The sequence below is a fragment of the Flavobacterium rhizophilum genome, assembly GCF_046000485.1.
Taxonomy (GTDB): domain Bacteria; phylum Bacteroidota; class Bacteroidia; order Flavobacteriales; family Flavobacteriaceae; genus Flavobacterium; species Flavobacterium rhizophilum.
The window spans coordinates 1-57,671 of sequence record NZ_JBELQB010000017.1 but is presented as its reverse complement, the minus strand read 5'-3'; the positions used below and the strand labels follow the sequence as shown (position 1 = coordinate 57,671).

The window sequence follows — 57,671 nt, the reverse complement described above, 5'->3', positions numbered from 1 at the left end:
ACCCCTGAATTCTTTGATTATTATCACCAAATTTATCTCCGGTTATAAATAATATTCTTTTTCGGTTAATATCTATAAGATGCTGGGTAGCCTCTAAAGCTCCTTTATATTCATTTACTCCAATCTTAGTTGTTTTAATTTCAGGATTTAACCTGTCAAACAAAACAACCGGGCAGTGCTTTTCATTAATAAGATTGATATAATCAGAATTAGAAGTTTCGCTAACAGGAGACAATAAAATACCATCAACTCCTTTAGAGATCAAAGAGTCTAAACAAGCTTTTTCATTCGCTACATTTTCATAACTCTGCATTATAATAATATCACAGCCTACCTCGTTGGAAGCCTTATGAATACCATCTAATACCTGAGCCAGAAAAGTACTGCTGAAAAAAGAGTTTACAATAACACCTATTGAGTTAGTATGCCCTATTTTAAGACTTTTTGCCAGTCTGTTTGGCCGATAATTATGCTGATTAGCATAATCAATTATTATTTTTCTTGTTTCAGCGCTTATTTCATAGCTGTTATTTAAAGCTTTTGAAATGGTTGAAACAGAAAAATTAAGTGCTTTTGCTATATCTTTTATTGTAATATTAGCCATTTATAATTGTATTGATTAATTGGTAAAGCAATTATAATAATTTTCAATAAAATATTGATCAATTAACCATTTATAGGAATTAATTATAATAATTTTTTTATCGATATAAAAAATTAAACCTGCAACAGTAGCTGTCACAGGTTTAAACTCAACTTAACACAAACTAATTTAATTATATCCCGGATTTTGATAATCTTGTGTATTTCCTACCATAGCATCAAGCTGCCCCTGAGGAATTGGTCGTAAATAAAGGTAAGGTTCTATACTACGCTGAATTGTTTGTGGTGTGTGATCACCAGTATCTGAACCACAAATAGTGTAGGTTGAAGCTAACTCATTCCATTTTTGTGTTCGTACAAGATCGAACCAACGATAACCTTCCCCGTAAAATTCACGTGAACGCTCGGCAAGAATATAGTTAATATCAATATTTGTTGGTGTAGCAGCTACCATTGCCGCGCTATTGTCTTCATTCTTAACCATATTACCATTGTTATCCCAACGCCACATACCTGCACGGGCGCGAATAACATTTATCAAATCATAAGCAGTTTTACCTCCCTGTGGTGATGCACCTTTTACATTAGCCTCTGCTGCTATAAAATACAGTTCGGAGAACTTTGCTATATTGAAAGGGCGTGTACTGGCCGCATTAGGCTGTCCTAAACCACTTCCATTATCAGTACGGTAAGTCCCCAGTTTCCATAACCCCGGATAAGTAAGCCTGCTTATACCTTGTGGCGATATTACATAGTCTGCCCTGCCAGGTAAGACACCTGCACCAATATTACTTTTATATGTAGAGTTTGAATAATCAATTAACTCTGTAGGTTCTTCATTCAGAAAGGTTAATATGGCATCACCCGGATAAACCTCCATGTTATTAGCATTATATAAAAATTCATTAGTTACTCCGCCTTTCTGCCAGTTACCACGATAAACAGTTGTAAAAGTGCCGTCATATCGTGAGTCATTTGTTTTATCTGCAAATGTATTTGTAATGACTTCGATAGTAGGACACATACGTGTCCAAGGGCGCCCAAGAGGCTGTGAAGCTTCTCGTTGTACCGAGCTTATAAGGGTTTCGTGAGTTTGATCGGCAGCACTTCTAATATTGGTGTAATTCCAGGTCATCATCCATCCTGCAAAATTATCAGGTGCTGTACCATTACTGTAAGTCAGACTTGCTCCATTATAAAATTCACTAGCCTCAGTATGATCTGCATATAGGAGTATCTCATTATTACGGTCGTTAGAACCCAAATTAACATCATAATAGGTTTGCTGTAAAGCAAATGGTCCCGGATTATCTATAGCCTCTACAGCAATATCATAAGCCTGCTGATAATACCATTGTGCACTTTGCCCATCAGGGTCTACTCTGGAAGTATCAGGATAGGTTGGAATATTGTTAGGATTCTCAAGCCACCATGCGTAAGTTAAGTATGCTTTTGCCAAATAAAGGCGCGCAACTGTTTTGGTAACTCCGCCAGTAACACGTCCTGCTTCCGGTAAATCATTAATAGCTGTTAACAAATCAGGAAATATTACTTTAGTATATACTTCGGGAACTGTATTACGAACAGATGTTCTTACCGGATTTGTATTAAACTTTAGCTCTCCGGTACCTAAATCTAACGGAACACCGCCAAATGTTTGTACCAGCATAAAATAATCAAATGCACGAAAGAATCTTGCTTCGGATATAAGTGCCTCTGGTATTGTACCTACTTCAGTGGCATTTTCTATTATACCATTTGCTGTATTAATATTAGGGAAAGCAGCACCCCACAAAACATCGGCACGACTGGTAACACTAGTAACCTGCCCAACCCCCGAAAGATCCATATCTTTAAAGTTTGCATCAGCACTTTGGGCATAGGTTACTTCATCAGTCCCTGTAAGACAACTATTATAGTAATAAGCCTGCCCGTATATATATCTTAAATGAGCATACATTGATGTTAACCCTCCATAAACCCCTTCTTCTGTCTTAAAATAATCAGGGGTATAAATACTACGTGGCTGTTCCTCTAAAATTTCATCACTACACCCCACAAACATTACAGTTGCAAAAAATGTAGCTGCTATAGTTTTTATTTTTAAATTTTTCATAATAGTTTTTTTAGAATGTTAGATTTAAACCAAGCATAAAAGTACGTGTGGCAGGTGTATTAGTTCCTACTGTAAGTAACCTGCTTTGATAAGTATCAGTCACAGCTGCGTTTTGATTACCATATGAATTAGGTTCGGGATCAAGACCGGTTTCCTTGTGATAAGGAGAGTATAACACAAATGCATTTTGCACAGTAGTATAAAGCCTTAATTTATCTATACCTACCTTTTTAATAAAGTCCTGATTAAAGGTATAGCCAAGTGTAATAGTTCTTATTTTTACATAAGAAGCATCAAAATAACTTAATGTACTTCCATATTTAGGATTATCACCACTAGTTATACCTCCCGGTTTAGGGTATCTGGCATCTGTATTTTCAGGAGTCCAATAATCAACGTCAACATTCCCCCTGCGCCCATTAAGCATATTTAAATATCCTGTAGAACCGTAAAGTGTACTTATAAGTATACCTCCGCTCTGAAAACCTCCTACAATACCTAAATCAAAATTCTTATAGTTCACATTAGTATTGAAACCTCCCTGAAAATCAGGATTAACATCTAAAACCTGACGATCATCCGGGCCAATAGCCCTTGTTGGTGTACCATCTTCATTATAATCTCCGGTATATTCTACCTTAATCATACCAACATTACCTCCCGGCTCTAATATATCCAGATAAGGGTCTCCTTCCTGCCATAATCCAAGCCTGTTATAATCATAAATAACATTTATCGGTTTACCCACAAACCACCAGTTGGCTTCGTCTTCCTGCTGCCCTGATGCTAGTGCTGTTAGCTTATTTTTATTAGAATAAAGGTTGAAACCGGCACTCCATGTTACACCATTTGGATTATCTAATATTAAACCGTTAAGGGAAAGCTCAAAACCTTTATTTTGCGTCTCGCCTATATTAGCGGTATAACTACCTACTCCGGCTGTTGGCGGTAAATTAACCCCTAACAATACATTATTTGTATTTTGTACATAGTATTCTAAAGTTCCTGATAAACGATTATTAAATAATCCAAAATCAAGACCATAATTCCATGTTTTTGAAAACTCCCATCCCAGATTTGGATTTGGCAGTTCAGATACATAGTATCCGGTAACGAAATCACCTCCGAAGTTATACGGACGTGTACTTAGTAATCCTAAAGTTTTATATGGGTCAACTGCCTGGTTTGAAGTTTCACCATAACCCACCCTCAATTTTAAAAGACTAATTTCATCCAGTCCGTTCATAAAAGATTCATTAGCAATATTCCATCCTGCAGAAACAGCCGGATAAGAATGCCACTGATGCCCCGGAGCAAGTCTTGAAGATGCATCTGACCTAAAAGTTGCACTTACCATATAACGGTCATCATAAGAATACATTAAACGTCCCATATATGAAACTAACCCACTCTTTTGATAGCTCTGATTTGCCGGATTTATAGTTACTTCCCCTTGTGCCTGTCCTAAATTAAAAAACTGGAATGCATCTGAAGGTATTTCTCTTGCTGAAATGGAAGAGCTGTTAAAGAAGTTTTCCTGTGCAGAATAAAGAGCAATAGCATTTATTGTATGCTTACCTCCAAAAGTGCGATCATAACTAAGTATATTTTCAACAGCCCAGTTACTATTAAAAGAATTATTAATTGTAGCTATTGATGGCGTATCTGGATTTGTGCTGAATACTCCCTCTCCTGTATAAGTACCTCCTGTACTCATCCTAATGTTTCCTCCTAAGTTCAATCTATATTTTAATCCTTCAACCCCCGGAATTTTCACCTCACCATATACTGTATTATATGAGGCAAAAGCCTTATTTTGATCTAAAAAACTATCACCAAGATTATTCATTATATCCCTAGAATATACCCATTGCTCGTCTAAAGGCATACTTACCGTTCTCTTCCATGAACCGTCTTCATTATAAGGATTTGCCAGTGGTGACATACTTAAAACACCATAAGTGCCTAAAGTACTTCCGTTAGTAATTGAATAATTGTTATTTGTATTAAAACCAACTCTTACATAATTACCTATTTGCTGATCCAGAGAACTAACCAGTGAAAAACGTTCATAATCCTGAAGTGGTATAACTCCTTCATCTTTATAATATGTTGTACTAAAACTATAGCTGCCCGTAGCAGATCCTCCCGATACATTAAAATGATGATTTTCTACAGTTCCGGTTCTGTAAAACAAATCCTGCCAATCAGTATTGATATCATCAGACTCATCAATCCCATTTGAAAACATTCCGGCATCAGCACGTAATTTTGCATATTTGGCTGCACCCATCATTGGATAGTCTGAAAAGACATTTCTAACTCCATAATATGAGCTATAAGTAAATTTGGCCTTTTGACCTAGTGTTCCTCTATTAGTTGTTATTAAAATTACACCATTAGCACCCCTGGAACCATAAATAGCAGTAGCAGATGCATCTTTTAGTACATCTATACTTTTAATATCATCCGTACTTATATCTGTTAAAGAACCCGGAAATGGTATACCATCTAATACAATTAAAGGGTTATTACTTGCTGTTAAAGAACGTGCACCCCTTATACGTATTTGCATAGACGCACCAGGTTGCGACGAAGTCTGATTGATTTCTACCCCTGCAAGACGACCTTGTAATGCTTGTGTAATATTAGGAGCAGGTACCTCTCTTATGGCATCTCCTTTTATAGACACTACAGATCCTGTTACAGCTTCTTTGCGTTGTGCACCATAACCTACAATCACGACCTCGTTAAGCTCCTGTGACTCCTCCTGTAATACTACATTTACAGTATTTCCGGTAACAGTAACTTCCTGAGACTGGTAACCTATAAATGAAAACTGTAATACAGCATTTAGGGGTGCCGATATAGTATAGTTACCATCTATATCTGTAGCTACAGAGTTTGTAGTGCCCTTAACTGCAACCAGAGCACCCGGTATCCCCATACCATCATCCCCCGAAGTAACTTTACCACTTACATTCATATCCTGAGACCAGCACAAATGCGTACTAAAGACTAAAGCCAAAACCAATAAAAGGCGATGGGGTTTAATTGATACTTTGTAGAGTTTTTTCATAATAGTTAGTAGTTGGTTATTAATAATATTTGTGTTTGTTTTTTGAATATTCATTGAATACTCTTTACTAAATCGATTTCGTAAACTAAGCGTAAGACACCCTCTAAATTTTTTAAGTAATGATTTAAAAACCTATTTTTTAATTACTTAAACCACCTTATGGTGTTATAGACCAAAAGTAAAATTTTCTTATTTTAAGTTAAAAATCTAATACATAAAAGCTACGAATACGTTTTAGTTGAAAATTCAATAAAAACATTATCTTCAAAAAAATAACACCTAATTTGTGGATATTTTATTTTAAAGCTGTTAATAGAGAAATAATTAAATCATAGTACTTAAAAATCATTAAAGAAGTAGATTTAAAAAATACATTCATAATGGCCTATATAAAAAATGGAATTATTGATTGAAAAGCTATTCTATTTTTAAATCAATATAATAGCTTAATGGCATTTCAGGTCTTTCCAGTTCTCCCGGAATAGGCATTTTTGAAAAAGTCTGAAAATAAAGTACACATGAGTTTCTCCAAATCACAGCTTCCTCCTGCTGCTCTTCAAGCAACTGCTTTACTTTATTAAACCTCTCATCATCAATAAAAGATTTTAGTTTATTCCACGAAGACTGCATTTTCCTTACTTTATCTACACCATTATAATAATGCTGGCACATTTCATCCCACAAAGTGTTACCTGATTTCATTTTATGCTTCCAGCTAACATGATGAAACCATAATAAAAGATTTTCGGGGCATGTTTCAATAGAGTTAAAGGTGTCCCTTACAGCAGGATAATATTGTGATACCGCATTAGAACCACTTGTAGTCCTATCAAAACCAATACCTATACTATCTGCCCTGTGATAGTATGTAGATTTCCAATTCGGTTGTGCTGCAGTATCAACCCAGGGTCCCGGTCCTCTATGTGTATCATAAGCCATTATATGGTTCAGTCCTAAAGGTGTCATATAATCTACAGTAGTTTCCCTGGATTCTAACATCATTTTTTTTACAGGCACAATAAATTCTTTATCGTTTGAAAAAGTCATACGTATCCAGTCGTCTGCTATGCTTTCCGACGATGTTTCAGGATTCCAGGCCAGCCTTCCCAAGCTATACCAGTTAGACTGGGCAAAAGGATGCCCGCACCAGTTCCTGCTATTGCCAATATTTGATACCCCTGCCATACCTGTAAGCTTATTAGAGGAATATTTCCCTTCAATCACGTTTGCTACTGTACTTCCTTTTCCTTTAGCATAGGTATCAGAATCCAGCGTTTCTTCATACAAGGTGGAAAGGAAAACCAAATGATTTGAGAATCCCAAATATTCCTGTGTAATTTGAAATTCCATCATAAGTGAAGTATTAGGCATTGCACCAAATAGTGGTGAAAAAGGTTCTCTTGGCTGAAAATCTATAGGACCGTTTTTAATCTGCACAAGTACATTGTCTTTGAACTGACCGTCAAGAGGTTTAAAACTATTGTAAGCCTGAAGAACCCTGTCTTCTTCAGGATCACTATTGTAAACAAAAGCCCTCCACATCACAACTCCTTTATAAAGTTCTAAAGCCTGAGCCAACATATTAGCCCCATCTGCATGTGTACGCCCGTAATCCTGAGGTCCCGGTTGTCCTTCCGAATTTGCCTTTACCAAAAAACCTCCAAAATCAGGAATAAGCGTATATATTTCTTCAGCTTTAGCTTCCCACCAGTCAATTACTTGTGGGTTAAGTGGATCTGCAGTAGGCAAACCTCCCAGTTTTATTGGAGAAGTAAATGAAACAGACAGATATACCTTTAAACCATATGGCCTGAAAACATCTGCGAGAGCCTTTACCTTTTCAAGATAGCTTTTGGTTAAAATCTTAGGATTGGAGTTTACATTATTTAATACTGTAGCATTAATTCCTACAGAAGCATTTGCCCTTGCATAATCAATATATCTTTTATCAACTGTATTAGGTAATTCATCCCACTTCCATAAGGAATTGCCTGCATAACCACGCTCTATACTACCATCAAGATTATCCCAGTGATTTAAAGCCCTTATATCTAATTTCGGTATTTCAGTAATAGTTAGCTTGTTGCTTATTTGCTGTGTTTGTATAAGTTTTATAAAATGAAAAACTCCATATAAAATACCAATATCAGTATTAGCAGTAATTAATGTACAGGTTTTGCTGTTAATTTTTACCGACCTAATTATAAAGCCTTCTTTTCCTAATGCTTCATAATCTTTAGCATAGATTTGACCATTGAGCACCGACTCATTTTTTGTTGCCAGGACAATGCAGTTATTTGTAATAGAATTCAAAACTTTAGGCTTAGTGCCCAGTAATCCTGAAAAAGCACGTTTAAGTTCATTTTCTGCTGCTTTTAGAGTCTCAGAATTTCCTGTGATATAATAACCGTTAAAAGCTTTGTTATATTTATCAAGTAGTGTTTTATTTTCAATTTTTATGTAGTTGAGCCAAAGGTCATAACCATCATTGGCTTTAAGACATAAAGGAAATAAAAGGATTGAAATAAATAAAAATCCTCGTGAGAATTTTGGTGTCATATTTATGTGGTATTGCAATTAAATATAAATGTGAGTTCGTTATCTGGTTTCAGGCGGACCTAAGTAGCTTTTTTTCATACCTCCAAAATCCAGTACGATTTTTTGAAGTACTATGCCCGGATCAACCATCCATATCTTAAGTATATGTTTTCCGGGTTTAAGTTCCTTTAATGTGGTTTCTTTAATAATGATATTATTTGCCACCCAACCAGCCCATGCCCTCTCTCCTTTCTCTGCGTTTATGCTAAGAATAACAGGTTGGGAATCATCTACCGAAACAGCATAGCATAATCCGCTATCCGTATTATGGAAATTAAGTGTTGGAGAAAAGTAGGTTTGTATATTTACCGAACCGTCCTCATAGCTGTAAAAAGTATATTCCAGACTAGGTCCGCCCGAATTTGGATCTTGGGCTGCCGCCGTTACCGGAAAAGGACTAACTCCTGATGCGGTACGCCCTATATCTGGTATTATTTTCCATTCAATACCATTTGTGTTGTTTGCTTTACTGTAGTTTTCTGCATCGATGGAAACATAACCATCCTTTTCATAAAAAACAGTATTAGTATCCATTATAGCCACTTCTTTAGAAGATTTAACAACCTCAGTAACCTCGTTATAGGGCTTAATTTTAGCATCATCTGAAACATAGGATACCGATGGCATTATATTGTTTTTAGGATTAAACCAAGAGGTATAACCTATATGTGTCTGATCCATAAAATGATTCCATTTACCTGAAGACAGCTCTTTATTATATTGCTTAGAAATAAGGGAATCTTTTATAAACAGTTCTTTCACTAAATCTGCATAAACATTAGCTTTTGTATTATTTTGATTTGCATACTTTTTATTCAGCGCTACAGCCACATACATCCTATGTAAATTTTCATTGGCTTGTATAGGGTGTAAAACCAATTGATAGTAAGCATCTTTATAGTCCTTTGGTAATTGTTTCTCAATTTTTTCTGCTTTTTCCAATAACTGTTTGTATTCGTTAACTACCCTGAAAGCTTCGTCATAATTTTCAATACTGTACGTGTTTTCATCAACCAGTTCAGGTTTTCGCCTTGAAGCCAGTTGACCGTATTCTCGCAAAACAACACCTATCTCTTTGGCATAGGTATCTCCAAACTGACCATTAGCCCACTGTGTATAATAATCCCTTAAATTATCAGGTGTCCACTTATCAGGATTCCACGCATAATCCAGAAAGAAAGAAATAGGAAACTCCATCGGTTTTATATCGCCCACATTTACAATCCATATCTGTTTCACATTGTATTCCCATGCCAAATGCATTTGTTCCCATACCCTGGCTATATTATTAGTATTTATCCATTTGTAATTTCTTGGTCCTCCCACATAGTCAAAATGATAGTATATACCATATCCGCCCTTTCGTTCCTTTTCATTCCTCGCCGGTAATTTTCTTATATTTCCCCAATTATCGTCACACAGTAGTAATGTAACATCATCGGGCACACGCATACCTTTATCATAGTAATCCTGAACCTCCTTATACAGTGCCCAAACCTGAGGTGTTTCTTCTGCAGGCCTTCCGGTTACCTCTTCTATAATATTGCGTTGGTCTTTAACAATTCTCTCTAAAAGCGCTGTGGCAGTACCTTCAGTCATAGGTTCATCACCATCACCACGCATACCAATTGTTACCAAACTTTCATGAGCCCCCATATTCTCAATACCCTTTTTCCAAAAATCTTTAAGAACCACCTCATTTTTTGTATAATCCCATGCTCCGCTGCCATATCTCTTCCATTCCTCCTGAGCTCTTAGCATTGGTTCATGATGAGATGTTCCCATAACAATTCCCCATTTATCGGCCAATATCGGATTAAGCTTATCGTCATCATTAAAAGCCCTGCCCCACATTGCAGGCCACAAATAATTGGCTTTGTTTCTTAGCAATAGTTCAAACACTTTAGTATAAAACTCATGATTAAACTTCCCAAAATTCTCTTCCACCCAGCCACTTAACGCGGGTGCCTCATCATTTATAAAAATCCCTCTGTACTTTACTTTAGGAGCATCATTAATATTTACATTGCTTTTTACAAAAACCTGTTCTTTTTTCTTTACCGGTACATCTGCCCACCAGTACCAGGGAGAAACTCCCATTTGTTTAGTCAGTTCCAAAGCACCATAAGCTGCTCCCCGCTTATTGCTACCTGCAATAATCAATGCCTTGTCAACTCCTTTAAAAGGATTATTAACCACCTGAATCATATACCCGTCCCATTTTCCTTTTAGGGAAGAAAAATCTATTTTTTTATTTTTTTCAAGTTCCCTAAAAAAACTGCATTTCTCTACGGTACCTATTATGATGATATTCTTTTCTTTGTTAATCTTTGTAAGCTGTTGTGGTCTTTTCCCTGTTACACGTTCAATATCATCTGTAAAAAGGTTTACTGCTATTGATACAAGTGAATCTTCATTCTTATCATAAAATACTGAGGTAACAGTTTCTGTTGTAACAACCGGAAAATCCATTCCGTTATTAATATTAGTTATAACTTCCTGTGCAACACTATTTAAAGAGACTAAGGTTATTAAAAAGGTTATTATTTGTTTCATTATATTTTAATTAATCCCAGGATATACCGTAAATATTAAACTTTTGTATTTCAATAATACCTTTTAAATTTCTTAATTCTCATATTTTTTTGAAATATAAGCGCAAACGTATTCGTAACTTTCATTTTGTTTCGATTAGAGCACTATAATTATGTTATATTTTTGAAATATGCATTTTCTTTCTCTGCATTGAGAAAACAAAAAAATCATATAAACTTCCTCATAGATAATCTTTCAAATTATTTAAAAATGAAATTTAATACGCTTTATATATTCCTGTTCTTTCTGTATGCAAATATTGGCCTTTCGGCATTTGCACAGAATCAGCAATATCCGTTTCAGGACTATAACTTAACTTTTGAGGAAAGAGTTAATGATCTTGTTGGCAGACTAACCCTTGAAGAAAAAGTATCACAAATGCTAAATTCTTCCCCTGCTATCGAGCGTCTTGACATACCGGCTTACGACTGGTGGAATGAAACACTTCATGGTGTGGCTCGTACTCCCTATAATGTAACGGTATACCCCCAGGCAATAGCTATGGCTGCCACTTTTGACAAAGATGCACTTTTTACAATGGCTGATTTTTCGGCCACAGAAGGACGCGCCATATATAATATTGCGCTGGAAACAGGACAAACCAAAGAGCGCTATTTGGGACTTACCTACTGGACTCCAAATATTAATATATTTAGAGATCCACGCTGGGGACGCGGACAGGAAACCTATGGAGAGGATCCTTTTTTAACAGCACAGCTGGGTGATGCTTTTGTAAGAGGACTACAGGGTGATGATCCTAAATATCTTAAGGCTACCGCCTGTGCTAAGCATTATGCGGTGCATAGTGGTCCTGAACCCCTTCGGCATACTTTTGATGTTGATGTTAGTCCGTACGAATTATGGGATACCTATTTACCTGCTTTCAAAAAATTGGTAACCGAATCTGATGTGGCGGGAGTTATGTGTGCTTATAATGCATTCAGAACACAACCGTGTTGTGCCAGTAATACCCTAATGATTGATATTTTACGTAACCAATGGGGATTTACAGGATATGTTACCTCTGATTGTTGGGCTATAGATGACTTTTTTAAACATCACAAAACACATCCAAATGCTGAATTAGCATCGGCAGATGCTGTGTTTCACGGTACAGATCTGGAATGTGGAACAGATGTATATCTTTCACTAATCGAAGCGGTAAAAAACGGTGAGATTACCAAAGAGCAAATAGATATTTCCGTAAAAAGATTATTCATGATTCGGTTTCGCTTAGGGATGTTCGACCCGGTATCTATGGTAAAATATGCACAAACACCAACATCTGTACTGGAAAGTAAACCTCATTCAGACCACGCATTAAAAATGGCAAGGGAATCTATAGTGCTGCTCAAAAATGAAAACAAAACACTCCCCTTAAATAAAAAACTAAAAAAGATAGTGGTTTTAGGTCCAAATGCTGATAACAAAATAGCCATACTGGGTAATTATAACGGAACCCCATCAAGAACAACCACTGTACTGCAAGGCATAAAAGACAAACTTCCTAAAGACTGTGAAGTAATTTTTGATAAGGCAGTTAACTTTACAGATAACACCATTCTTGAATATAATAATCTTAATGACCAATATTTTTATGACGGGAAAAATGGGTTTAAGGCAGAATATTATAATAATATCCTTTTACAAGGGAATCCTATTGTAAAAAGGGAAAAAAGCCCTGATTATAACTGGCAGGAAGGGCAAACTGTTATAAACGACATTAAAGCCTACAATTTTTCTGTTCGCTTTACTACTGATTTTAAACCTCAGGTAAACGGTCCGGTAGTGTTTGAACTGGAAGCTGATGATGGTTATCGCTTTATTGTAAACGGAAAAACTGTTATTGATGCATGGGAAAGAAACAGATGGGGAGCAAAAACTTATGAATTAATTGTAAAAAAAGATTCTGTTTACAACTTACAGATAGAGTACTGGCAGGGAAAAGGAAAAGCTAATGTAAAATTCAGCACCGGTAAATATACTAATACCAGCTTTGAAAATATTGCTGACCGCTATAAGGATGCCGATGCTTTTATTTTTACTGGAGGTATATCACCTCAACTGGAGGGTGAAGAAATGGAAGTTAACTACACGGGATTTGAAGGCGGTGACCGCACTTCTATCTTACTGCCGGAAATACAAACAGAGCTAATGAAGGCATTACAAAAAACGGGAAAACCTGTAATTTTTGTAATGATGACCGGAAGTGCCATAGCGACTCCCTGGGAATCAGAAAATATACCTGCTATTATAAACTGCTGGTATGGCGGACAGGCTGCCGGCACAGCCGTAGCTGATATCCTTTTTGGAGATTATAATCCTTCCGGTAGGTTACCTGTAACTTTTTACAGAGATGATAAGGACCTCCCTGCATTTACAGATTATAGTCTGAAAAATCGTACCTACAGATATTTTTCCGGAAAACCTCTCTACGGTTTTGGGTTTGGACTAAGCTATTCGTCTTTTGCTTATGAGCAGTTAAATATACCTACAGACATAAATAAAGGAAAAGAAGTTGAAATATCAGTAAAAATAACTAATACAGGGACTATACAAGGAGATGAAGTTGCCCAATTATACCTGATAAATAAAAACAAAGAAATAAAAACAGCTTTAAAAACACTTAAAGGATTTGAAAGAATTAACCTAAAGTCGGGAGAATCTAAAACCGTAATCTTTAAGCTTACACCTCAAGATCTTACCTATGTTACCCCTAACGGAGAATTAAAGTCATTGTATGGTGAATTAGATATTGCTGTTGGAGGCCATCAACCGGGAGAGCCCAATAAGAGTACCAGTAACATGGTAACCAAAACGATTTATATAAATTAAAAAATACTGTTTATAAACAGTTACAGTAACATAACTTTTAAATAGTTAGAAGTTAGTTAGCGTTCGTTAAAAAAGCCTGTAGGATTGAGCTCCCTACAGGCTTTGCTATTTACTAATCAAAACTATTTATTTTGCAGTATCTAGTATTGCTTTTGCTACCTCTTTTTTAAGGGTGTAGTCCCTGTTAAAAGGTAAAGGATAATTGGTTCTCCCTCTAACAGGCCAGTTATTTAACCAGGTATCAGCGTCGGAGAGTCCCCAAAAGGTAACCCTGTCAATATGCTTCTCATACTTTACAAATAACTTAAATATGCTTCCATAGCGTTGTGCCAAACGGTTTTCTACTTCTACAGGTAACCCGTCTACATATGGGTTAAGTTCTTCTTTATATATTTCAGAATTAGCCACATCTGCTGTAGCATCTGCATTTGCTTCAGGCAATACAGAAATATCCAGCTCAGTAAAATTTACATTTACCCCGGCTTTTATAAAATCCTGTATTGTAGTCTCAATATCCTGTAAAGAGGCACGATCCAAATTATAATGTCCCTGTTCCCCTACTGCATTTATTGGTATTCCTTTTTCCTTTAAGCTATTAACTATTTTAATTGCCCCGCTTCGTTTTTCTGCCTTATATAAATTATAATCATTGTAATACAGTTCAGCTTCAGGATCTGCCGCATGGGCAAATTCAAAAGCTTTTTCTATATAGTCATCTCCTATTATAGTTCTCCATTTAGAATCTCTTAAAGAACCATCTTCATTAAGGGCTTCATTAACAACATCCCATCCTTTTATCTTCCCTTTATATCGGGAAACTACTGTATCTATATGGTCTTTCATTCGCTTAAGTAACTCCTCACGGGTAAGTAAATTTTCTTGTTCATCGGTAAATACCCAATCAGGTGTTTGCGAATGCCAAACTAAGGTATGCCCTATAATGAACATGCCCGACTCCGTCCCTGTTTTTACATAACTATCGGCAGGATCAAAATTATAAATTCCCTGTGAAGGGTGGATATTCTCCCATTTAAGATCATTCTCCGGACTGATACTGTTAAAGTATTGCTTTATAAGAGTAGTTTCCTTTTCATTTTTTTGCAAGGCCTGTCTACGGTTTATTGCTACCCCTATATAGAATTTATCCTTAAAAGCATCTTTAAATGTTTCTTCCATGGTATCATGCTTAACCTCAGCACTATGCTTACATGAAAATAACAGTATTGAGCACAAACCTACAGCAGTGATTAAACTAATTTTCCTTATGCTTTTACTTATATACATCACTAATTATCTTTTCATTACGGATTAATTAATTCCAAACTACCATCAGGATTATGAGTCAGTTCCGTCACCTTTACATTGCGAAGATGAGTTTTACCTGATAGTTGTGTATCATGATAAAAGATATACCATTTTCCGTTAATTTCAACTATTGAATGGTGGGTTGTCCAACCCTGCACAGGGTTCATAAAATGCCCTCCATAAACAAATGGTCCGGTAGGCTTGTCTGATGTTGCATAAGCCAGGTAATGAGTATCTCCTGTAGAATATGTAAAATAATATTTATTATTGTATTTGTGCATCCATGAACCTTCAAAAAATCTTCTGTCATGATCTGAAGTAAGAAGTGGTTTGCCATTACTGTCATTAATAACAACATCCTGCACCGGCCCGTCAAATTGCAGCATATCGTTAGAAAGTTTAACAACTTTACAACTTAGCGCAGGAACATTTGGGTCTTCTAAGTCGGTTTTTGAACCATTTGCATCAAACTTGCCTGAAGCCCATTGCTGCAACTGGCCTCCCCAAATGCCTCCAAAATACATATAAGATGTTCCGTCGTCATCGGTAAACACAGCAGGATCTATACTAAAGCTTCCTTTTATTGGTTCTTTTTCGGGTGTAAAAGGACCTTGCGGAGATTTACTGGTAGCCACTCCAATTCTAAATACATCATCTTTATCCTTTACAGGAAAATACAGGTAATATGTTCCGTTTTTATATGCTGCATCCGGAGCCCATAATTGTCGCCCGGCCCAGGGAATATCTTTAATATCGAGTGCAATACCATGATCAGTAACCTTTCCGCCTATACTATCCATCGATAAAATATGATAATCTCTCATATCAAAATGGTCGCCATTATCATTTTCAGGAATACCGGCATCAATATCATGAGAAGGATAAATGTATATTTTGCCATCAAACACGTGTGCTGAGGGATCTGCGGTATAAATATGAGAAACCAAAGGCTGAGTTAAAAATTCTTTTTCTGTTGTTTCTTTTGTATCCTCTACGCTAGCTTCTTTCTCCTTTTCCTCTTTACAGGAAGTAAATGTTACTAGTGAAGCTACCGATATAATTGCTATATACGATGTTAGTGTGTATTTTTTTCTGTTCATCATAGATTTTAGTTTTAGTTGGTAAAAGAAACCACTTTAAATATTTTTATTTAAAGTGGTTTAAAAGTTTAATATGCATTTGCTATTATCTGCTCAAATAATTCCTGCCTGCCACTTCTTGGCTTAGGATTCCCATTTTCACGGGCTATGTCACTAAGATTTTGAAGCTTAAGCTTGCCATTTTCAAATGCCGCACCGTTACCACTGTCAAATGACATATATCGTGTGGTTTTTAATTCGCTATAGTTAGTATTGTTAAGTATATGGTCTGCACAAATAAGCCCTCTTGCAAAAACATCCATACCACTTATATGAGCGATAAACTTATCTTCATAATCTATTGAGTTACGGCGAACTTTTGCGTCAAAATTTATCCCTCCGCCTTTTACTCCTCCGTTTTGTAAAAACACCAGCATAGCCTGTGTTATCTCATAAATATCTATAGGAAACTGGTCGGTATCCCAGCCGTTTTGATAATCTCCCCTATTGGCATCTATACTTCCAAGCATACCTGCATTAGCAGCAACCTGAAGCTCGTGTTCAAAGGTATGCCCTGCCAGTGTAGCATGGTTTACTTCTATATTTAATTTAAAGTCGTCTTGTAAACCAAATTTGTTAAGAAACCCTATACACGTGGCCGCATCAAAATCATACTGATGCTTCATAGGTTCCATAGGTTTAGGCTCAATAAAGAAAGAACCTTTAAAACCTTCATTACGTGCATAATCTCTACACATGGCAAGAAACATTGCCAAATGTTCCTGCTCACGTTTCATGTCGGTATTTAAAAGGCTCATATAACCTTCACGACCACCCCAAAACACATATCCTTCACCATTTAAGGCTATGGTTGCATCTATAGCTATTTTAGCCTGCCCTCCGGCATGAGCTACCACATCAAAGTCGGGGTTGGTTGAGGCTCCGTTCATATATCGCGGATTACTGAAAAGGTTACTGGTTCCCCAAAGCAGTTTTATTCCCGTCTCTTTTTGTTTTTCCTTTGCATAAGCTACCATTGCCTGTACCCGCTGTTCAAACTCTGCAAGTGTTGGAGCTTCGTCTACAAGATCTACATCATGAAAACAATAATAAGGCAGACCAAGTTTTTCCATAAACTCAAAACCTGCATCCATTTTGTCTTTTGCCCGGGCTATAGCATCTTCATTTGAATTCCATGAATTTTTTATTGTACCCGGACCAAAGGGATCATCACCCGTATTACACAGGGTATGCCAGTAGGCCATTGCAAATTTAAAATGTTCTTTAAGTGATTTTCCGGCAACTATTCGGGTCTCGTCATACCATTTAAAAGCAAGCGGATTGTCGCTATCCCTTCCTTCAAACTGTATCTTATCTACAGTCTTAAAATAAACCTGTTTTGTAGTGTTCATATTTTTAGCGGATTGTAACATTCTTGAAAATAAGTACTTATTCTCAAAAGTAAGTGTACTATTCCTAAAGCCTTAGAAGTAAGAATGAAAATTTACGAAAACGTTTTCTGTATCTTTTATTGATATTGCAAGACAAACTGATTAAAAAAAATAACTTTACAAATAATGCTTTTTTATCTTATTCTTTTAATTCCAAATTCATAAACATTTAAAATTTAAACCAAATAAACTATGAAAAAAGCCCTGCTTTTATTTTTCACTCTTATACTTTCAATTACTGCTAAAGCGCAGATAAAACTTCCTGAGATAGTAAGCAATGGTATGGTATTACAAAGAGAAGAACCTATAAATATTTGGGGTTGGGCAACTCCTAACGAAAAAGTAACCGTTAGGTTTAACAATAAGAAATACAAAACCATTACTACAAAAAACGGTGTATGGAAAGTTATCCTGTCTCCTATTAAGGCTGGAGGTCCGTATAGTATGGAGATTGAAGGCAGTAATAAAATTATACTTAATGATATTCTTGTTGGTGATGTGTGGCTTTGTTCAGGTCAGTCTAATATGGTACATCAAATGCGTTTACATAATGTGCTTTATGCCGATGAGATAGCAAATGCATCGTATGACGGAATACGACAGTTTTTTGTTCCTAATACAGTAAATCTTTCAGGTCCTCAAACAAAACTTCCCGAAAGCTCATGGAAAAAAGCTATAAATCCTGATATAAATGAGTTTTCGGCTGTTGCCTATTTTTTTGCTAAAGAATTATATCAAAAATATAAGGTCCCTATTGGAATTATCAATTCCAGCTGGGGCGGCACGCCTATTGAGGCATGGGTTAGTGAAAAAGGATTTAAAGAATTCCCTAATGTGCTTGAAACTATTAACAGAAACAAAGATACTTTATACATAAACAGCCAAAATACATTGCCGCAAACTGAAACCCCTTTACCCAAAGATAAGGGTTTAGAAGAAAAATGGTTTGATACAGTTTATAAACCTAAAGGATGGAGAAACATAGCCATACCCGGCTATTGGGAAGACCAGGGAATAAAAGGCTTAGACGGTACAGTATGGTACAGGCGGGAAATTGACATTCCTGAAGCTATGACAAAGAAAAAAGCTATGGTGTTTTTAGGGCGCATAGTAGATGCCGATGTATTATATATAAACGGTAAGCGAATTGGAAACACAACATATATGTATCCACAGCGTCGCTATTCTGTTGCAAATGATGTATTAAAGCCCGGTAAAAACCTTTTTGTTGTGCAGGTTACCAATAATTTTGGTAAAGGTGGTTTTGTACCCGACAAGCCCTATTATATTGTTGCTGGAAAAGATACAATTGATCTTACCGGATACTGGCAATATAAAGTAGGAAGGGTAAATATGCCTTTTAATAAAAACTATAATAAAATAGCATTGCACTATCAGCCTACTGCTCTTTATAATGCTATGATTTCCCCTTTAATAAATTATAACATTAAAGGTTTTGTATGGTATCAGGGAGAAAGCAATACCGGAAATGCCAGTGAGTATTCAAAGCTTCAGGCTGCACTTATAGACGACTGGCGTAATAAATGGAATAAACAGCTTCCTTTTTTATATGTACAGCTTCCGGGGTTTATGGACTATAACTACCTCCCTTCCGAAAGTCAATGGGCATTGTTTAGGGAAGAACAGGCTAAATCTTTATCAATACCAAAAACTGCAATGGCAGTAGCAATAGATTTAGGCGAATGGAACGACATTCATCCTGACAGAAAAAAAGAAGTAGGTGAACGGCTAGCTTTAGCAGCAGAAAAAACGGCTTATAATGAACCTATAATAAGCTCTGGTCCTTCTTACAAATCATCAGAAATTAAGGGAAATAAAATAATAGTAAGCTTTAATAATACAGGGAATGGACTTTCTACAACTGATGGGGAAGCACCATCTGAATTTGCTATTGCGGGAGCAGACAAAAATTTTGTTTGGGCAAAAACAAAAATTGAAGGAAATACAGTGATTTTATGGAATGAAAGCATTGAAAAACCATTGTACATACGATATGCCTGGGCAGATAATCCTGTAAATCCTAATTTGATAAATAAGGAAAATTTACCGGCTGTACCTTTTCGAACTGATGAATAGTTTTATAAATATTTAAAAATTCTAATATTATTATTTTGATGAAAAAAATAGCAATAACAACTCTGTTAATTATTTTATCAATTAATCAGTCTTCAGCTCAAAAGCCTAAGGCAAATAATAAAGAAGAGCCAGTCTTTTCAGAATTCACCTATCAGGGAAAGGACGACATTTATGATAAAAATCCTTTAAAGTCCGATGAATTTTATACTCCCATACTACAGGGCTGCTATCCTGATCCAAGTATTACCCGCAAAGGGAATGATTACTATCTGGTAAATTCTTCGTTTGCCATGTTTCCGGGAGTGCCAATTTTTCATTCTACCGATTTGGTAAACTGGAAACAGATAGGACATGTACTGGACAGGGAATCACAGCTTAAAGTAGAAGATTCACGAATATCGGGTGGTGTCTATGCTCCCGACATTAAGTACAATCCCTATAATGATACTTTTTATATGATAACTACAGAGATTGCAGGGGGAATGGGGAATATAGTGGTAAAAACAAATGACCCTTCTAAAAGCTGGAGTGATCCGTTTAAACTTAACTTTGAAGGAATAGATCCGTCATTATTTTTTGATGATAATGGTAAAGCTTACCTGGTACACAATGATGCCCCGGATAAGGGAACAGAACTATATCAGGGACACAGAGTAATAAAAATATGGGAATATGATTTGCAGAAAGATCAGGTGGTTCCTAATTCAGATAAGATTATTGTTAACGGCGGGACAGACATCACTCAAAAACCTATTTGGATTGAAGGACCTCATATCTATAAAAAGAACAACAAATATTACCTTATGTGTGCCGAAGGCGGGACAGGTGACTGGCATAGTGAGGTAATTTTTGTGAGTGATAACCCTATTGGTCCTTATATTCCTGCAAAAAACAACCCCATACTTACCCAACGTTATTTTGCAAAAGGCAGGACAAATAAAGTAGACTGGGCAGGACATGCAGATCTTGTGGAAACTGTTGACGGAAATTATTACGGGGTATTTCTTGCTGTTCGTCCTAACGAAAAACAACGTGTAAACACAGGTCGTGAAACATTTATTCTCCCGGTAGACTGGAGCGGAGAGTTCCCTGTATTTGAAAACGGTCTCGTTCCTTTAAAACCTTTATTAAAATTACCTAATGGTGTTGAGAATAAAACCGGAAAAGCAGGATACTTGCCTAACGGAAATTTTAATTTTACTGATAATTTTACCTCTAATAAGTTAGATTATCGCTGGATTGGTATAAGAGGACCAAGAGAAAAGTTTATAATAACAGGAAAAAATGGTTTAACTATCACTCCTTTTAAAACAAATATTAAAGCAAATGCTCCTACCTCTACCCTGTTTTACAGACAGCAGCATGCCTCTTTTGAAGCAACAGTAAAACTATCATACAAACCCAAATCAGAAAAAGACCTCGCCGGTATTACTTGTTTTCAGAATGAAAAGTTTAATTATGTATTTGGGGTTACCAAAAAAGGACAGGATTATTACCTCGTACTTGAGAGAACAGAAAATGGAAAATCGACAGTTATTGCCAGTCAAAAAACAGATATAAACAATCAGTTATATCTGAAGGTAACTGCAAAAGGAGATGACTATAGCTTTTATTACTCTTTTGATGGCAATACCTTTAATAACTTTGGAGGAGTCATGTCTGGCGATATTCTTTCAACTGATATTGCAGGAGGATTTACAGGAAACCTTATTGGTTTATATGCTACAAGTTCAAACGATATTTTGCCTTAAACCATATTCAAATAAAAAAAGCTCTTAAAATCAGATAAAGTTAAATTATACAGATGCCAACTTAACCTTATCTGATTTTATTTATAATTAATAAGTTTGTAAAAACTTACAGTCTTATGAATATCCTCCTGATAGAAGATGATAAAAGAATAAGCGATTTTGTATTAAAAGGCCTGCAGGAAAATGGTTTTAATGTACATTTAAGCGATAATGGCGTAAATGCCCGTGAACATATTTTATCTTCTGAATGGGATATTATATTAATGGATATAATGTTACCTGATATAGACGGTGTTGAACTGGTTAAACTAATACGTTATAAAAAGAAAAATACCCCTATCATAATGCTCAGTGCTTTGGGCGACCCTGAAGATAAGGTTAATGCGCTTGACTCGGGAGCCGATGATTATTTGGTTAAGCCATTCCATTTTAAGGAACTTATCTCTAGAATCAATGCACTTGTAAGACGTACCAAACTCAACTATGATAAGGAACAGAACATATACAGTTGCGGAGATATTATCATAAATACAGATGAACATAAAGTATTGGTCAATAACAAAACCATTGATCTTTCTCCCCGTGAATACAAACTACTGTTGTTTTTGGTAGAAAACAAAAACAAGGTAATGCCACGCACACAAATACTTAATAATGTATGGGGAATTAATTATGACAACAATACTAACGTAGTTGATGTATATATATCGTACCTTAGAAATAAGATGAACCTTACCTCTGCAACACTACAAACTATAGTGGGTACAGGTTATATGCTTAAAGACAGTTAAATGAAAATAAGAAACAGGCTTACCTTAATCTCTTCATTAACATTTGGAGTGGTATTTATTACTACTGCCCTAATAATATATATCGCTTTTTATCAAAGTTCTGAAAAAAGGATTTTTAATGATTTACAACGTATATGTCTGCTTTCTGCCATTTATTACTTGGAAAAGGATGAACTCCCTATAGACCAGCACAAACAGATAAAAGAACAATATAACGAGAATATACAGGATGTTGACGTTGGTGTTTATAATAAAGAAAACAACGTCGCCTATGGTGATGATTTAAGCACCAATAGCATAACGCCACAAATACTTAATAAAGTACGGGAAAACCGAAAGGTCATGTTCAAATCAAAGGACCATTTCTACTTCGGGATTTTTTATCAGGATAATCAGGGAGACTTTGTGGTATTTGTAAAAGCAAACGACAGGGATTTTAAAGCCCAGACTCATGAGCTTATGATCATCATGATAATTGTTCTTCTGGCAGGTTTATTGGTTATCTACATATTAAGTCGTTTCTTATCTAAAATTGCCTATAAACCTATTAATACAGTTATAAAACAGGTTAATGAAATAGAGGCTTCTTCACTGGATGAAAAGATCGTAAGTGTTAATACCCGCGATGAAGTACAAAAGCTGATAGAAACCTATAATAACCTGTTACAACGACTGTCAAACACTTTTAAAACCCAAAAAAACTTTATCAATTATATTTCGCATGAGTTTAAAACACCGTTGGCATCCATATCTGGTCATTTGGAAGTATTTGCCCAAAAGGAAAGATCTCCCGAAGAGTATCAGGAAATAACAGGTAAGGTACTTAATAATGTCTATGAGATAGAACAGATATTAAATACACTCATGATTCTTTCCGGTCTTAAAGCTGAAGCTGTGGGCAAAGAAACTTTTAGGGTCGACGAAATGCTATGGGACATTAACGATAAAATTTCTAACGTAAAAGAGTTTACCAATACCAAATTACGCATCACCTTTAAAGTTGAGGATGAAAAACTGCTAACGGTAAAAGGAAATGAATCAGAAATAAGTATGGCTGCATACAACATTATCGAAAATGCAGTTAAGTACTCTGAAAATGAACCTGTAGAAATTGCATTACTAAACAGTGATAACCAACTGCAAATAACCATAAAAGACTCCGGAAGAGGTATTAATGCAAACGACCTGAGCCATATTAGGGAAACTTTTTACAGGGGTAGTAATGTAGGCAATGTACAGGGAAGCGGTATAGGCTTATCTCTTGCTTCCATACTATTTGCAAAAAACAATGTTATTTTCAAAATCAACTCTAAAGAACATGAAGGTACAGAAGTTGTGATTACATTCCCTAAACTCTAATCATTTTCTAATATCGTTCTCATAGCTTTCTAACAAGACGCAAATACTGCTTTAATACGGGCACAATAGCTTTGTCCCATATTAAAACATAAGCCTTGAAACGATTTATTTTATCCTTTGTTTTGTTTAGTACTGTAATTGCATCGGCACAAAATAGTGTAAACGATACTATAGTACTTACACGTGTTGATGCCGAAACAATTTTTTTACAAAGCAACCTTAGCCTGCTGGTAGAAAAACTTAATATTGATATAGCCGAAGCACAGGTTATACAGGCTAAAGTATGGCCTAACCCTACCCTATCTGTTAGTGAAGTTAACCTTTGGAGTAATTCGACTTCAGAAGAGCTTCCGGTATTATGGGGTAACTACGGTCGTAATCAGGAAATAGGACTTAGCCTTGAACAACTGGTATATACTGCCAGTAAAAGAAAGAAACTGATTGCTATTGAAAAGGTAGGTGCGCAAATGGCCGCCCAATACTACAAAGACATACTGCGAAGCCTTAAAACCGAGTTTAGAAATAACCTTACTGCATTACAGTTTAACCAACAGCAAAAAAGTGTTTATGAGAAACAGTTAGTATCGGTAAGGAAACTCATTAATGCTTATGCTTATCAGGTAAAGCAGGGTAATATCAGTCAGGCAGAATATGTCAGGCTAAAAGCTTCTGAACTGGAATTCCTAAATGAACTAAACCAACTGAACATTGAGGGTAATATCCTGCAAAAGGAAATGAAAATCCTTATGAACTTACCTGCCAAAAGCTATATAAAACTGGAAAACGAAGGATTTGTTCCTAATCTTAATTCAGTCGATGAATTAAATCTGGCAGATATTATTAATGAAGCCGAAAACAACCGTCCTGACTTACAGTTTGCCAAACTGGCTCAACAGTACAGTGATAACAAATATGCATACGAAAAAGCGCTGCGAACACCTGATATTATATTACAGGCATCTTATGACAGAGGCGGTAATATCATGAATAACTTTTTTGGTGTTGGTTTCGCTATAGACCTTCCTTTTTTTAACCGAAACCAAGGGAATATTAAAGCTGCAAAACACGCCATAGAACAAAGCTCCCTCATTAAAGAACAGACTTTTAACAGTGCTCAGGCAGAAATAGTACAGGCTTACAGCAACTTTACTAATGCGCGACAACTTTACGAGAGTATCGATACCGGTTATGATAACGATTTGGATATGATACTTGAAAGCCATTTTAAAAACTTTAGTGAACGCAATATAAGCTTACTTGTATACCTTGATTATGTAGAGGCTTACATTAAAAATAAAGAAATAATACTCACTTCAAAAAAACAGCTTAACGAACGTTTGGAAGAGCTACGCTATGCCAGCGGACAGGAATTAAACTAATCATTATGAAATATACATTTTTAATCGCCGCAACAACCTTAGTATTAGCTTGCAGTTGTTCAGAAAAACAGGATACTGCAAAACGTAATACCGAAAACTTTTGCCTTAATGCCCAGCTTAAAGAAAAAATAGAAATAGAGACAGTAAAAAAACAGGCTGTTGCCGAAAACCTTTCCCTAACAGGTAACATCACTTATAATACAGATGACGTGGTTCAGTTTTCAAGCCTTGTGGGCGGACTTATTACCAATACCTATTTCTCGCTTGGGGACTATGTAAAAAAAGGAAATGTACTGGCCGAAATTAAAAGTACCGAGCTTAACAGCCTTCAGGCAGAACGCAAATCGTTAGAAGCACAACTACAGGTAGCTAACAGACAATTACAGTCTGTACAGTCTATGTTTAACGACGGTATAGCGTCACAAAGCGAGTTAGTACAGGCTAACAGCGAAGTGAATGTATTAAAATCTTCACTGGAAAATGTAGAACAAAACCTTTCATTATACAGTGCGAGTAACGAAAAATCAGTATTCCAGATAAAGGCTCCGGTAACGGGGTATATCGTTTCTAAAAATATGAGTCCGGGTATGCAGATTGCTGCAAACGATTCTCCTCTTTTTACCATATCAAACCTCTCTAAGGTATGGGTTATGGTAAATGTATATCCTGCCAATCTTAAAGATATACATGAAGATATGGAGGTAACCATAACTACACCTGCATACCCTAACCAGACCTTTACAGGAAAAACAACAGTGATTTCTCAGGTTTTTGATGCCGAAGAACATGTACTAAAGGCAAGAATAGTAATGGATAATACCGATTTAAAACTTAAACCGGGACTTACTGCTGATATACTTATTAATAAAAAAGACAGCGATACTAAAATGGCTGCTGTTAGTGCCAAAGCCCTGATTTTTGACAACAACCAAAATTACATTATGGTATATAAAGATGATTGCCATATTGAACGTAGACAAATAAATCCTACTGTAAAAAACAGGGACTTTCTATATTTTGAAAACGGACTTAATGAGGGCGAAAAAGTTATTGTTAAAAACCACCTTCTTATTTATGAACAGCTAAAAGCGACTAACGAATAGAAGGTTAATACTAAATTACACATGCAAAAATTAGTTCAGAAAATAGTAGCTTTTTCCCTTAAAAACTCTGTTATCGTATTTTTTATGACAGCAGTGCTTTTAGGTGCCGGGATTATAAGCTATATACATACCCCTATCGAAGCATTTCCCGATGTAACCAATACAAGAGCCCGTATTATTACACAATGGCCGGGACGTAGTGCCGAAGAGGTTGAAAAATTTATTACACTGCCTATTACAAAGGCAATGAATACCGTACCTAAAAAAGCTGAAGTACGTTCCATATCACTTTTCGGACTTTCGGTAGTAACCGTATTATTTAATGAGGATGTAGATGATTTTTATGCACAGCAATATGCTTCAAACCGACTGAATAATATTGATTTACCCCAAGGTAGTGAGGCTGAGATCGATCCGCCTTCAGGAGCAACCGGAGAAATTTTCAGGTATGTAATTAAAAGTGACCTGCCTATTAAAGAGGTAACTGCGTTACAGGATTGGGTTATTGAGCGTGAACTGGTTTCAGTTCCAGGTGTGGCAAATGTGGTAAGTTTTGGTGGTGAAGAAAAAACCTTTGAAATCAAGATAAACCCTACCGAACTTAATAACTATGACCTTTCGGCACTAGATGTGTTTGAAGCAGTTTCCAACAGTAATATCAATGTGGGTGGAGATGTTATACAGCGTGGCGACCAGGCCTATGTAGTACGTGGTGTAGGACTTATAGATAAGGTTCAGGATATAGGTAACATTCTTATTAAAACCGTAGGTAATACACCCATACTGGTAAAACATGTGGCCGATGTTTCCATTTCGGCAAAACCTAGGTTAGGTCAGGCAGGGCTTGATGAAAATCCCGATGTGGTTGAGGGCATAGTTATTATGCTTAGAGGTGAAAACCCTGCCGATGTAATTGAAAGTTTAAGAGACCGTATAGATGAACTTAATAGCAGGGTACTACCCTCTAACGTACAAATAGTACCTTTTATAGACCGTACCGAACTGGTTAGCCATACCGTTCACACAGTTAGCAAGAATCTTATAGAAGGCGTATTATTAGTTTCTCTTATAGTTTTTATTTTCCTGTATAACTGGCGTACAACAGTAATTGTGGCTTCGGTAATACCGTTATCATTCCTCTTCGCTATTATAATGTTGCGTATACAGGGGCTACCGGCTAACCTTATTTCCATGGGCGCTTTAGACTTTGGTTTATTGCTCGAAGGTACATTAGTTATTGTGGAACAGGTGTTTGTTACCCTCGAGAAAAAAGCTCATAAAGTAGGCATGGACCGTTTTAATAAAATGTCTAAAATGGGGCTTATTAAAAAGAGCGTTGGCAGCGTTGCCACATACATATTTTTTGCACTTATTATTCTTATTGTTGCCCTTATGCCTATTTTCTCTTTTCAGAAGGTGGAAGGAAAAATGTTCTCCCCGCTGGCATTTACGCTGGGTTATGCACTCGTAGGTTCGCTTATATTAAGTCTTACCTATGTACCGGCCATGTGTAAAGTGCTCCTCACAAAAAACATAGTGGAAAAGGAGAACAAAATATCGCGCTTTTTTAGGGAAAAACTGTTTGGTTTATTTCAGTTGAGCAGCAGGTATCGTAAAGTGACCATTTACAGTTTCATAGCACTTTCTGCTGTTTGCTTTGTACGCTTTATGTTTTACGGTTCTGAGTTTATCCCTAAACTTAACGAAGGCGCGATTTACATAAGGGCAACTTTACCTAATAGCATTAACCTGGAAGAATCGGTAAGACTAACAGGAGAAATGAAAAAAAGACTGGCAAAATTTGAGGAAGTGAAGTTTATACTCTCCCAAACGGGAAGGCCTAATGATGGTACCGATCCTACGGGTTTCTTTAATATTGAATTCCACATGGAACTGAAACCGGAAGGCGAATGGAACAGGAAAATCACTAAAAATGAACTCATTGCCGAGATTAAGAAAGAGCTTGAAGTTTATCCGGGTATTAATTTTGGCTTTAGTCAGCCTATTCAGGATAATGTAGAAGAATATGTAGCCGGGGTTAAAAGTCCGTTAGTAATAAAAATATTTGGGGACGACCTTTTTGAACTGGAAAAAATGGCCGAAGAGGTAGCCAATTCAATTAAAGATGTAAAAGGTATAGAAGACATTAATGTTTACAAAAACATTGGGCTGCCTGAACTCCGCATCCAACTCCACGATGAGAAGATGGCTCGTTATGCCATCACAACCGCCGATGCACAGGCAGTAATAGCTATGGCTATTGGCGGTCAGGCAGCCTCTACTTTTTACGACGACGAAAAGATGTTTGATATCAGAATCCGTTTTCGAAAGGAATACAGGGATACCAAAGAAAAAATAGAAAACATACTTATTCCTGCGACCGACGGTAAGCGTGTACCATTAAAGGAAATTGCGACTATTGATTATAAAACCGGGCCTACTTTTATTTATCGCGAAGGTAACAGCAGGTATATAGCTATAGGCTTTAATATAGAAGGCAGGGATTTAGGCAGTACTATTACCGAGGCACAAAAGAAAGTTGCAGACGAGGTAAAACTACCTAAGGAAAATACAATTAAATGGGCCGGTGAGTTTGAGAGTAAGGAAAGAGCCTCTAAGCAGTTAGCGGTAATTGTACCAATAGTGTTACTGTTTATTTTGTTTTTACTGTATTTCAACTTTGGCAATCTTAAGGATACTCTTATTGCCACAAGTACAATACCGTTTGCATTTATTGGGGGCTTCCTTTCCTTATGGATTACGGGTACTGTGTTTGGAATTTCGGCAGGTATTGGCTTTATAATACTCTTTGGAGTAAATACCATAAACAGTATTATACTTATAGCTGTAATGAAAGAGAACATGAGGAAAAAAATGCATCTAAACGATGCGGTTAGCGAAGGTGTTTATGACAGGATAAGGCCTATTGTAATGATTGCATTAATGGGGTCACTGGGATTACTGCCGGCAGCCATGTCTACCGGAATGGGATCGGAAATACAAAAGCCATTAGCCATTATGATTGTAGGCGGACTACTGTTTTGTATGATACTCTCCCTTACCGTATTACCGCAGGTATTTTATTTAAGTTATAAGAAAAAACCATTGTAGTTAGGTTAATTTGTTTTTGAAGAATTGCCACAATAAAATTGTGGCATTCTTTTTTTAATATCAATACAATATCTGTATATATAAATAGTAAACGCCGGTATACAGTAAGATTACAATAAATTGAATTAAACGATAATTGTATATTTCAAAATTATTTAAGAAAAGACAACATTTATCATAAGCCAACATAAAAACATAAATAAAACATAGCATAAACCTATTATTCTATATCTCAAACTCCTTTTAAGTAACTGTTTGTCTTCATTAGAGATGTTATTTTTTTTCATCTCATTTTTCATTTGCTTAATAGTTACATAAAAACCTTTAATCGGAATATAATTTTTATTAAAAATAGCAGCTGATTTATCTGAAAACCTAATAATAATATATCCTAATATTATTAAAAAAGTTATAAAATATACAATCATGACATAAATTAATACTGTTTTCAATCATCTTTATTTAAGAATTTAAATTAATACTATAAAGTCTTAAATAAAACATCTCTATTGAGAATTTTAGAACCCTGGTTAACTAACCATAAAAAAACCGCAACACTTTTTAGGGTTGTTTGCGGTGTTTCTTTATAATGTAATTATCCTACCTGTTCTCTTCTTCAAATTTTTTATGTGAGGCCAGTTCACAATTCACCATCCAGTTAATACCGAACTTATCAGTAAACATTCCAAAGTAAGATTCCCAAAAAGTTTTTGCCATAGGCATAGTTACTTTTCCTCCTTGAGATAGACCGTTAAATATTCTGTCTGCCTCCTCAATACTACCTGTATTTACACTTACAGAAAAGTTATTTCCCGTTTTAAAGTTTGTTGCCCACTCTCCCCCTGTATCGCTTCCCATAAGGCAGGTTTCCTTACTTATAGGTAAAGTAATGTGCATAATCCTGTTTTTCATTTCTTCAGTAACGGGAGGCATACCATCATGTTGAGGCATTTCACCAAAGGTTCCTACATAGGGAAACTCTCCACCAAATACTGATTTATAAAAATCAAAAGCTTCCTTACAGTTTCCGTTAAACGTAAGGTAAATGTTTACTGTTGTCATTATCTATGTTTGTTTTAGGTTATAACTAATTTCATTATTTTTTTATAAAATATTTACCATTAGTATCTTTTTTTATTTCAAAAGCAGACACCATTGAAGTTCGCCAAATAAGTGGTTCATTTGTTATATCAGAAATTTCTAAAAATTGCGATACACCAAAAACAGGCTCATTAACACACACGACCCATGTTGGATGCACAGTGTCCCCTCCTCTTAATAGTCTATATTCTTCAAATACTATTTTCTTATCTATGTTTTTTTCTTTAAAGTACTCTCCCTGAATATCCTGAAGTATCTGTTTGGCTTTCTTAAATATATCATTTTCTGCACTCTCCATAATATATTAATTTATATCTGTTATAAACACATATACATATCCGTTATAACTTTCCTTTTCTTTTTAACTTCATTTTTTTTAAACTGCTGTCTTCCTGAGTTTTTCTTTCAGGATTAAGTGACTCATACCTGAGTTTTCCCACCTGCTCCCTCAATAATTTTAATCGCTCTAAAGTAGTCCTGTTAGCATTAATATATGCCTGAAGCATATCTTCACTTGGAAATCCGCCATTTAAATCTCTACCATAATTTTTCTCTGCAATTACATCAAGCTCTTTTTTCAGGTTATTATACTCAATTGTTTTTTCTTGTAAAACAGTCATCTTATCTTTTAATATTACTTTTTTATAACTTCATGAATAGTTTGGTCGTCATCAAGAAAATTATACATCACTCTAATTTCCCCTTCATTAGTTGTATTAAAGTCAATTATACAGTAAACATCCATGATATCAATATCACTGCAACCGTCTTTTTTATAATTCAGCCGGTCGTTAAATATTGGATCTCCGGGATCTAAAATATTATGTTTTAAATAAACTCTACCGGATTTACCTTCACCCATTTTTACACTTTTATTATGTTGGGTTACCATCTCTCTAAAATCACTTTTAAAAGCATAATTTATAAGATAATATTCTGTTTTGCCCGGCTTATCACTGCATATTTCTTCTATATCTTCAAAACTATCTATATAGACTAAAGCGGTCAGGATTATTATTACAAATAAGGCAATGTACTTAGTGTATTTACTGTTTTTCATTATTAACTTAAAAGATTTAGCATAGCTTTTTAGGTTTAAGAAAGATATAACACAAAGTAAACTTTATTTACAAGCAATTTAATCAATTTGTAAAAATATCCTTTAGAAAAAATCGCAAGTGAAATTTTAATCGATATGAAAGATCAGGTGCTAATAAATGCTATTGACGGCGTTATTACCATAAATCAATATGGGTAATAAAATTGATAAACCCAGCTGGTTAATGAGTGTGCCTACGGTATAGATTGTACCGAAGAGCAATACCAGATGAACAGGCGTAGTGAGTTTATCATTTCAAACCTATAACCGGAGTGACAGGTTATTCATAATTCCCTTAATTATGCAAAAAGCCGGTTAACAAGTTGTTAGCCGGCTTTTTAATTAAACAATTATTACAACATTACCAATTTTATTCAATAGTATACGAACGGTAGTTTGCCTCACAGAGCCTGAAGTACCCTAAGGCATAACTACCTGTGGTATTTTGGTTTACAAGATTCCCTCTTATATTAGCGGGAGGAGTTGAAAAAGGGTTTGATGAGGCAGTCTCTAAAATCAGGTTCATATAGTTATAAAACTGTTCTGAAATACCCCTAACCTTAATCTCCACCACAGTACCTACTTCCAGTTTTTCGTCTGAGAAATCATTTTTAATTTCCTGTCCTTCTTTATACTCATCGTCAGTGAGTTCAAAATCAGGATATATCAAAACATCGGTCACAAAATCAGTAAGGTAGAAGTTAAGTTCTTCCAGAGGGTCATCATAAAATACTGAAATTTCATATTCATCTTCGAAGAAATCATTAATTAACCTTTGCTCTACCCTATTTATTTCAGGGACCGGCATTAGGATTTCGGTAGCTTTGAAAGTTTCATCCCCAACAGTTACTGTCAGGGTATAACTTCCGCTTAGCTGTGGGATAAAGTTATTACACTCATAAGTACCGGGTTCATCTCCTTCGTTAAACATAAACAGGTTTCCTTCACTGTCTTCAATATATACCTGAGCGCCGGATACTTTTGGGGGCGTTGGATTATAGTAGTCGGCCATCCGGCTTATTTTTATGGTTTGCTCATTACCTTCAGTTCCTTTTATCCATAATATTTCGGCATCAATTACCAGCTTTGCCTCTCCTGTATTCAAGTCAACATTAACCACCTCTTCACAGGCACAAACTACCAGCAATACTAAAAGGCTTAATAACCTCACTCCTGCTCGTTTATAATTAATCATTATTCTGTTTTTCATAGTTTAAAATTTAAAGTTGTAGGACACACTTGGTATAAATCCAAAAACTGAAAGTCGCCTCGCCTCATTCAACCCTGTATCATCATTAGTTGTAAACTGCATTGAAGCAGCATTTTGCCTATTGTATAAATTATAAATACTAAATACCCAGTAGCTTTGCCATCCTTTTTTCTTATATGGCTTTGGCGTATAGGTGGCTGCAATATCCAAGTGATGGTAAGCCGGTAGCCTGTTTGCATTTCTTTCAGAATAGTTAGGGATGTTAATTCCGTTAAACTGATAATACCCATCCGGATATGTTACCGGTTTCCCTGATTGCAGGGAAAAATTTGCACTAAACGACCATTTTTTGTTCAGTTCATAATTACCCGTAACGTTCAGATTATGCAACTTATCATAAGGTGACAGATACCAGTCTCCATTTGCAATACCCGGTTCGCCGGGAGCCTGCCCAATTGTTTTTTGCTCTGCCCTCGATATTGTGTAGGCTACCCAGCCTGTTAACCTACCCGTATTTTTCCTTACCAAAACCTCAAGCCCGTATGACCTTGCCTTACCGTTAAGTATTTCCTGTTCGAGATTATTATTCCCCAGCAAATCTGCACCATCAACATAATCAATTCGGTTTTTGATTTTTTTGTAAAATGCTTCGGTTTCCAGTGAATAGGTTTTGTTTTTAAAATTCCTGAAGTAACCTATAGCAAACTGGTCAAGTATCTGCGGTTTGATAAAAGGGCCGCTTGGTGTCCATATATTCATGGGTAATGGCGACTGGCTGTTAGTTAATATATGTAAATACTGAGCCATTCGGTTATAACTTGCTTTTACAGATGCATCATCATTAAAGGCAAATGACAGTGCTGCTCTTGGCTCAAAATTGTCAAATCCTGATATTTTTTTTCCTTTACCATAAAATGTAGAACCGGTAACCGTGCCATGTTCATAAATATCAAAAACCGGATTATATATCACAGGACGGTTATTCTCATAAATATTTATTTCCTGTGCCCCAAACCTGTAGAACATACTGTAGCGCAAACCGTAACGTAAATTAATCTTATCAGATATTTTCTGTTCAATATCCAGATATGCAGAAGGCTCAAGGGCATATTTCTTATCCAACTGCTGGAAGTTAAAACTTGAGCTTTCGCCATCGGGTTTTAAAGTACCGGGATTAAAATCATAATAGGTTGTTGCGATTCCGTAATTAAGGGTAAAGGTGTCATTAAGGTAATGCTGCCAATCGTACTTAAAACCGTAGCTTTTTATGGAACTATCCCATGAAAAATTTTCAGAATCAATTGTAAGGTTAAACTTGTAATCACTGTAAAATACAGAAAGGTTAGTAGCCAAACCCTGAGAAAAGGTATGTTTCCAATTTAAATTACCCATAGTATTACCATATATACTGGAAAAACTATCTCCTATATCAAAAACATCGTTACCAAAATATCCTGAAAACTGCAGACTGTTATTTTCACTCAAATCAAAATTAAGGCGGGTATTAATATCGTAAAACATAGCCGAATTTTTATTGTCTGCCAACTTTAAAAACAAATGTGCGTAAGACGACCTACCAGCCACCATAAACGAACTTTTGCCTTTTTGTATAGGTCCTTTTACCGTTAGTCTGCTGGATATTAATCCTACGCCTCCGTTAACCCCTATACTGTCCAAGCCTCCTGTTTGCTGTTTTACATCGAGTACAGAAGATACACGTCCTCCAAATTTTGAAGGTATACCTCCTTTATACAGATCGAGACTTTTTATAGCATCGGCATTAAAAACAGAAAAGAAACCAAACATGTGCGAATCACTGTAAATAGGAGCCCCGTCCAAAAGTATAAGATTCTGGTCGGCAGCCCCGCCTCTTACATTAAAACCGGAAGACGCCTCACCTGCATTTGTAACACCGGGAAGGGTTAACAATGCCTTTAACGGATCGGATTCTCCCATTGCCATAGGAATTTGCTTAATTTCCTCTATTGAAAGACTGTTCATACTCATTTGAGGCTTCTTAACATCTACTGCCTTATTATTCTGATTAATTACTACCTCATTAAGAGTTTGTGTATCAACCTCCATATCAAAATTAATATGGGTGTTTTTAGATAACGACACTTGTTGCTCCCTTTTTTTAAACCCCAAAAAAGTGATAACCACAGTATAATTGCCTGTGGGCAACCTTAGGGAAAAATTTCCTTTTTCATCGGCTGATGTATAAATGCTTAGTCCTTTTACCTCAATACTGGCACCTATTAACGGCTGTTGGTTATCATCAAGAATAGTTCCCGATAATGTATGTTCCTGTTGCTTTTTACCAGTTCCCGTTTGTTTTACAGTGATATTATTTCCTATCAGCGAAAAATGAAAAGGCAGTTCATTATTAAGCTGTTCCAGGAGTTGTTTAACTTCTATTGTATCTTGTTTCAAACTTCTTTTAAAGTACTTGTTACCGGTATCTATTTTTTCGGTAAATGCAAACTTATAATCCGTTTGATTTTCAATCTGTTTAAACAGTTCATCAAGAGTCGAATCGGGTGATATACTTATAGAAATGTGTTGTGAGTATAAGTTAAAACTGAGCATTAAAAAGCATGATGCAAGTATATGCTTCATAAAATTTTGTATTTTTGAAATTAGATTAAAATGGATTGTAAAGGTCTGTTTTGATACCAGAAAGGATGTTTAGTTTCGCGGCTATGGCATCCTTTTCTATTTTATCTTTGTTTAAAGGTCACTTTCTTTATTTCTTCATTTATTTGCGGAGTTAGGTTATACATTTCGGCCAAAATATGTATTACATCGGTTAAATTTTCTTTTTCGTTTAATCGCAGTGTTACCTGCATATTGGTATAACTTTGGGGCATAACTACCTCATAGCCATAAGTGTCTCTTATATATTTTAATACCGATTTTAACGGTACATTATCAAAATCCTTAAATCGGTTAAAAGCTTCTACAGTAACTGCTTTTTTATTGTATATAAATTCCTCTCCCGGATAAAGTAACCAGTTATGCGAGCTGTCTTTCACTGTCATTTGTACGCTTCCTTCATATAACTTTACTGATACCGAATTCTCCTCACCTTCGGTAACCGTAAAACAGGTACCTAAAACCGTTGTAGTGGTCTCACCACAAAATACCCTGAAAGGATGTTTTTTATCTTTATGTACCTTAAAAAAAGCGGTCCCGTTAAGGTTTATTTTTCTGTTATCTGTAAAATCACTGGTATATTCCAGTTTAGCATTTGGCTGTAATTCTACTACAGAACTATCAGGGAGGTTAATAAGCTTCACTTTTGTAGTAGGGTTCTCAACTATGGTATAGGCCATATCACTTTTACCTCCAAGAGGATTATCTGACAATAAGACTCCGCTTAGTGAAAGGAACACAACTAATATCGCCGCTGCGGCATAGTACCATGGTTTTATCTTTCTCGGTTTTTTCTCAAATACCTTTGCAGAGAAGTCATTCCAGGAAGCTTCTTTCCTCTCATCAGGCTGCCGGATAGCTTCCACTTCCCAAACTTTTTTCAGTTCCTTATCAATATCTTTATCTTTCATGGTAGTGTTATAGTTTTTGACAATAAAAACCCTGCTTTACAAAAAGGGAGCATACCACCTCAGAAATTTCCCTGTTGGTTTGCACTTGCAGTATACGGTTGCTGTCCTTCAAATCAAAGCTTATAGGGCAATCAGAAATACAATGCTGCAACAGTCTTAAAAGGTAATTTGCCTGCTCTTGTGTTTCTACATTGGTCTTAAAAATCTCGAGGTTCATTTGCTTGTCATTTATCCTATAACAAACGGGAAACAAAAAGTTCCTAAGCCTCTGCGATTTTTTTTTGAATAAATTTATTAGCGAGGTAAATGTGATTGGCTATTGTTTTCTCGGAAAGCCTTGTCATCTCTGCTATTTCCTGGTACGAATAGTTATCCAGTTTGTGTAGTGTAAATATTTTTTTTTGTTGTTCAGGTAGCTGCTCCAGTAAGTATTGAAGCTGTTTTCTCCTATCCTCCATTAAAAGTAGGTCGGTATCTTCGCCTTCGGCTTCCATTTTAAGTTTTACAGGATCCAGTGGAATAACCTTATTTTCCCTGTTAAGATGATTAAGTATTATATTTTTACAGATAACAAACAACTGCTTATCAAAAAGAACATCTTCCTTTAACAGCTCTCTTTTGGTATAAAGCTGTACAAAAGTTTCCTGCACGAAATCATCGGGGGTAAGAAATTTAAATTCAAACCTCCTTGCCACCTGTATGAGTTTATCATAGTGCTTAAAATAAACTTCCTTAAAGGTTTTTTGATTTCCTTTTTTAAGATTCTTTATTAGCTTACTGTTATCCATAAAATAATATATGCGGAAAGCAATTGCTTAACATAACTCAATAATAAGAATTATAGTATAAAATAATATTATAAAACTTTTTTTGGCTACAACTACCCTGAATTAGACTACAATAAGCCTAACCTATCTGCCGACTTTTGTATTGTAATTAATTTAAAACTAAAAGATTATGACAACTCAAAAGGAAAGTAAGATATGGTTTATTACAGGTACATCCAGAGGTTTTGGCCGTGTTTGGACCGAAGCCGCACTGCAACGTGGTGATAAGGTAGCCGCTACAGCACGAAGTTTAGAGAGTATAGCCAACTTTAAAGAAAAATATGGCGATAACGTACTGACTTTACAGCTTGACGTAACCAAACCCGAACAGGTAAAAACTGCTTTGGAACAGGCTCACAGTCATTTTGGAAAACTGGATATTATTTTTAATAATGCAGGCTATTCATTAATAGGTACTATTGAGGAAGCTAACCCTGATGAAATACGACTGTTGTATGAAACCAATGTTATAGGCCCTGTTACGGTTATACAGGCTGCACTTCCATTATTACGTAAACAGGGTTATGGGCATATACTGGGAACATCAAGTAATTTGGGGCACATTAGCTACCCGGTTATAGGGTATTACTGCTCGTCCAAATGGGCTTTTGAGTCTATACATGAAAGCCTTGCTGCCGAAGTTAATCAGTTTAACATTAAAGTGACTATTATAGAACCGGGGGCTTATGCTACAGAATTTGGTAGTCAGGAATCATTAAAATTCTCTAACAGCATGGATGAATATGACGACTTTAAAAATCAGTTTATAGGCGGACTTAGAAACCTGGAACGAGGTAACCCCGATGCTACTCCAAATGCATTGTTTAAGGTAGTAGACAGTGAAAATCCTCCTTTACGTTTTTTCCTTGGTAATCAGGGACTGTCATCAGTACGTGAAGCTTATACCAACAGGCTTGCAGAATGGGAAGAATGGGAAACCGTATCAAACTCGGCACAAGGAAATTAAGAATACTCCCCCTAGAGAAATAAAACCTTGATAATTGATTTTAGATAACCGATATTTGTATTGGTATCGGTTATCTTTTTAACTACTTTTAAAAATGAAAAAAGAAGATATTCCTCATATTAAGTTCAACTCCATCTCTGAAGGGCATAAGTTTTTTGGGCTACCTGCACCTGCACACCCTTTAATAAGTGTTATCAGTAGTACAAACTCGTCTCTTGATTTTAGTAGGCCGGCAGCTAACCACATCCTTAACTTTTACAAAATATCATACAGACCAAAATTTAGTAACCGGTTAAAATACGGTCAGCACTATTATGATTTTGATCAGGGCGGACTCCTGTTTGCTTCTCCTAATCAGATTATAGGTAAGGAAGACCATGACCCTATGGATGTATCGGGTTGTTCATCGCATGTATTACTCATCCATCCTGATTTTTTATGGAATTATCCCTTAGCTAAAAAGATAAAGCAATACGGTTTCTTTTCCTATGCTACCAACGAGGCATTACACCTCTCGGAAAGTGAAAGAGATACCATGCTGTCTATCTTCAGAATGATTGACGATGAACTTAACAACCGTATTGATGATTTTAGCCAGGATGTTATCATCTCACAAATAGAGTTGCTACTTAATTACGCCAACCGTTTTTATAAACGTCAGTTTATTACCCGCAAGGCTGTAAACAATGACCTGTTACAACAGCTAGACGATTTACTGGATAATTATTTTAGCAACGATAATCCCCTAAACGAAGGGCTACCCACTGTACAATATCTTGCAGAACAGCTTAACCTATCATCAAACTATCTTAGCGATATGTTGCGCTCCCTAATAGGGCAAACAGCACAGCAGTACATTCACAGCAAGCTTATAGACAAGGCTAAGGAAATACTCTCTACAACCAACCTAACCGTTAGCGAAATTGCTTATACACTGGGTTTTGAACACCCACAATCGTTTAGCAAACTGTTTAAATCTAAAACAAACCAATCTCCTTTGGAGTTCAGGAAGTCGTTTAATTAAATAGCAATATCTTCCAGTTCTGTTTTATAGAGATCAAGACTGTTTAAAATTTCATCCCTTTGCACTTCAAAACAGTTATTATCAGTAAACAACTTACTGTAATAATCAATTCCGCTTAAAAGGTTATCCTTAAATGTCATCCATTTTTTCATTTGTTTTTCAGATGTTTCACTCTCCAATAGTAAATGTTCTTTTAGGTAGCTTACATAAAGCTGTAATTCCTTAATAAACATATTAGGTCGGTAACTGTTTTGCAAAACAGATGTATAGCCGTAAATATGCCTCACCATATCAAATAACGAAACTTCCCTGTTAAAGTAGGCCATATTTGGACCGGGGCAAATTACTACACCCTGCTCCTCGCCTTTTATATGGATGTTATTTTCTATATAGGCAGGATTAGCAAGCCCCACGCAAAGGCATGATTTTGCAACAATGGTATCCTGTTTTTGCCTGTACTCGGTTTCTGTAATGGTATCCCTGTACTGTTCCAGTTCAAAAAGTTTACGTTTTTGGTATTTTCGTGATGCCGTACAAATACCCTTTTCATCGTACTCGTTATGAAGTGCCAGTAATTTTTTCGGACACGAGCTACCCGCTTTGTTTTGCTGTACACGATTATTTTTAATACACTCGTTAGTTGTTCCCCTAACTGTATTAAAAGGTACTCCTAACGGAGATATTTCACTTTTATAAAAATCATTCTCTCCGGCTTCAATCAAAAGCTTTCGGGTAGCAGCATCGGTAGTAGTTGCCTCGGGTACCAAAAGGAACGGTGATCCCCACCCTACCGAATCGGTTTTGTAATAATCCAGTAAAAACTGATGCTCTTCGGCAGTACCAACACCTCCCTGTACCGTTATTTTTACCTCTAGGGGTTCTTTAGGAATAAAAGCCTGTTTTTGTTCCAGCTCCTTAACCCATAATTCATGTGCCGGAGATATCAGTTCCTGTTTGCGTTGTTTGAATTCCTCCATAATAGGCCCCAATAACAATCCGTTTGTGGCAAAGGCGTGCCCTCCGCAGTTAAGTCCTGATTCAATTCGGTATTCGCTTACCCATATCCCTTTTTTGGCAAGAAACTTACTTTGTATCAATGCCGACCTGAAATCACTTACCTTAAGTATAACCTTCTTCTTCAGTTTTCCCGTTTTATCAGGAAAAAAATCAGGGAATTCGGCAAGGTAATTATACAGTGAAGGATTCATACCTGCCGATAGTACTACTGCCGATTCCAACTTACTATGGGCGAAGCCCCTTAAAGCAGCATGGGCATCGTTATAGCATGAAGGCAAAGCGTTACTATCACTGTAATTGGCTTTATCAACCTTGGTCATGATATTTACATCTATTGCCCCCGGCCTGAAATGTTTGGCAAGGAAACTTCGTATCTCATTTGTTTGGTCAAACGGACTAGATGCATAGAACTGAAGTCCTTTTTTTAAATCAGATACAGTAGGCAGCATATCAACAAAGTTACTTAGTGCATTTTTACTGTTAACCAGCTCAGTACAAAAAGCATCATACTTCTGTTTAACAATTTTATCTACTGTATTCAGGTAAGCTGTTATACGTTCGGCTCTGTAGTCTGATATTTTCCTGGAGATTTCCTTATAGGGAAATTGAAATTTTTCACTGTAAAAGGCATGCATTTTTTCGATTAGCTCATCGTCTACAATAGAGATAACCGAATCAATACCAAACTGTGCCACTTTAATGGGACTGTCAATAGTATAGGCAAGCCCCATAACAGGAATATGAAAGCTATGCGGTTGTTTTATAGTTGTCATTTTGCAAATAGTTTTATCTGCAAATATTAAATATCACCGTGAAACAAAACCTGATAATTATCATACACAGCTAAATGTTTACCTAAAAAGCCCCCTATCGCTTTTTTGTTGTAAAAATTGATTGAGAATAAAGTACTTAAAAAGTATTAAACTGTAAAAATTTCAGTTTGTAAGCTATATACTGTACAGTATACCTAGCCTTTAACAGATTATATTCTGCCATAAGCAATTGGTTTTTTGAGGAGGTAAATACTATGGCTTCCACTATTCCACTACTAAATTTGGATTGTGTTGTAGTAAACGATTTTTCTGCATATTGCTTTGTGTTTTCCAGCTTCTGCACAAGTTGCTGATTTTGCTGTTGTTTTGCTTTTTCCTGCTCTATGGTTTGGCTTAGTTTGATTTTTTCCTGCTCACTTTCCACCTGCCTTTTCATATATTCAATTTTTGCCAGCTGTACATCTCGACTGGTACGCAAGCCGTTAAATATAGGTACGTTTAACTGTATGCCTATGTAATGGTTTTTATTATCGTTAAGCTGTGTCCAAAACGGGTTTACCTGTTGCCCTCCCGGCTGATTAAGCGGTAAGTAATAAAAGGACGAATAGTTATAATAGGCACTTAAAACCGGCAGGTAATTATTTTTCCTCATGGTAATTTCCTTACGGGCAACTTCTATAGCCAGTTCTCTGGATTCTATAGCCGGATAGTTTTTAAGGGCATTTTCAAAGGTGCTGCTTTCACTCTCATCAGGAAGCTCAACCTCATCGGCTTTAGCCAGTGAAATATCGTCAGGATTGGTATTCTCTACATTCATAAGCTGTAGCAGGGTAAGCTTTTGGTTATACAGTAATTGCTTTGTTTCAAGTATGTTATTTTCTTCCTGTGAATAACTCACCTGCATATCATACAAATCACTGTTTGGCCTATTACCCAACTCTACTTCCTTTTCTACTCTTTTAAGATTGAACTTTGCGTTTTCAAACTGATCTAACTGAATTTTAAGCAATTCCTGCGTATATAGCACATTAAAGTAGTTTTCCAGTATAGACAGAGAATATTCTGCCTGTGTAGCTTCCTTATCTGCCTGTGCTTTAAGTACAGCTATCTTGTTGCGCCTTGCTGTGGTAAACACATTAAAATTCAACAGATTCATACTGGCATTTAGTGAAAAATTATCCGACTGTATATTGGAACTTACCCTGTTGTTTGTAGCAGGATCAATAGTAGAACCGATACTGTAGTTATGACTTGCCGAAAAATCAACCTTGGGTAAATACTCCAGTAAAGGGCTACGATGCGTGGTTTCGGCACTTAATACCTCTAACTGACTCAACTGAAAATCAAGACTGTTTTCTTTGCCCGTTTCCAGGCATTGCTGTAATGTCCATACCTGCTGCTGGGCAAATAAGGGCATTGCTGTAGCTAAAACTAATATATATAAAAAGGATTTACCTTTCATAGCATAATTCTTTTAACGGCATGTAGGGATTGCGCTCCCTACACGCTGTTTATTATTAACTAACTTTAAAAATATTATTCGTATTTCAGGTATTTAAGTATTTCTACTCTTGTAGCGGCATAAGCTCTTATCAATACGACTGCCAGTGTTAAGGCCATAAGAGAAAGGAAGCCTGCAACAAACGGTTGCCACGAAACCTCTATCCTGTAAACAAAGTTTTCAAGCCATTTGTTAAGTAATATCCATACAGGAATTGTCGCTATAGCAAAACCTATAAGACAAAATATTACATACTGTTTGGAAAGTGCTTTGAGTAATGTACCGGTTTCTGCACCCAATGTTTTACGTATGGCTATTTCTTTCATCCTTCGTTGTATACTGTAAGACGACAACGCAAACAAACCGAATAAAGCTATAAGTATAACCACTACATTAAGTAATGAAAATACATTGCGCTGCCTTACATAATCTTCATAGGTACGGGCAAAGTTTTTATCTACAAAACCATAACCGAAAGGAAAATCGGGATCAATCTTTTCTTTCCATAGTTTCTCTATACCTGCAATAACCGACTCCATTTGTTCTGGATTGGCTTTTATATAAATCTCATGGCAGTTTTGCAGTTCCCTCTTTTTTATATTATAATGAAACAGCATCATTGGTAATATTTTATCAGCGGGGCCAAACATATGGAAGTCCTGCACCACCCCAACAACTTTAAGTTTGCTGTCATTATAATTAATAATCTTATTAACCGGGTTCGCTATATTAAGCATTTTGACTGCTGTTTCATTAAGGATAACCGAATCTATAGTATCTGAAGCAATGCGTGGTGATAAATCCCTCCCCTCAAGAAACTTAAAACTAAGTGTTTCGGGAAGACCAAAGTCCATAGCCATAAGCTGCATAGAAATTGTTTTATCCTGATAAGAAACCGTAGACTGTAATACACCTCCCCCACCTATTTTTACTGTACTGACAGATACCTGTTCAATGCCTTTTATATTCCTAAGCTGCTCTTTTGTACTTTCATATCGGTTTAACAGCTTTTCCATATACCCCTCTTCATTAAAATCAAAAGGGTTTCTGTAATATACATCTAAAACCTGAGCTCCTTTAAAGCCTAAATCTTTTGTAGTAATATATTTTATTTGCTGATGTACTATATACGAGCCTATCACAAAGAAGAAAGCCACTGCAAACTGAACTACCAGCATTCCGTTTCGTAACCATATCCCCTTTTTACTTCTGGAAAAATTTCCTTTAAGGACTTTTACAGCCTCAAACTTTGCCACATAAATAGCCGGAAATATTCCTGCCAATACTATTACAACCATAAACAGTAAAGCAAGATCAATGTAAAATTCGCTTTCATTTATAACCAGATTTTTAGCTAAAAAGCTGTTGTAATATGGCAGTGAAACCTCAACAATTACTAAAGCCAGTAAAATGGAAAACAGCGTGGTAATAACCGTTTCAAAAATGAACTGCTTAACAATATTCTTTTTTGAAGCTCCCAGTATTTTTCGTACCCCTACTTCCTTAGCTCTTTTAATAGCGTTTGCTGAAGCCAGGTTTATATAGTTTACTATTGATATTACCAAAATAAGTATGGAGAGTCCCATCATGATTAGCAATAACTGATAGTTGCCCCTACCCTCCGGCACATCTGAAACTCTGGACTTTAATCTTAAATCTTTAAGTGGCTCCAGATACACTTTTGTGCTTCCGTAACGTTTTAAATACTCTTCTTCACTAATACCCGATTCGGCAATAGATTTTTTTACTGTATTGTTGTAATATAGCGTATCTATTTGTTGTGAAACATAAGCAGCATCTTCAGGGGTTTTAAGCTTTAAAAGCAAATTGTAACCAAAAAAGCCCCATCGGTCCTGATTTTCATCAAGGTCTTTGTCTATTAAATTTATAACAGCCTCAGGCTCGTAAGACGATTTCCCGTCTATCGTATAAACACCTTTTATGGTAAATACTTTATCCATATAAGTTACCTGCTTATTGATAGGATCCTGACTACCAAAAATTCTTTTTGCAGCTGGTTCAGAGATAGCCATACTTGTAGGGCTTAAAGCTGTTTCAGCACTACCCTTTATAAATGTGAAGGGTATAAAACTGAAAAAGTTTCTTTGTGCATCGGTAATCTTATCAAGCATTGTTTTTTTACCCTCATAGATTACCACATTAGTGTTATACCATCCTTCAACATAACAATACTCATCAACCTGTGGTACAGATGCCCCTAAAGCCTTGCCAAGCGGCGCCGAACTTGAACCCCATAGCATATCTTCCCCCACATCTGACACCGTATAGAATACAACATCCTTATTAGGGTTCCATGCATTATAACTATACTCATCGTTACTGTACAATAATGCAAAAACAAGTCCTGCAATACCTAAACTTAATCCCAGTATATTAAGTGCTGTAAAAAGCTTGTTTTTCCTAATATTATACAGGTATATTTTTATCCAGTTTTTTAGCATAACTATTCGTATTTAAGGTATTTAAGTACATTAACCCTTGTTGCAGCATAAGCTCTGGATAGTACTACAACCAGTGTAAGCACCATCAGTACTATAAAGCCTATAATAAAAGGTACAAACGAAACATCTACCCTGTAAGCAAAATTTTCAAGCCACTTGTTAAGTAATATCCATGCCGGGACAGTTGCCAGAATAAAACCCGCAACACAAAACAATATATACTGTATAGAAAGTTCCTTAAGAAGTACTTTAGTCTCTGCCCCAAGAGTTTTACGTATGGCAATGTCTTTCATTTTACGCTGTATACTATAGGAAGCCAGTGCAAATAACCCAAACAGTGCTATAAGTATAACCACGCCGTTTAGGAGGGAGAACAGGTTTTTTTGATTAGTGTATTCTTGGTAACTCCTTTTATATTGTTTGTCTATAAACTCATAACTGAAAGGATACTCGGTATCTACCTTAGAAACCCAAAACTTTTCTATGTCTTCTAAAGCCGAACCCATTTCATCTGCCGATATCTTTACATATATTTTATCCAGATTATAAGTCATCCAGTCAATAGTCTTAAAGTGGAAGAATGACATTGGTGGTATTTCATTTTGTGGCCCTTCTAAATGAAAATCTTTCACAACTCCTACAACACGTAGTTGTTCACCATTCCAGTCTATGGTTTTACCAATAGGGTCTTTTTCACGCATTAGTTTCATAGCTGTTTCGTTTATCATCATTCCGTTTATGGTATCTGATGAAAACTTATCTGAAAGAGCTCTTCCCTTGGCTATTTTAATCTGCATCATCTCCAGAAAGCCAAAGTCTGCCGCCATATTCTTGGCTTGTATGCGTTGATCCTTATAAATAAACCCCGAAGAAGAACCTGCTCCCCCGCCTAAAGAGAATGCTGTTGCCGCTACAGCCTGAACTCCATTGATTTTACTTAGCTCCTGCTTAACAACAGTATAGTTATTAAACATTATAGCAGGATCATCATAATAGGGTCTTCTGTAATAAATTTCGATAACCTGATCTCCTTTAAGTCCCAAATCTTTATTACTCATATAATCTACCTGCTGATGAACAATATAAGAACCTACAATAAAAAAAGCTGCTATGGCAAACTGCAGCACCAACATACCATTACGTAACCAAACTCCGTTTTTACTTCGTCCGAAATTACCTCTCAATACTTTAAGGGTATTAAAGTTGGAAACATATATTGCCGGTAACATTCCTGCCATAATTACCACAACAAAGAATATTACTATTAGCTGAAGATAAAACTGACCGCTACTTATAACAAGTGATTTATGAAGGAATTCATTGTAATAAGGCAATGAAAGTTCTACAATAACAAGAGCCAATACAATAGCCATTATTGTAATAATTACAGTTTCAAAAATAAACTGCCTGATTATGTTTTTCTTTGTGGCTCCCAGTATTTTGCGTACACCTACCTCCTTAGCCCTTTTAATGGCATTTGCTGTAGCAAGATTTACATAATTAACTACAGAAAGCACTAATATCAATATTGACAGTCCTAACATAATGAGCATAAGCTGGTAGTTTGCCTTACCTTCGGGTGTATCTTCTACTGGAGAGTAAAGACGGCTGTTAGCCAATGATGTTAGCTGTATTTTAATAGTTCCATTCTTTTCAATATACTCCTCAAGCGAAAGTCCTTCTTCTTTAGCATAAGGCTTTGTCCTGTATTCAAAATAGATGTTTTCAACTGCTTTTCTTGCCTTATCGGCATCTTCAGGTGATTTGGTTTTAAGCATGAGCCCGAAGTTAAAATTACCCCATGAGTCCTCATTGCCTTTAAGTCTTGCCTTTTCTAACAGATTTGTAACCGCATCGGGCTCAAAAGACGATTTTCCAGGTATTTTATACACACCTCTAACAATCATTTTCCGTTTGGAGTAAAGCACTTCCTTACCTATAGGATCTTCTTTTCCAAAAAGCGATTGTGCTATTTTTTCTTCCAGTACAATACTGTTTTCATCGGGAAATGCAGTATTAATATCTCCCTTTACAAATTCAAACGGACAGAAATCAAAGAAATTCTTTTGGGTATCCAGTATATTTATCTGTTGTTTTTTCTCTCCATAGTGTACTAATTCATAATAGTACCAGTTATTGAAATAACAAAACTCCTGTATTGACGGTTCATCCTTCATGTACTTCGCCAACGGGTACACACTGTAAGGCCAAACCAAATCGTTACCCAAATCGGTCGCAACGGTAAACACAGTATCTTTTTCAGGATTCCACTGGTTATAACTGTGCTCATCATTCCAGTACAATATGGCAAATATAAGTGCAGCTATACCAATGCTTAACCCAAGCGTGTTAAGGGCTGTAAAGAATTTATTATTCTTCGCATTGTATAAAAATATTTTAAGCCAGTTTTTTAACATGGTGATTGGTTTTAATTGATTTTGACTGATGATTGACTCCTTTTGTTCTTAGTTTGATATAAGAACATCCACATTCCTGTTATTCAGTTTCTCTTTAAGTATCATACCATCTTTCATGTAGATTGTTTTTTGGGAGAACGAAGCATCATACTCAGAGTGGGTAACCATAAGTATTGTTGCTCCGTTAGCGTGTAAATCGGTTAACAGTTCCATTACTTCGTTACCGTTTTTACTGTCCAGATTACCTGTAGGCTCATCGGCAAGAATTATTTTAGGATTATTTACCAGCGCCCTTGCTACGGCAGCTCTTTGCTGCTGCCCTCCCGATAACTGTTGCGGATAATGCTTTAGCCTGTGTGAAATACCTAAACGCTCGGCAATCGCCTCAACTCTTTTTTTCCTTTCACCCGACGGAACATTATTGTAAATAAGCGGAAGCTCAATATTATCGTAAACCGAAAGCTCGTCTATCAAATTGAAATTTTGGAATACAAAACCTATGTTTTCCTTTCTTACTTTAGCCTTTTCACTTTCGCTAAGTCCGTTTATTTCCCTGTCCAGCAGTTTGTAACTTCCGCCCGATGCGCTGTCTAACAGTCCCACTATATTAAGTAGTGTTGACTTACCACAGCCCGATGCCCCCATAATGGTAACAAACTCGCCCTTTTTAACTTCAATAGATATATCGTTTAATGCTTTTGTTTCAACTTCTTCAGTTCTGAATACTTTTGAAAGGTTTTCTATTTTGATCATGATTGTATTTTTTGTTGGTTATTTATTTCTACTAAAACTGTCTTGCGCATATTGTACCCATTCAGACTGGGGGATTTCATTATCCAGATAATAATCAGGTAAGATACCTTTACCATCAATTGCCATATCAGGTATTCGATAACTTTTAGACAGGCAGTACCCCAGCTTTAAATCTCCTAAAGGAGATATCGCATAATACATATTTGAGATATCCAGTACACCTGCTGTAGTTGTACCAAACAGTTTGGTTTTACTACTTTGTTTTGCGGCCAGCAAAAACTGTTCGCTTGTACTGCCATTGCCTTTATTTATTAGTATTCCTACATTTTTAGGATAACTGTATACAGTATCAAGTTCCTGTATATAGACCTTTTTATCGCCAAGATTTACAAATTTGCCAAGGTTATCATTAAGTACTTTTAAAGATTTCTGTAGTTCTTTTTTATCTTCTTTTGTTAAATCAGGATTATCCATATAACTTTCCATACGCTTGTTATTAAGTGGTGTGGAAAGTAACTCCATACCAACAATACGAATTGGGTTAGTATATAAATAGGGGATGATTTCACTGTAGCTGCCATCAGATCCTCCTCCGTTATTTCGTATATCTATTATAAGGTTTGCGGTCGATATGATTTTATTGTGATTAGCAGCTATCAAACTATCTATCTCCCTTTTAAAACTATGCGAAAAAGAAGGTATACGCAGCACTATGGTAGAGTCAGAATATTGTTGTACTAAAGGCTTGTCAGCCTTAATAAGCTCCAGGTAACTTTTTATTTGTTTAGTATCTTTAAACCTGGGGGTTTCCCTTTCAAGAAAAATACCGTCAAACTGTAAAGTATTCTCCCCTAACTGTATAATATCATTAAGCTTATATCCGTTATAATTTCTCAAATAAAAAGTACCTTCATATTTATTAGGTTTAGTGACATCCAACTTAAACTTCACCTCATACTTTTGCCATGGAGTATTCCCTCCGTCAAGTATAAAACCGGTATATCCTGATTTTGTTTTAATAACACCTATTTTATAAGGATCTGTTTTCCAAATTCCCTCAAAAGGTTCAAGTTTTCCTTTAGAAAGGTATTTATTAAACTCTTCTTCAGTAATAGGATACTTTTCCCAGTTCTCATTATTATTTATAGTTGTCTCTGTCACTTCATTACTGTTTTGAATTATATCAATATAAAAATGTCCTTTTCTGAAAAAAGTCAACCAGTCATAAATAGCATCTGCACATTCACCCAGGTCTGTTATTTCTTTTACTTTACTTTCATAAAGTTCGTTATGCTTTTTATAAGCCTCTTCTCCTTTAATGCTTAAGGCATAATGAAATCCTGCATCATTTTCTTCAAAAGTCTTTTTTACCCATTTAAAATTTTCTTCACAGTTACAGTTCTGCGCAAAAGCACCTGAATATGATACAATTACAACTAAAAAGCTAAACAAAATTTGTTTCATAAGTTAATTGATTGGTTGATTAATTTTTATTTTGATGATGACTGCCCCCCCCCCCCGTTCTATATTTGTAAGTTTATTCCAAATTTAAAATTTCCACATCAGTATAATCGGCATAGCTTGATGTTATTACCCTGTCGCCTTCCTTAAGACCTCCCAGTACTTCATGATAAACCGGGTTTTCCCTTCCCAGCTTTATTTCACGTCTTTCCGCCTTGTCTCCGTTTACAACAAATATCCATTTGCCCGAGGTTTCCTCAGTAAACCTCCCCTTAGACAACACCATTGTTTTTTCTTTTTCAGAAAGCATAAGTCTAACTCCAAAGCTTAATCCCTGCTGTAGTTTCAGTTGCTTATCAGAGGCGAAATTGAGCTCTACTATAAAGCGTCCGTTAATAATTTCGGGGATTACCTTGGTTACTACCACATCTATCATTTCACCTTTGTGGTCAATTTTTCCTTTTTGGTTTACCGTTACCCTTTGCAGGTAAAACTCATCTACCTCGGCTACCAGTTTATAACCGTTCATTACATCTATCTTACCTATGTTGTCACCGCTTTGATAGTTTTTACCAAGTACCGGCTCAAAAGAGGTAAGGCGCCCCGCAAGCGGAGCTGTTACCAAAAAGTGTTTTTTGTTCTCCCTTAAAATATCAAGACTTTTATACATAATAGCCTGCGATTGCGAAATTTGAGCTATCTGTATCTGGTTGGCCTGTTTTTCCTTTTGTATACTTTGCTGTATTATATTTTTGCGCTCCTTTTGAAACCTGAAGTTTTCCTGTGTTTTCTCCCATTCATTTTTAGAAAGTATCTCTTCATTGTAAAGCTTTTCATGCAGGTCATACTGATTTTTGGCATCCTGAAAATCGTGATCTATCGCTATAAGGTCTTTTGCCATACTAAGTTCCTGATTGCGCAGGTCCAGTTTTGCTTTGCTAAGGTTATTGATCTGTTCTATTATTGAGGTTTCCTGTGTAACATAGTTCAGTTCGGTGTTAGGGTTGTAAAGCCTTGCAAGCGGCTCACCTTTTTCTACCATATCGCCGTTCTCAACAAATATTTCCTGTACAGCACCTCCTTCAATCACATTAAGGAGCATGGAGTTTAGCGGTTCAACCTTAGCCTGAAAAACAATAAAGTCCTCAAAATAGTCTTTCTCTACGGTTTTAATGGTTATCTCACTTTTGGTTACCGTAAGGCTCCTTTTCTTGGTTATGGCAGAATACACAAAATATCCCAATAGTAAAAAAGCCGGAACTGCTAATAGCAGATATTTATTTTTTTTATTTTTACGGTTAATGATGGTGTCCATGTTTAAGTTTGTTTGGCATATATAAGTACAATTTCGTGCCACACATTAAAACTTCACAACCAACTATAAACCAGCTAAATAAAAAAACCTCAATAAACAAAACTGTCCGATATCGAACAGTATTTGTCCGAAACCGCACAACCAATGAAAAAAACGCAGGCCAATATCTTAGTTATTGATGATAAGGAAGACATACTTTTTGCCGCAAAAATGGTTTTAAAAAAACATTTTGAACAGATTTTTACACTAAACGACCCTAAAAAGGCTGTTAAGGTGCTCGCAGAAAATCAAATTGATGTGGTGCTTTTGGACATGAATTACCGCATAGGTTTTGAAGACGGACGCGAAGGCATATACCTGCTAAAGGAAATAAAAACCTTCTCACCCAAAACAATTATGATACTCATGACAGCCTTTGGGAAAGTAGAAACCGCTGTTGAAGGACTAAAACTGGGGGCTTTTGATTATTTATTAAAGCCCTGGGATAACAACAAGCTGGTTGAGGTTGTGAAAGCTGCCGTTACCGAAAGTCGTAAAGAAAGAAAACAGGAAGCAGTAAAAACCGATAAAGACAACTTTTTTATAGGAGAATCAGTCAGTATAAAGAGAGCTTATTCACTCGCTGACAAGGTTGCCAAAACCGATGCAAACGTTTTGATACTGGGAGAAAACGGTACCGGTAAATATGTTATGGCAAACCATATACACCAAAAATCGCCAAGAGCCACAAAACCTTTTATACATGTGGATCTGGGTGCCCTTAACGAAAATATATTTGAAAGTGAATTGTTTGGTTACGCCAAAGGAGCCTTTACCGATGCCAAAACCGATACTCCAGGTCGGTTTGAAATGGCTCACAATGGTACCATATTTCTTGATGAAATTGGGAATATTCCGTTACACCTGCAGTCAAAACTATTACAGGTTATACAAACCAAACAGGTTACAAGGCTTGGAGAAGCAAAACCCCGTACTGTAGACGTTAGGATTATTACTGCTACTAATGCCGACCTGAAAGAGGAAGTAGCCTCAAAACAGTTTAGGGAAGATTTATACTACCGTATCAATACTATGGAAATAGTATTACCTCCGCTAAGAGAGCGCAGTGAAGACCTGATTGATCTGGCTTCGTTCCTGCTAAATAAAATGGAAACCAAGTATGACAGGACAAACCTTAGTTTCTCCAAAATGGCTTTGGAACAAATTGAAAAACATGCCTGGAACGGTAACATCAGGGAAATGGAAAACCGTATAGAGCGTGCCGTTATTTTATGTGAGGAAAATGAAATCACAGTTACCGACCTCGATTTAGAGGATGTAACAGAAGTTGATGGCATACAGGAAACTCAATTATCTGACATGGAGAAAACAGCTATAGAACGTGCCCTGCAAAAGCACAATAACAACATTAGCAAAACTGCCGAGGAACTGGGACTCTCAAGAGCTGCTTTGTACCGCAGGATGGATAAATATGAATTGGGAAAAAAATAAGCTATGAAATCACTAAAACTTTATCAGCTATTTTTTCTTCGCCTAATCTTTATAATGATTTCAGGCGGACTTGGAGTTTATGCCCTTGCTAAAAATCTTCCCTATTCGGCTATATTCTGTATGATAGTTTGTGTACTGCTAATAGCAGAACTGTTTTACTTTATCAGAAACACCTACCTGTTTTACGATAAAACTATTACAGCCATACTTAGCGACGACTTCTCGGCCGATTTTTCAAGACACAGTGATTTTGAAAACTATAAAAATCTGTTTAAGCTTTACGACACCCTTAAGGCTAGACAGCATGAACAACTTACAAAAGATTTGGTATATCGTTCTATTCTAAACAATATTGAAACCGGAGTAATCATACTCAACAAAACCAATGAAGAATGGGATGTATTCCTTATGAATGATTATTTTTCAGAACATTTCCAAACGCCAAGGGTATCCCACTGGAAGTATCTAAAAAAACAACTCCCGGCATTATGTTCTATTATCGAGGAAAAAAAGTTTGAGGATTTCAGGGTATCAGCACAAATACGTATGGACGATGAGGAAAGTCAAACCTATATGCTGCAAACCTCTAAGTCGGTTACTTTTGGACAGGAGTACTATATTATCCTTTTAGACTCTATTCAAAAAGTAGTAGCCAAAAAGGAGAAAGATGCCTGGATTAACCTGATGAAGGTTATTTCTCATGAGCTAATGAATTCCATTACACCTATACGTTCGCTAACCCAAAACCTTAATGAACTGGCACAACAGGAAACGCTTTCTGAAGAAGATATGAATGATATAAGAGAGAGTGTAAACACCATGATACACCGTAGTGACCACCTGCAAAACTTTATAGAAAGTTACAGAAAATTAGCCATGCTACCTTCTCCTAACAAAGAGAGGACAGAACTCACTAAGCTTATAAACGATACCCTTTTGGTAATGACGCCCCTACTAAAAAAAGCAGGTATTACCATTAATAATGAAATTACCGAATCCTGCTGGCTAATGGCCGATACCAACCAACTTGAACAGGTATTTATCAATTTGCTTACCAATAGTATGTATGCGTTGGAAAACAGGAAAAATAAAATAATAACCCTCACCGCCGAAGTAAGGCAGGAACGCACTTTTATTACCATATCTGACAACGGACTGGGGGTAGACAAGGAAATTGAAGACAAAATATTCCTTCCCTTTTTTACTACCCGTAAAGATGGTGCAGGTATAGGGCTAACATTATCAAAAAATATTATTGATGCCCACGGGGGGTATCTGAATTACAAGAGCAGTAACGAAGGAAGCTCCTTCACTATTTGTCTTATCTAACATTATTTTACACATGCAAAGACATCTGAAAAAAATAATGACCTGTATTCCCGTTGCCCTATTGTTATTTATAGCTTGTGGAAAAGGCAATAATGACTCTGAAAAACCTTTGCGGTACATTGCAGAAAACGGAAAACTCAAAGGTATTTTAGACCTTAATATTGTGGGTACAGAATTTTATGGAAGATATGAGATTATAAATGGTGTAAACGGTTCGGACATCGGGCAGGTTAGAGGAAAAATTAAAGGTGATACCCTCATTGGGAACTACTACTATAAGCCATGGGCAGGAACAAATAAAAAAAGAATACCCATAGCCCTTTTAAAAAAGGATGGCTATTTACTGGAAGGCAAAGGTGTTGTGGTAGAATTTGTCAATATTCCGCATTTTAGTCCTGATATACCCTTAGATTTCAGTAACCCAAGGTTTATATTTATCCTCGTAACAGATACAATTTCTCATCAAAAATAAACCCGGCCATGAGTAATCATAAACCGGGTTTTATATATGCTTTCGTTATTTTATAAAAATATCAGGAAAACTTATCGAATCCATTCCCCATATAAAGGGAAGTAGGAAGTAAACCATAAAGGTTATTATAAGTATTGAAATGATATTCATTACAATTCCGCTTTTTACCATATCGGATATCCGTAAATAACCAGATCCAAATACTATGGCATTAGGTGGTGTGGCGACAGGAAGCATAAATGCACACGATGCTGCCAGCGTGACCCCGGTCATTATAAGGTAAGGATGTACATCAAGAGAAAGAGCCATAGGTGCCAATACCGGTAAAATAATAGCCGTAGTTGCCATATTTGAGGTAACCTCAGTCAGGAAATTCACAAGGGTAACCAATATAAGTATCAATAGCCACAGATTAACATTTTCCATACCCGTCATGCGTTCGGCCACCCATTCTGCAAGTCCTGTACTCGAAAATCCTTCTGCCAATGCCATGCCTCCACCAAAAAGCAATATGATACCCCAAGGTAGTTTAACAGTATCCTCCCATGTCAACAGGGCTTTTTTATTTTTTCCTGACGGAATAATGAACAGCAATATGGCAGCCGTCATCGCTATAATAGTGTCATCTATTGTAGGGATAAACTTTTGAATTAATCCTCTGAAAATCCATGCACAGGCTGTTAGTATGAAAACCACAGAAACACGTTTTTCCTCAAAGCTCATTTTTCCCAGCTTATTATAAATTCTGTCTATCTCTTCCCTTCCTCCGGGAAACTGAACCGATTTGAATTTAAAGGAATAAGCCGTCAGGTATCTCCAACATAGCACAAGCAATAGTATGGAAATAGGAAGTCCAAACTTCATCCACTGGAAGAAACCTATTTTTACATGATATATTTTTTCCAGAACCCCTGCCAGTACAAGGTTAGGCGGTGTACCAATTAAAGTGGCTATACCTCCTATCGAAGCACTATAAGCTATGCCCAACATTAAAGCCTTACCGAAGTAATCACCCATTTTACTACCGGGTGAACCATCCTTAAACTGTTTTACTACTGCCATACCTATAGGCAACATCATTACTGAGGTCGCCGTGTTGGATATCCACATGGATAAAAAAGCAGTTTCAATCATAAAGCCCAGTATAATTTGAGACAGCTTCCCTCCTACATATCGTATAATAGTGAGTGCAATACGCTGATGCAAATTCCAGCGTTCTATGGCTATAGCAAGTATAAAACCACCCAGATAAAGAAAGATGTATTTATGTCCGTAACTGGTAGTGGTAGACTGAAGGTCCAGTACACCAAACAACGGAAAAAGTACTATGGGTAATAATGCTGTGGCTGCAATTGGAATAGCTTCGGTAATCCACCAAAATGCCATCCAAAGCGTAATACATGCTACATGATAGGCACCTGCATTTAAAGATTGAGGAGGCCCAAGTATTTCCAGAAAAATAAAAAGAAGCGGTCCCATAATTTTGAAAACCATCTTCTTTTCAGAGCCTGATCTAAATAATTTCATAAAGTAAAGTTATCTTTTTCTATTAAAATGAAAAAGGTAAAGATATTTACTTAGAGACTTAAAAAAATAATCCGAGTAAGAAATTTTTAAACGGCTTATGCTACAGGAATAAAATACTTAAAGACAGGAGTATATAAAAAACCTGACCTTTAGTCTAAAAATAAGCATCTGTAACTTTTGTTACTGCACACACTGATAACAGATTATACTTTTACACTACAATAACAAAAAACAACAATCATGAAAATCGAACAAATTTATACAGGATGCTTAGCACAGGGAGCTTATTATATTGAAAATAACGGCGAAGCCGCTATTATAGACCCGTTACGTGAAGTACAGCCTTATATCACTAAAGCCGATAAGGATAATGCAAAAGTTAGATACGTGTTGGAAACCCATTTCCATGCCGATTTTGTTAGCGGTCATTTGGATCTTGCTAAAAAAACCGGAGCGACTATTGTTTTCGGGCCAACTGCCAAGCCTAATTTTGACGCTCATGTAGCAAAAGACGGTGAAATATTAACTCTTGGTAATATCACCATACAGGTAATACATACACCGGGGCATACTATGGAGAGTACCTGCTACCTGCTTAAAGACGAGAGCGGAAAAGATGCTGCCTTGTTTACGGGTGATACACTATTTATTGGCGATGTAGGCCGTCCTGACCTTGCACAAAAAGTGGTTGCCGAATTAACTCAGGATAAGCTTGCTTCTCATTTGTATGATTCCTTACATAATAAAATACTTCCGCTAGCTGATGATATTATTGTTTATCCGGCTCATGGTGCGGGTTCGGCTTGTGGTAAGAATATGAGTAAGGAAACAACCGATACTCTTGGCAATCAAAAACGTACTAACTATGCCCTTCAGCCTATGAGCAGGGAAACCTTTATTGAAAAGGTACTTGACGGACTTATGCCGCCACCTGCATATTTTCCTGAAAATGTTTTGATGAATATAAAAGGATACGAAAGTATTGACAATGTGCTAAGCAAAGGTTTACAGGCTCTCTCGCCTGCTGCGTTTGAAGCTGCTGCCAATGAGACCGGAGCCATTATACTGGATACAAGGGAGCCTCAGGTTTTTGCAAAAGGATTTATCCCCAATAGTATTAATATTGGTATTGATGGTAACTTTGCTCCTTGGGTAGGTGCATTGATACCCGACATTAAACAACCTTTACTCATCGTTGCAGATAAAGGTCGTGAAGAGGAAGTAGTTACCCGCCTTGCCCGTGTAGGTTATGATAGTGCTATTGGTTACCTCGACGGAGGAATTGAAGCATGGAATAATGCCGGGCACGAAGCCGATAGTATCATATCCATTACTACAGATGAACTTGCTACTATACTTAAAAAAGATTCTAACACAAATATCCTTGATGTAAGGAAAGCCAGTGAGCACTACTCTGAGCGTATTATTGATTCAGAAAACATCGCTTTGGATTACATTAATGACCATATCGCGGATGTTAGCAAAAACAAAACTTACTATGTACATTGTGCCGGCGGTTACCGTTCCATGATATTTATTTCTATACTTAAAGCCAGAGGCTTTGACAACCTAATAGATGTTAAAGGCGGATTTAAAGCTATTAAAGAATCGGGTAAATTCAATATAAGTGATTATGTTTGCCCTACAACAATGCTGTAAATAATAAATAATGAATACCATTTTTAAGAACTGGACCTTATTAAGAATCGTAAAAATGATTATGGGGATATTGGTATTGTACCAATCCATAATAATGGGATCTGCCATGCTTATAGGATTGAGTATCTTACTTTGCCTGATTGTTCTGTTGAATGCAGGATGCAATTCGGGTTCATGCCCTACTCATTACAGCAGCAGTAAAAGAAGAAACAGTAAACGATAAATTTCTTTTCATACATTAGCTTATATAGCAAAACCGCTTATTGTATATATACAATAAGCGGTTTTGAATTTCAATATTTAACTGCTATCTCTTCAGTGAGAAGTGAGCTTTGAACTCTTTCTCTACAGGTTCTCCGTTTACAAGTTCGCGGTAGGTTACACTAAACCAGTAGTCCGTAGCAGGTAAAGGGTTACCGTTGTAAGTTCCGTCCCAACCCTGACTATC

40 protein-coding genes (1 of these 40 running past the window's edge) are annotated in these 57,671 nt (G+C 36.3%); 15 read left to right on the top strand and 25 right to left on the bottom strand.

Annotated elements, in window-relative coordinates:
- From ABS768_RS17125 to ABS768_RS17105, 5 genes are all read right to left on the bottom strand, one after another.
- Nucleotides 1-604, bottom strand: partial view of a LacI family DNA-binding transcriptional regulator gene (locus ABS768_RS17125; protein WP_408076179.1) — the 5' portion only. It extends 434 nt beyond the left edge of the window; 604 of the gene's 1,038 nt are visible here — the first part of the coding sequence; its start codon is at nucleotides 602-604; its stop codon lies off the left edge, out of view.
- A gap of 168 nt (nucleotides 605-772) precedes the next feature.
- Nucleotides 773-2,719 (bottom strand): RagB/SusD family nutrient uptake outer membrane protein, encoded by a 1,947-nt coding sequence (locus ABS768_RS17120; protein WP_408076178.1) that lies wholly within the window; start codon nucleotides 2,717-2,719, stop codon nucleotides 773-775.
- A gap of 10 nt (nucleotides 2,720-2,729) precedes the next feature.
- Nucleotides 2,730-5,798, bottom strand: a complete 3,069-nt coding sequence (locus tag ABS768_RS17115) for a SusC/RagA family TonB-linked outer membrane protein (RefSeq protein ID WP_408076177.1) — start codon at nucleotides 5,796-5,798, stop codon at nucleotides 2,730-2,732.
- A 417-nt stretch (nucleotides 5,799-6,215) separates the two neighbouring features.
- Nucleotides 6,216-8,357 (bottom strand): alpha-glucuronidase family glycosyl hydrolase, encoded by a 2,142-nt coding sequence (locus ABS768_RS17110; RefSeq protein ID WP_408076176.1) that lies wholly within the window; start codon nucleotides 8,355-8,357, stop codon nucleotides 6,216-6,218.
- A 39-nt stretch (nucleotides 8,358-8,396) separates the two neighbouring features.
- Nucleotides 8,397-10,952 (bottom strand): glycosyl hydrolase 115 family protein, encoded by a 2,556-nt coding sequence (locus ABS768_RS17105; RefSeq protein ID WP_408076175.1) that lies wholly within the window; start codon nucleotides 10,950-10,952, stop codon nucleotides 8,397-8,399.
- A gap of 249 nt (nucleotides 10,953-11,201) precedes the next feature.
- Between ABS768_RS17105 and ABS768_RS17100 the strand changes: the two genes are divergently transcribed.
- On the top strand, nucleotides 11,202-13,826 hold the full coding sequence (locus tag ABS768_RS17100) for a glycoside hydrolase family 3 C-terminal domain-containing protein (protein ID WP_408076174.1): 2,625 nt from the start codon (nucleotides 11,202-11,204) through the stop codon (nucleotides 13,824-13,826).
- A 126-nt stretch (nucleotides 13,827-13,952) separates the two neighbouring features.
- On the opposite strand, the gene ABS768_RS17095 is transcribed toward ABS768_RS17100, so the two are convergent.
- The 3 genes from ABS768_RS17095 to xylA form a co-directional block, all read right to left on the bottom strand.
- Nucleotides 13,953-15,002: an endo-1,4-beta-xylanase gene (locus ABS768_RS17095; protein WP_408076173.1), complete on the bottom strand. Its 1,050-nt coding sequence runs from the start codon at nucleotides 15,000-15,002 to the stop codon at nucleotides 13,953-13,955.
- Nucleotides 15,003-15,127: 125 nt separating this feature from the next.
- On the bottom strand, nucleotides 15,128-16,234 hold the full coding sequence (locus ABS768_RS17090) for a glycoside hydrolase family 43 protein (protein WP_408076172.1): 1,107 nt from the start codon (nucleotides 16,232-16,234) through the stop codon (nucleotides 15,128-15,130).
- A 65-nt stretch (nucleotides 16,235-16,299) separates the two neighbouring features.
- Nucleotides 16,300-17,622, bottom strand: coding sequence for a xylose isomerase (gene xylA, locus ABS768_RS17085; RefSeq protein WP_408076171.1), 1,323 nt, complete (start codon nucleotides 17,620-17,622; stop codon nucleotides 16,300-16,302).
- Between the two features lie 231 nt (nucleotides 17,623-17,853).
- Between xylA and ABS768_RS17080 the strand changes: the two genes are divergently transcribed.
- The 7 genes from ABS768_RS17080 (at nucleotide 17,854) to ABS768_RS17050 (ending at nucleotide 29,252) form a co-directional block, all read left to right on the top strand.
- Nucleotides 17,854-19,758: a sialate O-acetylesterase gene (locus tag ABS768_RS17080; protein WP_408076170.1), complete on the top strand. Its 1,905-nt coding sequence runs from the start codon at nucleotides 17,854-17,856 to the stop codon at nucleotides 19,756-19,758.
- Nucleotides 19,759-19,796: 38 nt separating this feature from the next.
- Nucleotides 19,797-21,509 carry a glycoside hydrolase family 43 protein gene (locus tag ABS768_RS17075; RefSeq protein ID WP_408076169.1) on the top strand — a complete coding sequence of 571 codons (1,713 nt, stop codon included), beginning with the start codon at nucleotides 19,797-19,799 and terminating at the stop codon, nucleotides 21,507-21,509.
- Between the two features lie 116 nt (nucleotides 21,510-21,625).
- Entirely contained in the window at nucleotides 21,626-22,300 is a 675-nt protein-coding gene (locus ABS768_RS17070; protein ID WP_408076168.1) for a response regulator transcription factor, read from the top strand.
- The gene (locus tag ABS768_RS17065) at nucleotides 22,301-23,659 is read left to right on the top strand and encodes a HAMP domain-containing sensor histidine kinase (RefSeq protein ID WP_408076167.1); all 1,359 of its coding nucleotides are present in this window, start codon (nucleotides 22,301-22,303) and stop codon (nucleotides 23,657-23,659) included.
- A gap of 95 nt (nucleotides 23,660-23,754) precedes the next feature.
- Complete coding sequence (locus ABS768_RS17060) at nucleotides 23,755-25,038, top strand: TolC family protein (RefSeq protein WP_408076166.1); 1,284 nt, start codon at nucleotides 23,755-23,757, stop codon at nucleotides 25,036-25,038.
- A 5-nt stretch (nucleotides 25,039-25,043) separates the two neighbouring features.
- Nucleotides 25,044-26,141: an efflux RND transporter periplasmic adaptor subunit gene (locus ABS768_RS17055; protein WP_408076165.1), complete on the top strand. Its 1,098-nt coding sequence runs from the start codon at nucleotides 25,044-25,046 to the stop codon at nucleotides 26,139-26,141.
- A gap of 21 nt (nucleotides 26,142-26,162) precedes the next feature.
- Nucleotides 26,163-29,252: an efflux RND transporter permease subunit gene (locus ABS768_RS17050; protein WP_408076164.1), complete on the top strand. Its 3,090-nt coding sequence runs from the start codon at nucleotides 26,163-26,165 to the stop codon at nucleotides 29,250-29,252.
- A gap of 600 nt (nucleotides 29,253-29,852) precedes the next feature.
- Here ABS768_RS17050 and ABS768_RS17045 read toward each other — a convergent pair.
- The 8 genes from ABS768_RS17045 to ABS768_RS17010 all read right to left on the bottom strand — a co-directional run bounded on the left by ABS768_RS17045 (nucleotide 29,853) and on the right by ABS768_RS17010 (nucleotide 37,016).
- The gene (locus ABS768_RS17045) at nucleotides 29,853-30,314 is read right to left on the bottom strand and encodes a VOC family protein (protein WP_408076163.1); all 462 of its coding nucleotides are present in this window, start codon (nucleotides 30,312-30,314) and stop codon (nucleotides 29,853-29,855) included.
- Nucleotides 30,315-30,348: 34 nt separating this feature from the next.
- Nucleotides 30,349-30,651 carry a hypothetical protein gene (locus tag ABS768_RS17040; protein WP_408076162.1) on the bottom strand — a complete coding sequence of 101 codons (303 nt, stop codon included), beginning with the start codon at nucleotides 30,649-30,651 and terminating at the stop codon, nucleotides 30,349-30,351.
- Nucleotides 30,652-30,694: 43 nt separating this feature from the next.
- Nucleotides 30,695-30,973: a hypothetical protein gene (locus ABS768_RS17035; RefSeq protein ID WP_408076161.1), complete on the bottom strand. Its 279-nt coding sequence runs from the start codon at nucleotides 30,971-30,973 to the stop codon at nucleotides 30,695-30,697.
- A gap of 14 nt (nucleotides 30,974-30,987) precedes the next feature.
- Nucleotides 30,988-31,413 (bottom strand): hypothetical protein, encoded by a 426-nt coding sequence (locus ABS768_RS17030; RefSeq protein ID WP_408076160.1) that lies wholly within the window; start codon nucleotides 31,411-31,413, stop codon nucleotides 30,988-30,990.
- Between the two features lie 409 nt (nucleotides 31,414-31,822).
- Nucleotides 31,823-32,662, bottom strand: coding sequence for a DUF4249 domain-containing protein (locus tag ABS768_RS17025; protein ID WP_408076159.1), 840 nt, complete (start codon nucleotides 32,660-32,662; stop codon nucleotides 31,823-31,825).
- A 3-nt stretch (nucleotides 32,663-32,665) separates the two neighbouring features.
- The gene (locus tag ABS768_RS17020; protein ID WP_408076158.1) at nucleotides 32,666-35,281 is read right to left on the bottom strand and encodes a TonB-dependent receptor; all 2,616 of its coding nucleotides are present in this window, start codon (nucleotides 35,279-35,281) and stop codon (nucleotides 32,666-32,668) included.
- Nucleotides 35,282-35,382: 101 nt separating this feature from the next.
- On the bottom strand, nucleotides 35,383-36,228 hold the full coding sequence (locus ABS768_RS17015; protein ID WP_408076157.1) for a FecR family protein: 846 nt from the start codon (nucleotides 36,226-36,228) through the stop codon (nucleotides 35,383-35,385).
- Nucleotides 36,229-36,488: 260 nt separating this feature from the next.
- Nucleotides 36,489-37,016 carry an RNA polymerase sigma factor gene (locus tag ABS768_RS17010; RefSeq protein WP_408076156.1) on the bottom strand — a complete coding sequence of 176 codons (528 nt, stop codon included), beginning with the start codon at nucleotides 37,014-37,016 and terminating at the stop codon, nucleotides 36,489-36,491.
- A gap of 169 nt (nucleotides 37,017-37,185) precedes the next feature.
- Between ABS768_RS17010 and ABS768_RS17005 the strand changes: the two genes are divergently transcribed.
- Nucleotides 37,186-38,022 carry an SDR family NAD(P)-dependent oxidoreductase gene (locus ABS768_RS17005; protein ID WP_408076155.1) on the top strand — a complete coding sequence of 279 codons (837 nt, stop codon included), beginning with the start codon at nucleotides 37,186-37,188 and terminating at the stop codon, nucleotides 38,020-38,022.
- A gap of 94 nt (nucleotides 38,023-38,116) precedes the next feature.
- Entirely contained in the window at nucleotides 38,117-39,046 is a 930-nt protein-coding gene (locus ABS768_RS17000) for a helix-turn-helix domain-containing protein (protein WP_408076154.1), read from the top strand.
- On the opposite strand, the gene ABS768_RS16995 is transcribed toward ABS768_RS17000, so the two are convergent.
- From ABS768_RS16995 to ABS768_RS16965, 7 genes are all read right to left on the bottom strand, one after another.
- Nucleotides 39,043-40,836: a hypothetical protein gene (locus tag ABS768_RS16995; RefSeq protein WP_408076153.1), complete on the bottom strand. Its 1,794-nt coding sequence runs from the start codon at nucleotides 40,834-40,836 to the stop codon at nucleotides 39,043-39,045. The two genes, ABS768_RS17000 and ABS768_RS16995, sit on opposite strands and share 4 nt — an antisense overlap.
- Nucleotides 40,837-40,972: 136 nt before the next feature.
- Nucleotides 40,973-42,298: a TolC family protein gene (locus tag ABS768_RS16990; protein ID WP_408076152.1), complete on the bottom strand. Its 1,326-nt coding sequence runs from the start codon at nucleotides 42,296-42,298 to the stop codon at nucleotides 40,973-40,975.
- A 74-nt stretch (nucleotides 42,299-42,372) separates the two neighbouring features.
- On the bottom strand, nucleotides 42,373-44,799 hold the full coding sequence (locus tag ABS768_RS16985) for an ABC transporter permease (protein WP_408076151.1): 2,427 nt from the start codon (nucleotides 44,797-44,799) through the stop codon (nucleotides 42,373-42,375).
- Between the two features lie 2 nt (nucleotides 44,800-44,801).
- Entirely contained in the window at nucleotides 44,802-47,216 is a 2,415-nt protein-coding gene (locus tag ABS768_RS16980) for an ABC transporter permease (protein WP_408076150.1), read from the bottom strand.
- A gap of 48 nt (nucleotides 47,217-47,264) precedes the next feature.
- Nucleotides 47,265-47,969 carry an ABC transporter ATP-binding protein gene (locus tag ABS768_RS16975; protein WP_408076149.1) on the bottom strand — a complete coding sequence of 235 codons (705 nt, stop codon included), beginning with the start codon at nucleotides 47,967-47,969 and terminating at the stop codon, nucleotides 47,265-47,267.
- Nucleotides 47,970-47,987: 18 nt separating this feature from the next.
- On the bottom strand, nucleotides 47,988-49,433 hold the full coding sequence (locus ABS768_RS16970; protein WP_408076148.1) for a S41 family peptidase: 1,446 nt from the start codon (nucleotides 49,431-49,433) through the stop codon (nucleotides 47,988-47,990).
- A 73-nt stretch (nucleotides 49,434-49,506) separates the two neighbouring features.
- Nucleotides 49,507-50,745, bottom strand: a complete 1,239-nt coding sequence (locus ABS768_RS16965) for an efflux RND transporter periplasmic adaptor subunit (RefSeq protein WP_408076147.1) — start codon at nucleotides 50,743-50,745, stop codon at nucleotides 49,507-49,509.
- A 144-nt stretch (nucleotides 50,746-50,889) separates the two neighbouring features.
- Between ABS768_RS16965 and ABS768_RS16960 the strand changes: the two genes are divergently transcribed.
- The 3 genes from ABS768_RS16960 to ABS768_RS16950 are packed head-to-tail and all read left to right on the top strand — an operon-like array spanning nucleotide 50,890 to nucleotide 54,037.
- Complete coding sequence (locus ABS768_RS16960) at nucleotides 50,890-52,236, top strand: sigma-54-dependent transcriptional regulator (protein WP_408076146.1); 1,347 nt, start codon at nucleotides 50,890-50,892, stop codon at nucleotides 52,234-52,236.
- A 3-nt stretch (nucleotides 52,237-52,239) separates the two neighbouring features.
- Nucleotides 52,240-53,565 carry a sensor histidine kinase gene (locus ABS768_RS16955; protein WP_408076145.1) on the top strand — a complete coding sequence of 442 codons (1,326 nt, stop codon included), beginning with the start codon at nucleotides 52,240-52,242 and terminating at the stop codon, nucleotides 53,563-53,565.
- Nucleotides 53,566-53,578: 13 nt separating this feature from the next.
- Entirely contained in the window at nucleotides 53,579-54,037 is a 459-nt protein-coding gene (locus ABS768_RS16950; RefSeq protein WP_408076144.1) for a hypothetical protein, read from the top strand.
- A 45-nt stretch (nucleotides 54,038-54,082) separates the two neighbouring features.
- Here the strand turns inward: ABS768_RS16950 and ABS768_RS16945 are convergent, their stop codons facing one another.
- A complete protein-coding gene (locus ABS768_RS16945; protein ID WP_408076143.1) occupies nucleotides 54,083-55,564 on the bottom strand; it encodes an SLC13 family permease in 1,482 nt (493 codons plus the stop codon).
- Nucleotides 55,565-55,804: 240 nt separating this feature from the next.
- Between ABS768_RS16945 and ABS768_RS16940 the strand changes: the two genes are divergently transcribed.
- Together ABS768_RS16940 and ABS768_RS16935 are read left to right on the top strand one after the other, a co-directional pair.
- Entirely contained in the window at nucleotides 55,805-57,223 is a 1,419-nt protein-coding gene (locus ABS768_RS16940) for an MBL fold metallo-hydrolase (protein ID WP_408076142.1), read from the top strand.
- A gap of 10 nt (nucleotides 57,224-57,233) precedes the next feature.
- A complete protein-coding gene (locus tag ABS768_RS16935) occupies nucleotides 57,234-57,446 on the top strand; it encodes a hypothetical protein (protein WP_408076141.1) in 213 nt (70 codons plus the stop codon).
- Nucleotides 57,447-57,530: 84 nt separating this feature from the next.
- On the opposite strand, the gene ABS768_RS16930 is transcribed toward ABS768_RS16935, so the two are convergent.
- On the bottom strand, nucleotides 57,531-57,671 hold a 141-nt coding region (locus ABS768_RS16930; protein WP_408076200.1), incomplete at its 5' end, for a T9SS type B sorting domain-containing protein.

Excerpts from the sequence above, each read along its gene's own strand:
- ABS768_RS17120 (WP_408076178.1), bottom strand. The coding sequence starts at position 2,719 with ATGAAAAATTTAAAAATAAAAACTATAGCAGCTACATTTTTTGCAACT.
- ABS768_RS17115 (WP_408076177.1), bottom strand. The coding sequence starts at position 5,798 with ATGAAAAAACTCTACAAAGTATCAATTAAACCCCATCGCCTTTTATTG.
- ABS768_RS17110 (WP_408076176.1), bottom strand. The coding sequence starts at position 8,357 with ATGACACCAAAATTCTCACGAGGATTTTTATTTATTTCAATCCTTTTA.
- ABS768_RS17105 (WP_408076175.1), bottom strand. The coding sequence starts at position 10,952 with ATGAAACAAATAATAACCTTTTTAATAACCTTAGTCTCTTTAAATAGT.
- ABS768_RS17100 (WP_408076174.1), top strand. The coding sequence starts at position 11,202 with ATGAAATTTAATACGCTTTATATATTCCTGTTCTTTCTGTATGCAAAT.
- ABS768_RS17095 (WP_408076173.1), bottom strand. The coding sequence starts at position 15,002 with ATGGAAGAAACATTTAAAGATGCTTTTAAGGATAAATTCTATATAGGG.
- ABS768_RS17090 (WP_408076172.1), bottom strand. The coding sequence starts at position 16,234 with ATGATGAACAGAAAAAAATACACACTAACATCGTATATAGCAATTATA.
- xylA (WP_408076171.1), bottom strand. The coding sequence starts at position 17,622 with ATGAACACTACAAAACAGGTTTATTTTAAGACTGTAGATAAGATACAG.
- ABS768_RS17080 (WP_408076170.1), top strand. The coding sequence starts at position 17,854 with ATGAAAAAAGCCCTGCTTTTATTTTTCACTCTTATACTTTCAATTACT.
- ABS768_RS17075 (WP_408076169.1), top strand. The coding sequence starts at position 19,797 with ATGAAAAAAATAGCAATAACAACTCTGTTAATTATTTTATCAATTAAT.
- ABS768_RS17070 (WP_408076168.1), top strand. The coding sequence starts at position 21,626 with ATGAATATCCTCCTGATAGAAGATGATAAAAGAATAAGCGATTTTGTA.
- ABS768_RS17065 (WP_408076167.1), top strand. The coding sequence starts at position 22,301 with ATGAAAATAAGAAACAGGCTTACCTTAATCTCTTCATTAACATTTGGA.
- ABS768_RS17055 (WP_408076165.1), top strand. The coding sequence starts at position 25,044 with ATGAAATATACATTTTTAATCGCCGCAACAACCTTAGTATTAGCTTGC.
- ABS768_RS17050 (WP_408076164.1), top strand. The coding sequence starts at position 26,163 with ATGCAAAAATTAGTTCAGAAAATAGTAGCTTTTTCCCTTAAAAACTCT.
- ABS768_RS17045 (WP_408076163.1), bottom strand. The coding sequence starts at position 30,314 with ATGACAACAGTAAACATTTACCTTACGTTTAACGGAAACTGTAAGGAA.
- ABS768_RS17040 (WP_408076162.1), bottom strand. The coding sequence starts at position 30,651 with ATGGAGAGTGCAGAAAATGATATATTTAAGAAAGCCAAACAGATACTT.
- ABS768_RS17035 (WP_408076161.1), bottom strand. The coding sequence starts at position 30,973 with ATGACTGTTTTACAAGAAAAAACAATTGAGTATAATAACCTGAAAAAA.
- ABS768_RS17030 (WP_408076160.1), bottom strand. The coding sequence starts at position 31,413 with ATGAAAAACAGTAAATACACTAAGTACATTGCCTTATTTGTAATAATA.
- ABS768_RS17025 (WP_408076159.1), bottom strand. The coding sequence starts at position 32,662 with ATGAAAAACAGAATAATGATTAATTATAAACGAGCAGGAGTGAGGTTA.
- ABS768_RS17020 (WP_408076158.1), bottom strand. The coding sequence starts at position 35,281 with ATGAAGCATATACTTGCATCATGCTTTTTAATGCTCAGTTTTAACTTA.
- ABS768_RS17015 (WP_408076157.1), bottom strand. The coding sequence starts at position 36,228 with ATGAAAGATAAAGATATTGATAAGGAACTGAAAAAAGTTTGGGAAGTG.
- ABS768_RS17010 (WP_408076156.1), bottom strand. The coding sequence starts at position 37,016 with ATGGATAACAGTAAGCTAATAAAGAATCTTAAAAAAGGAAATCAAAAA.
- ABS768_RS17005 (WP_408076155.1), top strand. The coding sequence starts at position 37,186 with ATGACAACTCAAAAGGAAAGTAAGATATGGTTTATTACAGGTACATCC.
- ABS768_RS17000 (WP_408076154.1), top strand. The coding sequence starts at position 38,117 with ATGAAAAAAGAAGATATTCCTCATATTAAGTTCAACTCCATCTCTGAA.
- ABS768_RS16995 (WP_408076153.1), bottom strand. The coding sequence starts at position 40,836 with ATGACAACTATAAAACAACCGCATAGCTTTCATATTCCTGTTATGGGG.
- ABS768_RS16990 (WP_408076152.1), bottom strand. The coding sequence starts at position 42,298 with ATGAAAGGTAAATCCTTTTTATATATATTAGTTTTAGCTACAGCAATG.
- ABS768_RS16985 (WP_408076151.1), bottom strand. The coding sequence starts at position 44,799 with ATGCTAAAAAACTGGATAAAAATATACCTGTATAATATTAGGAAAAAC.
- ABS768_RS16980 (WP_408076150.1), bottom strand. The coding sequence starts at position 47,216 with ATGTTAAAAAACTGGCTTAAAATATTTTTATACAATGCGAAGAATAAT.
- ABS768_RS16975 (WP_408076149.1), bottom strand. The coding sequence starts at position 47,969 with ATGATCAAAATAGAAAACCTTTCAAAAGTATTCAGAACTGAAGAAGTT.
- ABS768_RS16970 (WP_408076148.1), bottom strand. The coding sequence starts at position 49,433 with ATGAAACAAATTTTGTTTAGCTTTTTAGTTGTAATTGTATCATATTCA.
- ABS768_RS16965 (WP_408076147.1), bottom strand. The coding sequence starts at position 50,745 with ATGGACACCATCATTAACCGTAAAAATAAAAAAAATAAATATCTGCTA.
- ABS768_RS16960 (WP_408076146.1), top strand. The coding sequence starts at position 50,890 with ATGAAAAAAACGCAGGCCAATATCTTAGTTATTGATGATAAGGAAGAC.
- ABS768_RS16955 (WP_408076145.1), top strand. The coding sequence starts at position 52,240 with ATGAAATCACTAAAACTTTATCAGCTATTTTTTCTTCGCCTAATCTTT.
- ABS768_RS16950 (WP_408076144.1), top strand. The coding sequence starts at position 53,579 with ATGCAAAGACATCTGAAAAAAATAATGACCTGTATTCCCGTTGCCCTA.
- ABS768_RS16945 (WP_408076143.1), bottom strand. The coding sequence starts at position 55,564 with ATGAAATTATTTAGATCAGGCTCTGAAAAGAAGATGGTTTTCAAAATT.
- ABS768_RS16940 (WP_408076142.1), top strand. The coding sequence starts at position 55,805 with ATGAAAATCGAACAAATTTATACAGGATGCTTAGCACAGGGAGCTTAT.
- ABS768_RS16935 (WP_408076141.1), top strand. The coding sequence starts at position 57,234 with ATGAATACCATTTTTAAGAACTGGACCTTATTAAGAATCGTAAAAATG.